The following is a 57,671-nucleotide window of genomic DNA, read 5'->3' on the forward strand; positions in this document are numbered from 1 at the left end:
CGGTGGCGGCTGCTGCGGCGGCGGCTGGCGGCGGCCCGGCTGCGACGCGCGCGGGGGCCCGTCCCCTCGCTGCGGGGGCGGCGGGCCTTCGCGCCGAGGACGACCCGCACGCTCGGGTGGTAAGCCCGGCTCTCTCTCCAACGCGTGCCCAATCCTCGGTGCTCGTCTCCGGTGCCGCGGCCGGGTGCCGCGCACGTGCGGACCAAGGGTAATCGTGAACGGCTCGGAGCACGCGAAGGCCGAGCTATCCGTCGATGACGTCCCGCCCGGCGCGGGCCTCCTTCAGCCGTCGGTAGATGCGCCGGGAGGCGAGCAGAAGCAGGGCCACACCTGCGGCGACGGTCGCGATGATGGTGATCGCGCCGTACTCGGTGGACGTCAGTTCGAACCGCGCGGATGACCCGAGCGGGGTACCGGTGGGCGTGCTCAACGACACATCGACGCTGAACCGGCCGGCCCGCAGCGCCTCGACCGGGAGGAAGTAGTTCTTGCCGCCGCTGGCCGGGAAGTACCAGTCCTTGGCGTCCTCCGGGCGCAGGCCGGTGTTGTTGTTCAGGGTGAACCGGGCGTTGATGCCGACCGGCAGGTCGTTGCTCACGTACACCGGCAGCGGCGAGTTGCCGGACGCCAGCGCGATGGTCTGCTTCGGCTGCGAGACGGTCACCCGCCCGCTGATCGCCGCCAGCTCGGCCTGGGCGTTCGTGGTCGCCGCGTCCGCGGGCAGCCCGCGCCACGCCGTGGACGCACCACGCAGCTCGGCCAGCCGGACCGGCTCGACGACGTCGTCCGGTTTCACCCGTTTGGTGGGGTCGACCTGCATCGCGGACGCCAGCCCGGTGGCCTGAACGTTGAGCGTCGAAAGCGTCGCGACGACGCCCGCATCGACGCCGGCGGCCGGGTCCTGGCCGCTGTCGCCGACCGCGCCGGAGGCCGCCGGGTCGGTGGCGAGCAGCGACGACAGCCCGGTCGCGGTGACCAGGCCCGCGTCCAGGAAGTCGCCGACCTGCCGCAGGTAGGTGGTGAACTCCTCGGCCGAGGCGTCCCAGCGCCGCGGCGGCGCGACCAGCAGGTGGTTCGGCCGCTGCTGCCCGGCCGGCTGGCCCAGCCCGGCGCGGAAGGCGAGCGCGCCGAGCCCGTTCTGGCTGGCGACCGCCCGTTCGGTGGTGGCGGGCACGGTGACCGAGTCCGGCACGCTCGGCACGCCGGTCATCGCGGCGGAGATCAGCGAGTCGGTCGGCTGGACGCGGACGGTGCTGCCCTGCACGGTGACCCCGCCGCCGGCCGCGGCGGGCGCGAGCTTGCCCGCGTCCGCGAGCACGGTCCGCACGCCGGCCTCGGTGAGCGCGGTGAGCACCGACGCGCTGGGCGTGCCGTCCGGCCAGAGCACGCCGGCCTGCGGGGTGACGCCGGTCAGCTGCTGGATGGTCGCGGCCCCGGTGGCCGCGCGGGTGACCAGGCCGGCGTCGCCGGGGCGGATGCGGGTGAGCGCGTCGAGGTCGGCGTCGGCGAACGGCAGCGCCACCACGCAGCGGCTGCCGACCAGCGAGCGGACCGCCGCGAGCCACGCCTTCGCGGCGTCGACGCCCTTGCCGTCGACGTTGCCCGATTCCGTGTGGACGAGGTAGCCGCGGCTCATCGCGTCGACGGTGGCGAGCAGGTCCGGGTCGAGCGCGAAGCACATCGACTTCGCCAGGTCCGAGTTGGTCCGCGCGGCCGCCGTGGCCGCCGTGACCAGCGCGTTCAGCCGGCCGTCGGCGCTGATCTCGCCGGCCATCCGGTCGTCGGCCAGCACCAGCGGGCTGCCGTACGGCGACGCGTAAACGTGCGGGACGTTGCCGGTCAGCGGCCAGAGCAGGGTCATGCTCGGCGCGCCGGACCGGCTGCTGGCCTGCTTGCCCGGGCCGGCCAGCACCGGCATCAGCATGCTGACCGCGCCGAGCCGCGCGGGCCCGCCGAACTCCGGCGTGCCGTTCACGTTCACCAGCAGGGGGTAGACGCCGGGCCGGCTGAACCGCTCGGCCCGTGCCCCGGTCAGCGGGACGGTGATGTTCAGCGGGGCGCTCTGCCCCGGCTCCAGCGCCTCGGCGACCGGCGTGAAGTCGGTCAGCGGGGTGTCCTTGATGACCGCGCCGGCCAGCACGTCGCCGACCCCGCGTTCGGTCGTCGCCCGGTCGCCGACCTGCAGCCGCACCTGCGGCCGGTTGACCTTCCGGTCGCCGGTGTTGGTCACCGTGCCGGTGACGGTCAGCGTCGTCGCCGAGCTGGTGATCACGCGCGGGCCGAGCCCGGTCAGGTCGACGCGCAGGCGGGCACCCGCCTCCGCCTGGGCCACCGAGGCTCCGGCTAGGGCGGGGACGGCCAGGAAGAGGACGGAAAGGAACGCTGCGGCGAACCGCTTCACTCGGGGGCTCCCTCAGGGGCGTGCTCGTCTCGTCCGTGGACGTCCGGGCGCGCGAAAAGTTCCTTGAACATCTGGCTGGCCTTCCGGACGAGCTTGCGCTCGTCGGAGTAGGCGAGTTTGGTCTCCAGCTCGGCCAGCGGGACCCAGGCCACCTCAGTGACCTCGACGTCTTCGTCGGACAGCTCGCCGCCGAGCGATTCGAGCAGGAAGTGGTGCACGGTCTTGTGGATGCGCCGCTTCTCGGCCACGAACCAGTAGTCGATGGTGCCCAGTGGCCGCAGGACGCGCGCGGAGATGCCGGTTTCCTCCTTCACCTCGCGCACCGCCGTCTGTTCCACCGTCTCACCGTCCTCGATGTGGCCCTTGGGCAGCGACCACAGCAGTCTGCCGTGCCGGTCGAGCCGGCCGATCAGCACCGCCTGTTCGCGCTCCGCGTCCACCACGAGGCCACCGGCCGACGTTTCGTCGACCGTGGTCAGGCGCCTGCCGCGTTGACGCCTCCGCCGCCTGCGCGGCTTCGAGGCGCCGGGGCGGCCGGCTGATCCAGACATGCTGCGATGCTAGAGCAAACGGTTGCCCCGGTAGGCTGGCTCTCCGTGTCCGTGTCCGGCGGTGCCTGCAGCTATCGCACCTGGAACGTAGTGGGATTTTCGTGAACGACGTGGTCGATGAGCAGGTGGTGGGGCTGATGGAGGTCTCTCCCCTGGCGGAGGAGCTGGCGGAAAGGTTCGCCAGGGCGGGGCACCGCCTGTACCTCGTGGGCGGCAGCGTCCGCGACGCGCTGCTCGGCCGGCAGTCCGGCGACCTCGACTTCACCACCGACGCGCGGCCGGACCGGGTCCTGAAGATCGTCAGCGGCTGGGGCGACGCGGTCTGGGACGTCGGGATCGCCTTCGGCACGGTCGGCGTGACGAAGAAGGGCATGCAGCTCGAGATCACGACGTTCCGCGCGGACAGCTACGACCGCGTCGGCCGCAATCCCGAGGTCACCTTCGGCGACAGCATCGAGGGCGACCTGCTGCGCCGCGACTTCACGGTCAACGCGATGGCCGTCGAGCTGGCGTCCAAGACGTTCATCGACCCGCACGACGGCCTGAGCGCCCTGAAAGAGCGGGTCCTGGACACGCCGGCGACGCCGCAGGAGTCGTTCGCCGACGACCCGCTGCGGATGCTGCGGGCCGCCCGGTTCGCCGCGCAGCTGGGCTTCGCCGCCGCGCCGCGGGTGGTCGACGCGATGACGTCGATGGCCGCGGAGATCGACCGGATCACCGCCGAGCGGGTGCAGGCCGAGCTGTCGAAGCTGCTGCTGGCCGACGACCCGCGCCCCGGCCTGGAGCTGCTGGTCGACACCGGGCTGGCCGACCGGGTGCTGCCGGAGGTGCCCGGGATGCGGCTGGCGATCGACGAGCACCACCAGCACAAGGACGTCTACCAGCACTCCCTCACCGTGCTGGCCCAGGCGATCGACCTGGAGAAGACGCACGAGCCGACGTCCGGGCCGGACCTGGTCCTGCGGCTCGCGGCGCTGCTGCACGACGTCGGCAAGCCGGCGACGCGGGAGTTCCAGCCGGGCGGTGGGGTGAGCTTCCACCACCACGAGGTGGTCGGCGCGCGGATGGCCCGCAAACGTTTGCGGGCGCTGAAGTTCTCGAAGGAGATCATCGACGACGTCTCCCAGCTCGTGTTCCTCCACCTGCGGTTCCACGGCTACGGCAAGGGCGAGTGGACGGACTCGGCGGTCCGCCGGTACGTGACCGACGCCGGGCCGCTGCTGGCCCGGCTGCACAAGCTGGTCCGCGCCGACTGCACGACCCGCAACCGCCGGAAGGCGGCCGCGCTGCAGGCGACCTACGACGACCTCGAGACCCGGATCGCCGCGCTCAAGGCCAAGGAGGACCTCGACCGCGTGCGGCCGGACCTCAACGGCGAGCAGATCATGGCGCTGCTCGGCCTCCAGCCGGGGCCGGACGTCGGCAAGGCGTGGAAGTTCCTCAAGGAGCTGCGCCTGGACCGCGGGCCGCTGGAGCACGACGAGGCCGTCGCCGAGCTGAAGAAGTGGGCCGCGGAAAACGGCGTCGGGGACGCGTGAGCCGTGGCGGGCGGGGGCAGCTTCCTGGTGGCGCTGCTGAGGCGCGGTGCCCCCGCGATCGCCGCCGCCACGAGTGAGCTGCCCGCCGAGATCGCCGACCCGGCGCCGATGCACGCGCTGCGGCGGATCTCCCGGATGTCCGGCCCGATCGACCCCACCGAGCGCGACGGCCTGCTGCTGCGCGCGACCCGGTACGTCGTGCTCATCCCCCTGGCGTACCGGCTGCTCGCGGTGCCGGGCCAGTTCGGCGTCTACGCCCTCCAGCACGGCGCGACCGGGCTGCTGCCGGTCGGGGTGTTCACGCTCCTGTCGGTGGCGCTGAACGTCATCGGCCTCCGCTGGATGTTCCGCTCGGCGCCGTTCCGCGGCCGCGACGCCGGGAAGCTGCTGGCCGTCGACCTGACCTTCACGGTGGTTTCGCCGCTGCTCATCGCGCTGACCGTGCCGAACCCGGCGTACTTCGACGCGCTGGCGGTCACCAGCGTCCACCTCTACGGCGAGGCCGGCCTGCTGACGCTCGCGCTGGGCCTGCCGAGCGGCGTGGTGTTCGGGCTGCTCGGCTTCCCGCTCCGGATGCTGGCGAACTGGTTCAACACCGGCGGGTTCCTGGTCCCGGCCGCCTTCTCGACGTACTCGATCCTGCTCGCGGAGCTGTTCCTGGCCACCGCCGCGCTGGTGCTGACCGGCCTCGGCACCCGGCTGGCGCTGGCCTACGGCACCCGCAACGGGCGGCTCGCCGAGCGCGCCCAGCAGCACCGGAGGCTGCACGACACCGTGCTGCAGACCCTGGAAGCGATGGCGCTGTCCGGGCCCGGCGACGCCGAAGAACGGCTGGTCGAGATCCAGCGGCTGGCCCGGGCCCAGGCGATGGAGATCCGGCAGACGATCGAGTCGGCGGCGTCCGAACGGGCCGAGGCCGGCGCGCGGCCGCTGGGCGAGAAGCTCGCCGCGCTCGCCGCCGAGATGGCCCGCGACGGCTTGCGTGCCCAGCTCGTGGTGGCCGAGCTGGACGACGACACGCTGTCGGAGGTCCGCCAGATCGCCATCCGCGACGCCGTCCGCGAGGCGATGCGGAACACGATGAAGCACTCCGGCACCGACCGGGTCGTGGTCCGCGTCGAGGAGCGCGACGGCGGCATCGCGGTGATCACCCGCGACCACGGCAGCGGCTTCAGCGCGGCCGACCACCCGGCCGGGTTCGGCATCAGCGAGTCCATCACCGCGCGGCTGGCCGAGGTCGGCGGGACGTCGCTGGTGGAGTCGGGACTCGCCGGGGGTGGCACGCGAGTGACGTTGTGGGTCCCGTTCTGATATTCCCTGAACATGACCTCGATCGAGCTGCTCGCCGACGCTCTCGCCGCCTACCGCTCCGGTGACCGCGACCAGGCCGCCGAACTCGCCGCCCACGCCGGGCTGGCCGGCTCCACGCTGGCCGACGAACTGCGGACCTACCTGACCGGCGACGGCTCGGCGCCGGTGTACGACCAGCCGAGCGCGTTCACGGCGTTCATCCGCGGCGGCGGCAACGTCGAGCTGTACCGGGCGCTGAGCGCCGAGCTGGCCGCCCGCTACGACGCCGGCAAACCGGAGTCGCTGCTCGACCTCGGCTGCGGTGACGGCCTCGCCGTGGTGCCCGCGCTGGAGCAGGCGTCGCACCTCCCGCCGCGGATCGACCTGGTCGAACCGTCGGCCGCGCTGCTCGAGGGCGTCCACGAGCGGGTGCCGTCGGCCCAGTGCTGGCAGTCGACGGCCCAGGACTTCCTGGCCCGCGACGACCTCGGCTGGGACTTCGTGCAGTCGACGTTCGCGCTGCAGTCCATCGAGCCGGAGCAGCGCGCCGAGGTGCTGCGGGCGCTGCAGCCGCGCACCGCGACGCTGGTGCTCGCCGAGTTCGACGTCCCCGAATTCGAGGAAGGCTCGCCGGAGCACCTCCGGTCGCTCGTCGAACGCTACGAGCGGGGCGTGGCCGAGTACGGCGAAGACGCCACCCTGGTCGCGCAGGGTTTCCTGCTGCCCGTGCTGCTCGGGATCGTCTCCGGGCAGCAGCGGACGAACTGGGAGCACCCGGCGCCGGTCTGGGCCGAGCAGCTCAAGACGGCGGGCTTCACCGAGGTCGACGTCACCCCGCTCGCCGACTACTGGTGGTCGCCCGCCGTCCTGATCACTGCCTGCTGAGCGAGCCCGTCTCGACGTGCTGGGCGAGCGGCCGGGGCAGCAGGTAGGCGACCGCGCCGCCCGGCATCCCGCCCCACGGCGCCGTCACGCCGGTCAGCACGCGGATAGCGCGCTGCACCCGGTAGAGCCGCTTCTCGCGTTCGCGTTCGAACGCCAGCGCCGTCTCGACGAACCGCGAGCCGTCCGCGTGCACCAGGTTGCCGGTCTCGTTGCCGTACCGGACGACCGTGGTGCCCGGAGGCAGCGTGAGCAGGCGCTTGCCGCGGTAGAAGTTCAACGGCGGTTCGCCGCGCATCGGCAGGATCGGCCAGTCGGCGGGCTGGTCGGACTCCTCCGCCGGCCGCGGCGGCAGCATCAGCAGGGCGCCGAGGAGGAACCGGGCGGCGTCGCCGAGCGAGCCGAACGCCACCGGCTCGTCCGACGGCGGCCGTGAAACCTCCCAGCCGTTCTCGGCGCGGCGCAGCGTCCAGACGCCTTCGGCCGGCACCTCGTGCGCGCCGATCCGGTAGGCCGCCGCCGGGACGCCGTGCTCGGCGAGCCGCTGCTGGAGCAGCTCCAGCGTCTCCGCGCCCTTCAGGTTCCGCACCTGCTCGCCGCGGGCGACGCGGGTGAGCGCGCGCTCGTCCGGCAGGTCGGCGGCCGTCTGCGGCGGCCGCGGCTGCCCGAGGACCTCCGCCTCCGCCGTCGCGCGGACGAGCTCCCCGACGAACGGCGGCCGGAATCCGGCCGCGCGCGCGTGCTCGACCAGCTCCGGCTCCGGCGGCACCCCGTACTTGCGCAGGTAGTGCGGCACGGCGGCGGGCCAGATCCAGGTGCCGTCGGTGTGGAAGGCGTTCGGCACGTCCGGCTTCGCGCCCGGGCCGCCGAAGAGGTCCGGCAGCGGCGCCGGCCGGTGCAGCGCCACCGGCGCCCGGAACAGGTAGTCGAGCAGGCCGCGGACCTGGTCCGGCGGCACCGGCGGCCGGTTGACCACCGGCCGTTCGCCTTCGGCGTGCGAGTCGGCGATCCGTGCGTGCCGGAACACGACGTCCAGCGGTAGCCCGGCCTTCGCGGTCAGCCACGCCGGCATGTGCTTCGACGTCCGCGGGTAGGTCGCCAGCTCCAGCTCGTAGGCCGCGGTCGACGGGCGGCCGCCGTCGTTGGGCGGCACCCGCCAGTCCGGCTCGCGGTCGGCGTCGAAGTCGAAGTCGAACTGCGATTCGGCGTCGAGCGTGAAGGTGCCCTGGAACCAGGTGCCGGCCTCGGCCTGGAACATCGCTGCCCGCAGCCGCGCGAAGAGCCCGCCGAGCCGGGGCACCGCGGGCAGCGACACCGACACCGGGCCGTCCTCGTCGCCGACCGCGCGGACCTCGATCTCCGCGTAGTCCCCGACCTGCCGGAACTGGGCGCCGACCCGGGCCCAGCCGCCGGGCACGGTGTGTAGCAGCGTCCGGCCGATGGCGCGCAGCAGCGCGTTCTGGTCGCCGGTGCCCGGCTGCGGCCGCGCCTCGGGTGCCTCGGTGAAGTCCAGCCGCGTCTGCCACAGCGCCGTGACCTGCTTGGCCGGCACGGTGACCGAGAAGTCGGTCAGGCCCAGCTGCGCCGCGCGGGCGGCGTCGTCGCGGACCCAGCGCAGGGTCAGCTCCGGCCGGTCGCCCGGCGCGACCTCGAACACCTCGCCGTCGTACTCGGCGAAGGTGCGCAGTGTGAACGTCGACGGCACTTCGCTCGCCGGCACCACCCGCGCCGGCCGCCCGTCGTGCTCCTTGTCGAACCCCTCGGGCGCCTCTTCCTCCGGCAGCACGGACAGCAGCACGGTGCCGTCGGTGGTCGACCGCTGCGCGCGGAAGGTCCCCTCACCCCACGTCGCGTACAGGCCGTCCGGGCGTTCGGCCACCTCAACCCGGTAACGCACGTTTGTCCTCCCCGTCCCCAGTCATCCCCGAAAACCTAGTCGACCGGGTACCGCGCGAACCACCGGTCGTCGCCCGGCGCGTCCGGGCCGAACTCGGTGAGCGCGTCGTCCGCCAGCCCGACGATCACGTCGTGGAGTTCCAGCTGGTCGAGCCAGCTTTTCCGCAGTGCTTCCGCGCCGTACATCGCGCCGACGAGGTTGCCGCAGACCGAGCCGGTCGAGTCGCTGTCGCCGCTGTGGTTGACCGCCGCGAGCAACGCCGAATCCGGGTCCGTGGTGGTCAGGGCGACGTACACCGACATCGACAACGCCGTCTCGCCGACGTTGCCCTGCCCGAGCCGCTCCAGCTTCTCCGGCGTCGGCGGGCCGTCCATCGCCAAGGCCGCGTCGAGCGCCGCGCTCTGCTCTTCGTGCCCCGGGTGCTTCACGAGCTCGGCCCGCGCGGTCGCGACCGCGGCGGGCAGCGGCTTCCCGTGCAGCAGCTCGTGGACGAGCACCGCGAAGCAGCCCGACGACAGGTACCCGCTCGGGTGGCCGTGGGTCAGTGCCGCGCTCTCGGCCCCGAGCCGGAACACCTCGGCGAGGTCGTCCGACCACAGGGCGATCGGCGCCGCGCGCATCACGCCGCCGCAGCCCTTCGAGTTGTTCACCGGCCGCTCGATGGTGCCCCGGACGCCGGAGCGGCCGTACGCTTCGAGCTCGCCGAAGCAGGTCAGGCCGGGGGCACGCCGGCTGAACAGCTCCTGGTGGGTGATCAGCCAGCCGTCCGGCGCCTCGACCGGCGACTGCGGTCCGCGTGCCCGGTCCCACGTGACGCCCTGGGTGTGCAGCCAGCGCTGGTAGGCCAGCTGCAGCGAGTGGACGACGTCGGCCGAACCCGTCCGGCGCTGCTGGGCGTGCGCCCGGATCAGCGCTTCGAGCGTGAACAGCGTCATCTGCGTGTCGTCGGTGATCCGGCCGACGCCGCCGTACGCGGGGATGAAGTCGGTGATGCCGGCCGGCCCGGCGATTTCGCGGATCCGGTCGATGGAGTCGAACTCGGTCTTCGCGCCCAGCGCGTCGCCGATCGCCCCGGCCAGCAGGCTGCCGCGCAGTCGCGATCGCAAGTCGGGTCCCTCCGGTCGCGGGGTGAACCGGCCGCTCGGGTACCGGCGCTCCCAGCGCGCGTGTTCGGCGGCTTCCGTCTGGAGGCCGTTGCGGTTGAAGTACCAGAAGACGTCGCTGGCGACGTCGTCGAGCAGGCCGAGGTCGGGCAGCGCGGCCACCCAAGCGGCGGGCAGGCCGGGCACGCCGAGCCGCGCGCCCACCATGGCCCCGGCCAGCGCTCCGGCGACCGGGCCGGACCGGGCGGCGAGCGTGATCGCCGCTTCCGGGTCGTACCCGCGCTTGGCCACGGCGAACAGCGCGCGGCCGAGCACCGACCGCACGCCCCGGCCGTCGCCGATGCTCTCCAGCTGGGCGACGTCGTCGGCGTCGCGGTCCTCGCGCAGCGCCAGCGTCGACGCGGCCAGGTCGCCGCCCACCTCCCGCAGGCGGACGTGCACCGGCAACGCGAACGTGTCCCGGGTCAGCAGGGCCTGGAACAGCGAAACCAGCAGCTCGACGCCTTCGGTGACCTCGGCGCCGGCCCCGCTGCCGCTCAGTTCCCGGGCGACGTCCTTCGCGTACCGCTCGCCGTCGACGTCGGCCAGGGCGACCGCGCCGGCCGGTGTCGCGGCCAACGCCGTGGCCAGCAGCGCGGAGAACTCGGCGGGCGCCGGGCCCGCGTGCCGCGTGGCGACGGCGAGCCAGCCGGCCGGGTCCGGCTCGGGCAGGGTCGCCGGGACCTCACCGGTCGGCACCGGGGGCAGCCCGCGCAGCACGGCGTCGGTGTGGAACAGCAGGTGCCTGGTCAGGCCGCCCATCGGCAGCGGGCCGGTGGCGCCGCCGCCCAGCGCGTCCCCGATCGCGAAGCCGACGTACGCGCCGACGATCCGGTGCCACGCGAAGCGCCCGGCGAGCGTGCCGAAGGCGGAGAACTTCCCGAACGTCCACGGCACCGGCCGCGGCCGCGCGTCCTCGTCCACGTGCGCGATCAGGCCGTTCGCCGCCAGGTCGACGGGCCACTCGGGCGCCTGGCCCGCCCGGCGCCGGACGCCGTTGCGGTACTGCCAGGCGAACCCGCGCAGGTACCGGAGGCACTCGGCGGGCGTCAGCTCGAAGTGGTGGTCGCGGGCGTGGTCGACGGCGTACCGCAGGTGCCGTTCCAGCAGGTCCGGCGGCTCGACGCCGAACTCGGCGACCAGCCCGGGCAGCGCCTCGGTGACCTCGGGCCCGGCCTCCGGCGCGAGCTCTTCGACCCGGGCGCGGGGCTCGGGCGCACCGCCGCGGGCCTCGGTCAGCTCGGCCGCGGTCAGGCTGCGCACCAGTCCGGTGCCGGGGTCGAGGGTCAGCCCGGACGACGGCAGCTCCCGGACGGTCACCCGCCACCGGTGCGGGTACCGCCCGGGCACCTTCGCCGACGAGCTGTAGGCGATGACCTCCCGCCCGCCGGTGGCCGGCACCGGCCGCAGCAGCGGCTCGCCGGCTGTGACATTGCTGGGGGGCCGACCCCCCGAACCGGCTTCGCCGGTGCTCAGGAGGGGCACGAACACTTCGCAGTCCAGCAGCGCCCGGGCGAAGTCGGCGCGGCTGATCCAATGCACGCTCAGGTAGTTCAGCAGCTTTTCGGCGTCGGTCGTGGGCACCGGGAACCCGCGCCACACCGGGCCGGGCGTGTACTGCTCGTTGCTTCGGCGCGGGCCGGTCGGCTCCCCGAACAGCGTGTACTGCGTCCAGCCGCGGATGGCGCGCACCGGGATGCCGAGGTCGGGAAACGCCTTCTCGTCGAACTCCGGGTCGACGTCGGGGCGCCACTCGACGAAGCCGCCGTCTTCCGCTTCTGCCATTCTCCCCATCCTCGCGCTAGTGCCGCGGGTAGCGCTCGATCCACTGGTCGCCGAGGGCGCTCAACGCCGAATGCCGGTCGAAGTGCCAGTAGGCGTCCGAAGCGACGTTCTCGACCAGGTACCGCAGCTCCAGCTGGTCGACCCACTTCTGCGGCAGCCCGGGGATCCCGGTCCGCGCGCCGAGCAGGGCGCCGGCGATCGCGCCGGTGAGGGCGCTGCGGCCGGAGTGGTTGACGGCGCGCAGCAGCGCCTGCTCCGGGTAGTTCTCGAAGCCCGACAACGCGGCGAAGGCGCGTCCCAGCACCGACAGCGTCGTCTTGCCGTCGCCGATCAGCTCGGGCATCCGCAGGTCGGGCAGCCCGTGCTCGCCGAAGAACGGCACCGACTCGGCGACCATGTCCTTGATCGCCGTCCACTCCGGGCCCTGCTGGAACTGGTTGTCCGGGTTGAGCACCTCGCGGCTGGTGTTCCAGACCGGGAAGCTGAACGGGTCCTTGGTCAGCGCGTGCTCGAACAGCCAGGTCAGGTAGGTCGTGGCGGCCAGGTCGGTCTCGTCCGGGTGCGTCACGCCGGCCAGCTCGCGCGCGGCCTGCCGCGCGCCGCCGCTGAACCCGCTGCCGGGCCCGGCCATGGTCAGCGCGGCGGGCAGCGCCGGGATCAGCGCGGCCGGGCCGGTCATCGGCGGCGCGCCCGCAGCCCCGGTGGCGAGCTGGTGGTAGGCGTTGAGCTCGGCGTCGTCGGCGTCCCGCCGGGCGTGCAGGTCCGGGACCTGCACGAGCCAGCCGTCCACGGCGTCCATCGGCGCGCCCTGGGTGCGCAGCCAGCGCTGCAGCGCCCCGCGGACGACGTCGGGGAAGAGCTGCTCGGCTTCGCGGGATTCCGGCTGCTCGCGGTGCGGGCTGCGGATCGCGGCCTCGGTGTAGAACAGCAGCCGCTGCGTCAGCGAGCCGATCCGGCCGGGCTGGTCGAACGCCGGGACCAGGTCGGTGACGCCTTCGATGCCGTATTTCGCGTGGATGTCGTGCAGCATCATCCGGTCGACGGCCGCGCCGAGGGCCTCGCCGAGCGCGAAGCCGACGTACGCGCCCGTGACGCGCTGCCAGCCGTAGCGGAAGCCGTCGAGGTCCCGCTCGAAGTACTTGCCGAACGTGTCGAGCCGCGGCACCGGGCGGCCGGCGTTGTCGTACGCCGGGGCCAGGCCGTTCGCGCGCAGGTCGTTGGGCTTGCTGCGCGGCGGCTCCGGCATCTTCAGCCGCTTCAGCCACGACTCGCCGAGCACGGTCTTCGCGCACTCCTCGGCGGTCAGCTCGAAGCCGCGGCGGCGGGCCTTCTCGGCCGCCACCAGCGGCGGCTTCACCGGCTCGGGCAGGCCCATCCGGGACGCCGTTTCGGTGGCGACCCGGTTCAGGTCCTCCTCCGCCTCCGGGCAGCGGCCGTGCACGTCGATGCGGGGTTCGTGGCGCGGGAACCGCTTGACGATCTCGGCGAGCTCGCCGCTGGAGACGTCCTCGATGGTCGTCGGGCCGCCGTTGATCACCAGGTTCGGCGGGTGCTCGAACTCCGCGAGCGTGGCGACGTCGACCTTCCACCAACCGTGCTCGCGCGAGGGCAGGTGCCGGGTCGAGCTGAACACCTTGAGCTCGTTGCGCTCCTCGGCGAAGTAGAACCGGTCGGTCTTGCCGGTCTCCAGGTCGAGCGGGACGAACACCTCGCACCGGATCAGGCCGATGAGCAGCAGCTCCCGGGTCAGCCAGCCGACGCTGCCGAACGACAGCAGCGTCTCGAGGGTGTTCTCCGGCTTCGGGTAGCCGCGGCGGATCGGGCCCGCCTTGTACTCGGGGTTCTCCCGCTCTTCGCCGGTCTGGTTGCCCTCGGCGTCGACCTTCACCCAGCCCGCGACGGCCTGCAGCGGCACGCCCAGCTCGCCGAGCCCGGCCTTCACGTACTCGGGGTCGACGACCTCGCGCCAGTTCTCCTGGCCGGGGAACGCCACCGGCACCGACAGGCCGCCGGGGTGCGGGTGCGCCTGGCGCAGCTCGCCGTCCGGCTCGCGGACGACGACCGACGGCGGCGGGAAGATCTCCTTCTCCGGCCGGCCCTCGTCGAGGAACGCGATGGTGTTGTAGGGCACCGACCAGCCCTCGGGGATGCGCAGCACCTTCTCGGTGTCCACCCGCAAGCCCGCGGGACCGGAGACGTCCGGGCCGTGCACCGCGCGCAGCCACTGGCCGACCTTGGCAATCGCTTCCGCCGCTTCCACCTACTCGATCCTCTCCAGGCTTCCGTCGGACTCGTGCTCGGCGATCGTCTTCGGCAGCACGAAGGCCACCGCACCACCCGGCAGGTTCGCCCACGGAACCGTGATGCCGGTGATCACGTGCAGCGGGCGTCTCAGCCGGTAGCTCCGCCGCACCCGTTCGCGTTCGAGCGGCAGCGACGTCGTGGCGAACCGTACCTCGCCGTGGTGAACGAGATTGCCGGGTTCCTCGCCGAAGCGCAGAACGACCGTACCCGCCACCAGCCTGGTGGTGCGCTTGTTGCGGAGCAGGGTGAGGGGAGGCTCACCCGGAGCCGGGTGCACCGGCCAGTCGTCGAGTTCCTTGGCGGTTTCCAGGGGTGTTTCGTGCCCGGCGGTCATCCGGGCGGGGTGCAGCAGCAACGCGCCGAGCAGCTGCTGGGCGGCGTCCTCGAGGCGGCCGAAGTACCGCGGTTCGCGGGCGGCGCCGCCGGCGTACGCGGCCACCTCCCAGCCGTCGGGCGTGTAGTTCAGGCACCACGCGCCGTCCGCGCGTTCACCGACCCGGTACGCCTCGGGCCAGACACCGTGCTCGCCGAGCCGCTGGACCAGCACGATCAGCAGTTCTTCGTCACCGAGCTTCGGATCGGGCGTCGTCTCCAGCTCAGCGGCGACGTCCCCCGCGGTCTTCTTCACGTCGGCGCGGCCCGGCTTCGGCCGCGGCTGCCCCAGCAGGTCCGCCTCCGCGGTCCGGCGGACCAGCGGCTCGACGTACGGCGGCTGGAAGTGGTGCCGGCGGATGTGCGCGACGAGGTCCGGCTCGGGTGGCACGTCGTGCTTCGCGAGCAGGAGCGGGACCGCGTCGGACCAGATCCACGTGCCGTCGGTGTGGAACCGCTCGTCGCCGTCGTCGTGGACGACGGCTTCGCGCTCGAGGTACTGCAGCACGAGCGGCACCTCGGTGTCGGTGAGCGGCGGCCGATCGACGTCCGGGCCGCCGACCTCGGCGACCCGGAACACCACGCCCAGCGGGAGCTGCGCGCGCAGCCGCCACCAGTCCGGGATGTGCTCGTCGGCGCGCGGGAACGCGGCGAGCTCGGCCGGGTAGGCGGCCGGCTCCGGGGCGTCCGTCCACACGGGATCGTCGTCGAGCGCGAAGTCGAAGTCGAAGGCGCCGTCGGGGGTGAGCGTGAACCGCGCCTGCAGCCAGGTCCCGCGGCCTTCGGCGTACATGCCGGCGCGCAGCTCGGTGAAGAGGCCGGTCAGCTCGTCCGGCGTCGCCGTGTTGTGGCCGCTGATCTCGGAGTGCGTGCCGACCTGCCGGAAGTCGACGACGGCGGGCACGGCGGCGTCGGCCCGGTGCTCGCGCACGAGCTTTCCCAGCCGTACCAGAAGGGTCCGCTGTCCTTCGGGCGAAAGCCGATGTTCCACGTGAATCATTGCGGGATCACCGAGGTGAAGGTGAAGGCCGGGGCTTCGCCGGCGGCGCGGCGGGCGAACTCGTCCTCCCACATCTTGAAGGTGCGCCGGTAGATCGAGTCGATCAGGGCGCGCTCCTCCTTGGAGATCTTGCGGTGCTCCTCTTCGGTCGCGGCCCAGATCGCGTCGATGGTCTGGTACAGCGCGAAGATCGGCCCGTCACCGCGGAGGTAGTTGTGCCGCTCCTCCTCGGTCCGGCGCACGAACCGTTCGCGGTCGAGGCTGCGGACGTCCGGGCCGTGGTCGAAGAGCACGTCCATGACGTGCTCCGGTTTTTCCTCGAAGTCCCCGGTCTTCCAGTTCAGGATGCGACCGGTCAGCCCGCCGTCCGGCGTGCTTTCGACCACGTACGTGTGGTTGTAGTACTCGAAGTAGGACGGCGTCTGGACCATCTAGAGACTCCCCTGCAGCGCGTCCCAGAACAGCTCTCGTTCGCGCTTGATCAGCCCGTCGATCAGGGCTTGTTCGTCGTCGGTGTGCGGTCGGTCTTCGGCCTTCTTGAGTGCCTTGAGGTCGCGGCGGACCTCGTACAGCGAGTGCTCGTACGCCGAGACATCGTCCAGCGCCTTCAGGTGCAGGCGCAGTTCCGCGACGTGCCCGTCGATGCGGACGCTCATCTGCAGATCGCGGTAACCCGCTGGAGCGGGGTTGGCGAAGCGGTCGTCGAAGGCGACGATCTCCAGGTCGGGGTGCTCCGCGATCAGCGCCAAGGCGGCGTAGGCGTCGTGCACGCGGTCGAACTGGATCATCGCGCCCGCGAGGTCGACCAGCCGCGACGCGTCGCCGTCGTAGTTGGTGTTGATCTTGTCCATCGCCCGGCCTTCGGACTTCGGCCCGGGGCGGAACCCGGCGTGGCCGCCGGTTTCCTCGGCCAGCGGCGGCAGGATTTCCTTCAGCTTGAGGTCGACCCCGGCCGCCTCCCGGTAGCGCTCGGCCAGGTACTCCCGCGTGTAAGCCTCGTCCCCGAGCTTGCTCGGGTCGAACGGGGCCTGTTTGCGGGACGCGTTCGGCTGTTCCGCCGCCTGGTCGGCCACCTCCCGCGAGGTCTCCGCCTGGTCCGGGGTGAGCGGCGTCGGCTCCGCGTGCGGGCCCACCGGTTCGGCGTCCGGTTCCGGGTGGTGCACCTCGTGCACGGCGTCGGCCAGGATCGGGATGGCTTCGTCGTGCACCAGCAGGCTGGCGATCGTTTCGGGTTTGCGCAGCAGCGACCGCGTCAGGAACTCGTTGGCCGGGTCGTGGAGCAGGTCGACCAGCTCGGGGTGCTCCGCCAGCCGCGTCCGGACGAACTCGCCGACCGGGCCGAGGTTCTGCGGGTTGCCCTCGTGGTCCTTGACGACGAGGTCGGTGGTGGCGCCGGCGAGCGCCTCGGCGACCCGCGGCTGGGCCAGTAGCTCGTCGAGCCGGGACTGCGGGGCGTGGCCGTAGCCGCCGTGCGTCTCGCCCGGGGAGTGCTCGGGCTGGACGTGCACCTCCTCCGGCGTGCCGACGTGCATCAGCTTGATGCCCTTCGGCGGCTGCGGCAGGTGCATCAGGTCGCCGGACTGCGGGTCGACGAACGCGACGCCGTCGCGGGTGTGCACGACCATCGCGACGTGCCCGTGGACGACGCCGTTCGGGCCCTCGTACTTCACCGCGACCACGGCGTGGTGGTCGAGCGGCTTGTCCCGCATCTCGCGGATGACGTCGTCGTAGCTGCCGCGCTCGGAGAACGTCTCGCCGAACCGGCCTTCGAGGTGTTCGAGCGTGCCGCGGGTGCCCATCTCGTGGAACGGGATCGGCTCGGCCGTCATGTCGCCACCGCGGAGGCGGTCCAGGTACGCCTCGGGCCCGCGGGTGCAGTTGGACAGGTACCCGTTCTCCAGCGCGCCCGGCTGGTGGAAGCCCGGGTTGACGTCACGCAGGTGCGGGTGCCGGTCCTGGACGTAGGCCGCGCGCTCGGCCGGCGTCGCCGTGTCGGCGTGGATGGCCGGTTCGGACGGCGGGTTCGTCGCGCGCGCCAGCGTCGAGTAGTCCGGCTGCGGCTCGGGGACCACGGCGGGTTCCGGGCCGTCGAGGACGTCGCTGACCGGCTGGTGCTCGTGGTGCGGCGCCGGCGCCGGCGCCGGCGCCGGCTCGGCCTCGCCGAAGCCGCCGAGGCGTTCCATCAGCGCGGCCTGGCGGCGCCGTTCGAACTCGGCCGCGTTGTGCTCGTTCTCGGCCCGCCGCTCGGCCATCTTCTGCTGCGCGGCCTCGGGGTCGAGGTAGCGCGGGTGGCCGGGGCCGATCTCCTCGGCCTCGATCACCCACTTGCGACGGCCCTCGGGCGTGATCTCCAGCCGGCGTTCGTGCACCAGCAGCTGCGTCCCGGGCGGCGAGAGCGACTCGCGCTCGGACGGGTTTTCGGCGAGCTTCGAGATGTCGCGGAGGTTGTCCGACCGGACGTGCAGCTCGACGTCGTCGCCGAACTTGCTGGTGGCGAACTCGCCGGTCTTGATGGACGCGCTGGAGAACGCGGGCTCGACGACGACCGCGCCCGGCTCGTACGGCCCGGCGACGAGCTCGGCCAGCCGCGGATCGCCCCCGACGTCGAAGGCGCGGACGCTCTCGCCGGACGTGCGCGGAACCTGGTTGAGGCCGTCGGTGATGGCGCGCGCGTTCGCCTGCGCGAGGTCGAAGCCGGGGTGGCCGGGGCCGCGGCGCAGGGCCTCGTTGACGTCGTAGGCGTACTCGCCGCGGGTGTAGCCGTGCACCGCGACGGCACCCTCGTCGGTGAGCGGCAACCCGGCGGCGTCCCGGCGGGCCAGCGCGCGGTCGTGGACCTGCTGGTAGATGCCCTCGTCACCGACCGCGCGCCGGATGCTCTCGTGGTCGGCCGGGGTGCCGCGGTGGTCGCCGTCGAAGAGGTAACCCTCGTCGTGCGGCAGCCGCCCGGGCGTGGGGCTCAGCCGGTCGGCGATCGTTTCGTGCGGGCCGAGCGGCAGCTCCCGGATCCCGGCGGCGTCGTGCGGCAGCTCGGCGAGCCGCCCGCTGACGGGATCGGCGAACAGGACACCGTGCTCGGTGTGCACGGCGGCGACCAGCCGTTCGGCACCCCCGTGTTCGAAGGCGACGGCGGACCGCGCACCGACGGGCCGTTCGCCGAGGTCGTGAGCAACGTCGTCGAAGCTCCCGCGGCCGCGCCACGGCCCATCGAGCCGCTCACCCCGCGCCGGCCCGGCGACGACGTCCTCGCCGTTCATCCGCCGGTCGAAGGCGGCCATCGATTCGGCGGCGTTGGTCCGGAAGCCGTGTTCGCCCGGGCTGTAGTGGTTGCGGGTGTTGACGGCAGCGAGCTCGGGAACGGCGTCGCGCACGAGCCGGGCGTGCTGCTGCGGCGTCTCGACGGACCCGGCGTGCAGCACGGGCGTCCCACCGGGCCGAAGCGGCTCGGCGAGCTGCGCCCACCCACCCTCGGGAGCCCCGGTGGCCAGCGGCCGCCGAACGGGCGGGGGCGGCGCACTCGGGTCGTCGAAGGCGGTCAGCTTCGACATGTCACCGCTGGGCCGAAGGTGCGGGTGGTCAGCGTAGAACTGCTCGAGTTCGGCGTCGGCCTCGCGCTGGAACCGGTCCTCGTCGGCGCGCTCGTCGGCCCGCCGTTGTTCGATGGCCTGCCGGGCTTCGGCCTCGCCGAGATGCCGCGGATGCCCGGGGGTGACCTCCTCGGCGTGCACGACCCACTGCGGCTCGCCGGGCCGCCGGTTCGGGTTGTCCGGGTGCCCGGGGCCCTTTTCGATCCCGGTGATTTCGAACTGCGTCCCGGCCTTGAAGAGCACCTCGCGTTCGTGCCCGATGCTCGCCATGGCTTCGACGTCCCGGCCGGTCCGGGACTGGATCCGCATCTCGACCTCACCGGGGAAGGAGCTGCGCGGATGGCCCGCGTCGACCTTCGACGAGCTGAGGAAGGAGGGCTCGGTGATGTGCGCACCCTGGTGGAACCGGTCGAGGAAGGCCTGAAGCCGCGCAGGATCCCCCTGGAAATCAACCCGCCGCGAAACGGTCCCGACATGCGCCGGAAGCTCGTTCAGCCCGGAGACAAGAGCCCCAGCCTGCGGCGCGAGGTCGACGAGTTCGGGACCACCCATCCGCAGAGCCCGGTTGAGCGGACCGACCATTTCGTACCGCGTGTAGGCGTGCACGGCGAGCGCGCCGGCATCGGAAACGCCGGGGTGGAACTGGTCCCGCTTGGCGAGCGCTTCGCGGCGAACCTGTTCGTGACGCCACTCGCCGGACTCGGAGCTGTGCCGCCCGGAGTCCATGAAGGTCTCCTCGATCCGCCGGATCCCGACGGGGTCATCGGAGTGGAACCGCTCGTCGGTGAGGTAGGGCTCGGCGGGGTGCTGTGCCGTGGGGTGGTCATGGGCGGGCGCGTGGTCGGCGGGCGGTTGTTCGTGGGCCGGCGTGTGGTCGGCGGGGTGCTCCGCCGCCGGTTGCCCGGGCGCGGGCATTGGCTGGCCAGAAGGAGGTTCGTGGGCCGGGGCGTGTTCCCCCGCGGGCGCGGCCGGTTCGGCGACGGGCGTGCGCTGTCCTGTCGGCTGCTCGCGCACGGGCCGCTCGAACGCCTGAGGCGGCCGCGGCGGCTCGAAGGGCCCCCGCGGAAGGTGCTCGACCGGCGGCCCGAACCGCGGCGGCGGAACCGTCGGAGGCCCGAAGCGCGGATCATGCGGCGGCATCCCCGTCCGCCCACCGGGCGGCATCGGCGGCCGCCCACCCGGGTGAGGCCCGGGCCCCTGCGGCCCCCGCGGCTGAGCCGGATACCCACCCGGACGCTGCCCCCCACCCGACGGCGGCACCCGCCGCGGATCCAGCCCACCTTGAGGAGGCTGCCCCCCACGTTGATGAGGCTGCCCACCCTGGAACGGCCCACCCTGCGGCGCGCCTTGCTGGTGTTGCCCGCCCTGGAACGGTTGCGCTCCCGGGTGAGCGGGCGGTGGCCCGGCCTGGTGAGGCTGCCCGCCGGGCTGAGCCGGTGGCTGGCTGCCCGGGTGGGGCTGTCCGCCGGGATGCGCCGGTGGCTGGCCGCCTTGGAACGGTCGCGTGGGCGGTTGCCCGGCCTGGTGAGGTTGCTGTGGCTGGCCGCCCGGGAACGGTTGCGTCCCCGGATGAGCCGGCGATTGCCCACGTGGACCGGGCTGGACCGGTGGCCGGCCGCCTTGGAATGGTTGTGCGCCTGGGTGACCTTGGGGTTGCCCGCTCCGGAATGGTTGCGTGCCCGGGTGAACCGGCGGCTGGCCGCCTTGATGCGGGCGCCCACCTGGCTGGACCGGCGGCTGGCCGCCTTGATGCGGGCGCCCACCTGGCTGGACCGGCGGCTGCCCACCCGGCCGAGCCGGCAGCTGACCGCCCTGCCACAACTGGCGCGGATCCGGCGACGGGACCCGCCGCGGCTGCTCCGGCGGCATCGGGCGGCCCGGACCACCGCCGCCGGCGTTCGGCGTTCCGCCCGATGGCGGCGGTGGCGTGAACCCGCCTCCGGGCGGGGGCGATGCCTGCTGCGGAGACGGACCATTCTGGAACGTCCCCGCATCCGCCGCGAACGGCTGGCTCGGGCCGCCCGTGAAGCCGGCCGCTCCGACGTTGTCCTGCGGACGTCCGCCGCCGCTTTGTCGTCCTGGCTCCGGGGGTGGGGCCATGCCGTAGCCGCCCTGCGACGGTCCTGCCGCCTGCTGCTGTGGGGACTCCGCCGCCGCGCGGGGTGGCTCCGGCTGCTGGGCGATCGGACGTTCCGGCTGCTCCCGGCGGATCTCCGGTTCAGACGCTGCCCGTGCTTCCGGCGAAGGTGACGCCTCGCCGCGCGGATCCACCGCCGGTCGCGGCGCTACAGGCTCGTGCCGAGGTTGTTCACTTCGCGCTCCAGGCTGCGGGCGCGGCTCTTCGCCCCGCGATCCAGGCTCGGAAGATGCCTCGTGCCGCGACTCCTCAGTCGGCTGCCGAGGCTCTTCCCCCCGGGACTCCGGCTCCGAACGCGACTCAGCCTCAGCAGAATCCCGCCGCGACTCAGACCCCGAAGACCCCGAAGACCCCGAAGACTCCGAAGACCCCGAAGACCCCGAAGACCCCGACCCCGGCTCAGCCTCCGAAGAAGAAGCGGAAGCCCCAGCTTCCCGCGGAATGCCCGCCTCATGAACCGCGTGCAGCTGCTCCTTCGCACCCCCGACAGCTCCACCGACAGCCCCGCTCGACGCCCCCATCAGCAGCTGCTCCGGCGTCAACGACCCCAAATCCCCGGTCACCGCCGCCTGGCCGACCGTCTGCGCAACCCCCTCCACAGCCCCACGCGCCCCAGCCCGCATCGCCGCGTCCGCGATCTGGCCCCCCGCGCTGTGCGACAGCCCCTCGGTCGCCCCACGCCCAATCGACCCCGAAGCCGCCCCGACAACGCCTCCGACCGCGCCCGAGATTGCCGCGTCCGAAGTCTTCGACCAGTCCCAGCTCTGGCGATCGCCCTTCGCCATCTGGAGGCCCTGGATGCCCGCGTCCATGCCGAGGTTGATCGCCTCGTTCTTGAGGACCTCCATGCCGATCTTCTTGAGGCCCTGCTTGAGCAGCTTCTCCAGCAGCTCCTTCGCGACCTGCTTGAACCCCTGCTGCGCCAGCTTCTCGAGCAGCTGCCGGAACAGCATCTGCACCGTCATCCGGGTCGCGATCTGGGCCGGCGCGATCCCCGCCGTCGAGCCGCCGAACGTCACCGCCGCCGCCGCGATCATCGCCGCTATCTGGGCCGCCAAGATGATCAAGGAAATGATGATCATGTACTTCGTGTACTCGACGTCCAGTGCCGTCTGGTCGCACGAGTCCCCGAGCGCCTGGGCCGCGTCGGCCAGCTGCTTGAAGTACGCCTCGTCGCCCTCGACGAACTTCTTCCACTGCTCCGCGAACGCGTCGGCGCCGTCGCCCGTCCAGTGGTCGCGGATGCCGGACGCCGCCTGAGTGCCCGTCTCCGACACCGGCCCGATCGCCGCCGACGCCGTGTGCCACGCGTCGCGCAGCGCTCGCAGCTTCGTCTCGTCGCCCTCGGGCCAGCTCTCCCCGACCACGATCGGCAGCAGCCACTTGACCGCGTCGGGCATCTCCATCCCCACGCGTTACTGCCCCTTGCCCAGCTGCGACGTCACGTCTTCGTCGGCGCCCGTGAGGGCCTTCATCGACTTGGCGACGTTCTGCTGCATCCCCCGCAAGCCCTGCACGAGGTTGGTGAACCCGTCGACGGCGCCCTGCGCGCCCGGCACGTAGTCCTTGGCGAACTCCTTGCCGGAGTCGTCGCCGCCCCAGCACTCGCCCTGCGCGGCGAGGGCCGACTGCAGCGCCTTCGCCGCGTTCTCGAGCCCGTCGGCCGCCGTGACCAGGCCATTCGACGCGCGCAGCACCGCGTCCGGCTCCGCCGTGAAGCCGGAACCCCCGTCCGGCATCAGTCGCCCCTCGTCATCCAGGAAGACGGCGGCTCCTCGTCCTCGTCACGAGGCGGGCGGACGCGCTTGGGCGCGGGCTTGGGCGCCGGCACCGGCGCCTGCTCGTTGCGCAGGATCGACCCGCCGTCCTCGAACGACTCGGGCCGCGGCGCCGGAGACTGCTCGGCGAACTCTTCGAACGACTCGAACGACGGGATCGGCGGCACGAGCCCGGCCAGCGACGGCGCGCCCTCGACCAGGTCGGCGAGGTCGGGCAGGCCCTCGGTGATCGGCGCCATCAGGTCCGCGATCTTCCCCTTGACCTGCAGCGATCCCTGGCGCACCAGCGTCTGGACGGTGTTCGCGAGCTGCGCGGGGGTCGTGCGCTCGAAGGTGTTCGGCGCGAATTCGAGCTTCGCGAGGCTGCCACCGGCGTCGATGGTCGCGCGGACCAGGCCATCGGGGGAACTCACCTGGGCCGTCGTCTCGGCCGCCGCGGCCTGGGCGTCACGCAGCTGCGCCGTCTGCCGCTCGAAGTTTTCCAGGAGGGTGGCCATCTGGTCCTTCATCGCGGCATTACGTGCTTCGAGCCGTGCACGGTCGTCGCCCGCGGTGGTCACAGGTGCCCCCGGTGTCCCTCGAACCTACTAATGACTGCCCGTCACCCTAATGCCAATGGAGCAGTGGCCGTGACCGGTTCGAGTGTTTGCCTCAGCGAATCGTGCGCCGGCGGGCCAGCAGGTAGCCGGCCCCGCCGACCAGGTAACAGACGGTCGCGGCGACGAGCAGGCCCGGCGCGCGGCCGTTGTCCGGCACGACGAGCGCGCCCAGCGAAACCGCCGCCACCTGGGTGATGTTGAACAGCGTGTCGTACAGCGCGAACACCCGGCCGCGGGCTTCGTCGGCGACGTCGAGCTGGATCGACGAATCGACGCAGAGCTTCAGCACCTGCCCCGCCCCGGTGATGACGAACGACGCGAGCAGTGCCAGCGGCAGCAGCATCGGCAGCCCCAGCGCGGACTGCGCGATCGCGGCCAGCACCAGCGACCCGAGCACCGCGCGCAGCCGCCCGAACTTCCGGATGATCCGCGCGGTCAGCAGCCCGGCCAGCAGCAGCCCGGCCCCGGCGAGCGCGGCCATCTGCCCGAGCCCGGGCAGGCCGGCGCGGAAGAGGCCGTGGTCGGTGAAGTAGTTGCGCATCAACAGCACGGTGACCAGCAGCGACACCCCGAACGACGCCCGGTGCGCGAACAGCGCGACGAACCCGGCCGTGACGCTCGGCGCCCGCCAGGCGTGGCGGGCGCCGTCGGCCAGCCCGCGCGCGACGGCCAGCACCGGGTTCGGCGGCTCGTCCACCACCGACGGCCCGAGCACGCCCCGGGCGAAACCGCGCGCGAGGAAGGCCGCGAGCAAGGTGCCGAGGACGGCGAACACCGTGGTCTCGGCCGATCCGACGTCGTTGCTGCCGAACAGCGCCCGCAGGCCGATCGCGCAGCCGCCGCCGAGGACGGCGACCACCGACCCGAGCGTCGTGGCGAACGCGTTCGCCGTCACGACGCTCTCCTCCTCCACGACGTGCGGCAGCGACGCCGAAAGCCCGGAGCCGATGAAGCGGGAGATGCCTTCCGCGGCCAGGGCCAGCGAAAACAGGCCGAGGCCGCCGAACCCGAACCCGACGGCGGCGGACGCGAGGACGATCGCCAGCCCGCGCAGCAGGTTCGCGAAGATCAGGACGCGACGGCGGTCCCAGCGGTCCAGCAGGGCACCGGCGAACGGCCCGACGACCGAATACGGCAGCAGCAGCGCGGCGAACCCGCCCGCGATGGCCAGCGGATCGGCGGCGCGCTCGGGGTTGAACAGCACGGCTCCGGCGAGGCCCGCGCGGAAGACGCCGTCACCCCAGCTGGCGGCGAAGCGGGTGAAGAGCAGGCGCCGGAAGTCCGGGTCTTCGAGCAGCTCCCGAGGGCCTCTACGCGTTGTCGTCGACTGGGAGCTGATCACGGAGCCAGGGTATATGGGTGGCCGGCGCACTCTGGGGGGTTCCAGGGGGCTTGCCCCCTGGTGAACACCCGCAGTGCGGGTGCGCGAAGGTGGCGGAGCCACCGAGTAAGGGTGGCCGGCGCACTGAGGTCGCCTCTCGGCGGCTATGCGCAGTGTGGCTCCAGCCGGACGGTATTCCACAAAGGCGGTTCTTCAGTGAGCCCGGGGGACACGGAGTGCGCCGACCACATGTTTCCAACGGGGCTCTTGGGACGATTGTTCCCGAGCCGAAGTAATTCGCCGGGCCAAGGATGGGATCATGGGTCTGTGCCAGCGGACGCCGAGGTTGAACCGGGAACGCTCCTGGTCGCCGCCCCCACGATGGTCGACCCCAACTTCCGCCGGACCGTGGTGTTCGTCATCGATCACCGCGAGGAGGGCACGCTCGGCGTGGTCCTGAACCGGCCGAGCGACGTCGCGGTGCACGACGTGCTCCCCAACTGGGGCGGGCACGTGGCCGAACCGCAGGCCGTGTTCGTCGGCGGTCCGGTCGAGAAGAAGACCGCGTTGTGCCTGGCCGCGCTGCGTACCGGCGAGACGGCGGCGAGCGTGCCGGGCGTGATCGCCGTCCGCGGGCCGGTCGCGCTGGTCGACCTGGACACCGACCCCGAGGCGCTGGTGCCGAAGGTCCGCGGCGTGCGCGTGTTCGCCGGCTACGCGGGCTGGGACTCCGGGCAGCTGGCGGGCGAGATCGAGCGGGACGACTGGGTCATCGTGCCGGCGCTGCCGAGCGACATCCTGGCCTCACCGGACGGCGACCTGTGGAGCCAGGTGCTGCGCCGCCAGGGCATCCCGCTCGCGCTGCTGGCCACCCACCCGGGCGACCTCCAGCGGAACTAGGCCTCGGCCTTCTTGAACACGCCGCAGCCGCCGGAGCCGCACGCGCAGCCGGTGCACCCGGCGGGAGCCGCCGGAGCCGGCGCGGGCACGGTCAGCGCGGCCCGGTTGCCGAGCACGCCGCCGCCCATGACCAGCAGCACCATGGCGAGCACGCCCACGAGCGCGGCCGAGACGAGGCCACCGGTCGTCGGCATGGCGAGCCCGGCCAGCCCGGTGAGCACGGCGATCGCGCCTCCGGCCATGGTGGGCAGCGCCGCGACGCGGTTGGCCAGCTTGAAAGCTTCTTCGCTGCGCAACGCCGCTTCCGTGCGCACCCCGGTGCCGCCTTCGCGCGTCAAGCGCTCGCGAAACCCGAGGAACCCACCAAAACCGACGAGCAGACCCAGCACGACCGGAACCAGCACGATAGCGAACACGAGCTCAAGGATAAGCGTGACGTCCCGGCAACCTGCCGGATACCCTGATCGACTGTGCTACAGGCCATGTCACCGCGTGTACTGCCCACCGTCCTGACCGCTGCCCTGATCGGGGGAATTCTCGCCGCGGCGCCGGCGAGCGCCACCGAGAGTCACCAGCGGCCGATCCGGCTGCTCGGCGAAAAGATCGTCCCCCACTCCCTGCAGTTTCAGGGCACGACGGTCGGCGGCCTGTCCAGCATCGACTACGACCCCCGGACCGGCGGTTACGCGCTGATCTGCGACGACCGGTCGGCGATCAACCCGGCCCGGTTCTACACGGCGACCTTCCCCGTGTCGGCGGCCGGCGTCGGCGACGTCACCCTGACCGGTACGAAACCGCTCCTGCGCCCGGACGGCACGCCGTACCCGCCGCTCGCGCAGAACGACCCCGCGAAGCCGCAGAACGAGCAGACGATCGACCCCGAAGAGCTGCGCGTCGACCCGTGGACCGGTGACTACTACTGGTCGCAGGAGGGTGAGCGGACGGCGACGACGTTGATCGACCCGTCGGTCCGCGAGGCTCGCCGCGACGGAAAATACGTCCGCGACCTGCCGATTCCCGCGAACGAGAAGATGACGCCGACGGCGGGGCCGCGTCAGAACCTGGCCCTCGAAGGCCTCACCTTCGCGGGGTTCGGGTCGCTGATCGTCAGCGAGCTCGAAGGCCCGCTGCTTCAGGACGGCCCGATGCCGACGACGACCGCCGGCGCGCTGTCGCGGATCACCATGCAGTCCCGGTTCGGTCCGGTCTTCGCGCAGTACGCCTACCCGCAGGAGCCGATCTTCGCGTCACCGGTGCCCGATGGCGCGTTCGCCACCACGGGCGTGTCCTCGATGCTGGCCGTCGACCAGGCCGACCCGACGAAGTTCCTGATGATGGAACGCTCGTTCGTCACCGGCGTCGGCAACAAGGTCCGCGTCTACGAGATCGACACCAAGGGCGCGACGAACGTCCTAAATGTCAAGTCCCTGAGCGAGGCGAAGCACGTCAAGCCGGTGAAGAAGCGGTTCCTCTTCGACGCGGCCGACCTCGGCTTGTCCACAGTAGACAACCTGGAGGGCATGACCTGGGGCCCGAAGCTGCCGAACGGCGAGCGGAGCTTGATCATCGTCAGCGACGACAACTTCTCCGCGACCCAGGTCACCCAGTTCGCCGCACTGGCGGTCCCCGCGGAACGGCTTTGACCAGCAAGTTACGATGTGCACATGAACACGGCTCGGCGGCTCCTTAGCCTGCCGCGCTGACCAGGCCCGGCCTGGCCGGCGCGGCGACCCCTCATGCCCTGGTGGCTGAGGGGTCGAGTTGTTTCTGGAGCGGCTCGAAACGAAGGAAGACGTCATGACTGAGGCGACAGGGACTGACGTCCCGGCGCACCGCTACACGGCCGCGCTGGCGGGTCAGATCGAGCAGCGCTGGCAGGACCACTGGGCCGACCAGGGCACCTTCCACGCGCCCAACCCCGTCGGGCCGCTCGCCGTCGAGGGGCAGCCGGTGCCCAGCGACAAGCTGTTCGTCCAGGACATGTTCCCGTACCCGTCGGGCTCCGGCCTGCACGTCGGGCACCCGCTGGGCTTCATCAGCACCGACGTCTTCGCCCGGTACCACCGGATGATCGGGCGCAACGTGCTGCACACGATGGGCTTCGACGCGTTCGGCCTGCCGGCCGAGCAGTACGCGGTCCAGACCGGGCAGCACCCGCGCAAGACGACCGAGGAGAACATCCGGACCTACCTGCGCCAGATCCGGCGCCTGGGCCTGGGTCACGACGAACGCCGTCGCATCTCCACGATCGACCCCGAGTACTACCGCTGGACGCAGTGGATCTTCCTGCAGATCTTCAACAGCTGGTACGACACCGAAGCGGGCAAGGCGCGCCCGATCGCCGAGCTGGAAGCCGCGTTCGCGGACGGCTCGCGCCCGACGCCCGACGGCCGTGACTGGGCGTCGCTGAGCGCGTCGGAGCGGAAGAAGGTGATCGACGACCACCGGCTGGTCTACATCTCCGAAGCGCCGGTCAACTGGTGCCCGGGCCTGGGCACCGTGCTGTCGAACGAAGAGGTCACCTCCGAGGGCCGCAGCGAGCGCGGCAACTTCCCCGTCTTCCGCCGCAACCTGCGGCAGTGGATGATGCGGATCACCGCGTACGCCGATCGCCTGGTCGACGACCTGGACCTGCTGGACTGGCCGGAGAAGGTCAAGTCCATGCAGCGGAACTGGATCGGCCGCTCGCACGGCGCCCGCGTCACGTTCTCTTCCGGTGACGACGGCATCGAGGTCTTCACGACCCGCCCGGACACCCTGTTCGGCGCCACCTACATGGTGCTGGCGCCGGAGCACCCACTGGTCGACAAGCTGACGACGGCCGCTTGGCCCGACGGCGTCGACGAGCGCTGGACCGGTGGCGCGGAGTCGCCCGCCGAGGCGATCAAGGAGTACCGCGTCGCCGCGTCGCGCAAGTCCGAACTGGACCGGCAGGAGAATAAGGAGAAGACCGGCGTCTTCACCGGCGCGTACGCGACGAACCCGGTCAACGACAAGCAGATCCCGATCTTCGTCGCCGACTACGTGCTGATGGGCTACGGCACCGGGGCGATCATGGCCGTCCCCGGCCAGGACGTCCGCGACTGGGAGTTCGCCGAGAAGTTCGGCCTGGAGATCATCCGGACCGTGCAGCCGTCGGAAGGCTTCGACGGCAAGGCGTTCACCGGTGACGGCCCGGCGATCAACTCTCGGCAAGAAAATGGACTCAGCCTGGACGGCATGGACGTCGCCGAGGCCAAGAAGACGATGATCGACTGGCTGTCGGAGAAGGGCGCCGGCACCGGGACCGTGCAGTACAAGCTGCGCGACTGGCTGTTCTCGCGCCAGCGCTACTGGGGCGAGCCGTTCCCCGTGGTCTACGACGAGGCCGGCGAAGTCCACGCCGTTCCCGAGTCGATGCTGCCGATCGAACTGCCCGAGGTCGCCGACTACTCGCCGGTGACGTTCGACCCCGAGGACCGCGACTCGATGCCGTCGTCGCCGCTGGCGCGCGCGACGGACTGGGTCGAGGTCGAGCTGGACCTGGGCGACGGCCCGAAGAAGTACCGCCGCGACATCAACACGATGCCGAACTGGGCGGGTTCCTGCTGGTACCAGCTGCGCTACCTGGACCCGACGAACGCCGAGGCGTTCTGCGCGCCGGAGAACGAGCAGTACTGGATGGGCCCGCGGCCGGGCGAGCACGGCGCGGACGACACCGGCGGTGTCGACCTGTACGTCGGCGGCGTCGAGCACGCGGTGCTGCACCTGCTGTACTCGCGGTTCTGGCACAAGGTGCTGTTCGACCTGGGCCACGTGACGTCCAAGGAGCCGTACCGGAAGCTGTTCAACCAGGGCTACATCGAGGCGTACGCGTATACGGACGCGCGCGGCGTCTACGTCCCGGCCGAGCAGGTCGAGGAGCGCGACGGGAAGTACTTCTTCGAAGGCGAAGAAGTCACCCAGGAGTACGGCAAGATGGGCAAGAGCCTGAAGAACGTCGTCACGCCGGACGAGATGGCCGAGAACTACGGCGCCGACACGTTCCGGTTCTACGAGATGGCGATGGGCCCGCTTGCCATGTCCCGGCCCTGGGCGACGAAGGACGTCGTCGGCGCGCACCGGTTCCTGCAGCGGCTGTGGCGCCTGGTCGTCGACGAGGAGTCCGGCGAGCTGCGCGTGTCCGCCGATGCGGCCACGGACGCCGACCGGAAGGTGCTGCACCGCACGGTCGCCGGCGTCCGCGAGGACTACGCGGAGATGCGGTTCAACACGGCCGGCGCCAAGCTGATCGAGCTGAACAACCACGTCACCAAGGTGTACGGCGCAGCCGCGTCGACGCCGCGTGAGCTGGCCGAGCCGCTGGTGCTGATGCTGGCGCCGCTGGCCCCGCACCTGGCCGAGGAGCTGTGGCACCGGCTGGGGCACGTGGATTCGCTGGTGCAGGGCCCGTTCCCGGTGGTGGACGAGAAGTACCTGGTCGAGGATTCGGTCGAGTACCCGATCCAGGTCAACGGCAAGGTCCGGTCCCGGGTGACGGTCGCGGCTTCGGCGTCGCAGGACGAGGTTCAGGCGGCGGCACTGGCGGACGAGAAGGTCGCGGCGCTGGTCGGCGACGGCTCGCCGCGCAAGGTCATCGTGGTGCCGGGCCGGCTGGTCAACATCGTCCTGTAGCGCGCTGTCGGAAAGGCGCCAGTACTCGCCGCTCGTTCTCGATTTGATTGAACGGTCAAGGAAACCCGTTCGACCGAAGGAGAACCGAGGATGACCCTCGACGGCAAGGTGGCCCTGGTGACGGGCGGCAGCCGCGGCATCGGCGCGGCCACCGCCCTGCGGCTCGCCGAGGACGGCGCGGACGTCGCACTGACGTACGTGCACCACGCCGAGCTGGCGGCCGAGGTGGTCGAGAAGATCAAGGGCCTCGGCCGCCGTGCGCTGGCGATCCAGGCCGATTCGGCGGACGCCGCGGCTGTTTCCGCCGCCGTCTCGGCTGTGGTGGCGGAATTCGGCCGGCTCGACGTGCTGGTGAACAACGCGGGCGTCGGTTTCGTGGGCGCGTTCGCCGAAACTTCGCTGGCGGACGTCGACCGCGTGCTGGCGGTCAACGTCCGCGGCGTGTTCGCGGCGACCCAGGCCGCGGCCGGCGTCCTGGGCGACGGCGGCCGCGTGATCACGATCGGCAGCTGCGTCACGGACCGCGTACCGGGCCCGGGCATGGCCCTGTACGCGACCAGCAAGGCGGCGATGGTGGGCCTGACCAAGGCGCTCGCGCGTGAGCTCGGCGCGCGCGGCATCACGGTCAACCTCGTCCACCCGGGCCCGACCGACACGGACATGAACCCGGCCGACGGCCCGTACGCGGCGGACCAGGCGGCCATGACGGCGTCGGGCCGCTACGGGAAGCCGGCCGAGGTGGCCGCGGCGGTTTCCTACCTGGCCTCACCCGGCGCGGAGTACGTGACGGCTGCGGTCCTCTCGGTGGACGGCGGCCACGCGGCCTAGCCGGCGTAGAGCCCGATCTCCCGGGCGAGGTCGAGCAGCATGGACTCGAACAGGACGTCCGGCTTCGACATCGGGATCGGGTAGTTGCCGAAGACCTCGAGCGTGACGTGCCCGTAGAGCCGGGCCCAGAACTGGATCATCAGGTACGTCACGCCGAGGTCGATCTTCTCCACCGGCACGCCCTGATCGGACTCGGCGAGCACGGCGACCAGCGGCTCCTGGAAGGTCTGCAGGTCGTCCCGCAGCTCGTCCGGCACCCCGCTGGCCGACGGCAGCACGATGTCGTGCCGCGCGAGCACCCGCCCGGCGGCGGCCAGGAAGATCCGCCCGAACGGCTCGTCGACCCGGCTCAGCGCACTCCCCGACGTCGACCCGACCCCACCGGTCGGCGACGCGAAGACGAGCGTGAACTCCTTCGTGTGGGTGAGCGCCCACCGCCGGAAACCTTTGCAGATGGCGAACAGCTGAAGCACACCGTCTTCCGGCAGCTCGGCGATCTCCTCGGCGAGCTCGTCGGCCAGGTCGGCGCAGACATCCAGCCGCAGGTTCTCGACGAGGTCGTCACGGGACTCGTAGTACCGGTAGAGCGCAGGCGCGGTGATCCCCAGCTCCCGCGCAATGGCACGCAACGTGACCGCCTCCGGCCCCTGCTCGACGAGCAGTTTCCGGGCGGTCCGCCGGATATCCTGTTCGGTAGCCGCACGCGCGCGACCCCTCCGCGTGGGGTGGCTCATCCGAACAGTCTAGGTGCTTACTACGACAGATCTTGCATCAACGCGATCTCCGCCGTAACGAAAAGGTGCAGCTCAGGAGCGCGCTTTCAGGTTGGTCAGCACGGTGTCCGCGACGCCGCGCCCGAGCTGGCAGGCGTCCTTACCCTCTCCGGCGGTTGTCCCCGAGGGTCAAGGAGACCGAGTAGGCGAGTTCATCCGAGACGCCGACGGTGACGACACAGCTCCGCTTGTGTTGCGGGTCGATCCCCGTGTCGACGTATCCGACGGCCGGATAGCCCTGGACTGGTTCCATTTCCCGATTCCACCAGCCGAAGAACTCGCTGCACCCGGACGTCACCGACCAGCCGCCGCACCGCGCCGGCCGGTCCGCCCGCGACCAGGCCGACGCCCGCGCCGGCCGGCACCTTGCCGAGACCGTCGGCGCCCGACTCCACGGTGCGCGCGATCTCGGCTGTACGAAGAATCGACCTGCTCAGGGCGGCGGACCGACGGGTCCTCCGTCACACCGCGCGAAAACGCCGGTAACTGTCGGTGCGGTGTGCCACACTCGGTCGCCGTACGGCTACTGACGTGAACGGGGAGGTTCGCGTGACGAACCCTGAGCAGCTGATCGCGGACTTCGAGGCCCGGATGGCCGAGTCCCGGCGCAAGGCTGAGCTGATGGTCAACGAAATCGAGGCGGTGACGGTCTCCGAGCGCAGCCGGGACGGCCAGATCGGCGTCGAGGTCGACCACGCCGGCAACCTGGTCGGGCTGAAGATCGGTATGAGCGTGCGTGACAAACCGGATCTGGCCGAGGAGATCCTCCGCACGGTCAAGGCCGCGCAGAGCAAGCTCGCCACGGCGGTGCAGGCGGGTGTCGCCCACCCGGTCGGCCCAGAAGTGATGAACGAGCTGGTCAGCCGTCTGGAGCGGCAGTTCCCCGCGCCCGAGCCGGCGGGGTTCGCCGCACCACCAGCGCCGTCGGCGGACGACGGCACCCGGTTCGTCCCCGAAGCCGAACGCGGACTGCCGCCGTCTCCGAAGCCGCCGCGGCCCGCTCGCCCGGCAGCGGAGGAAGGCCACGACGACGACTACTTCGGCGACGGCGACTACCTGCGCTGACGCGCGAAAGGGGGAGGGAACCATGACCGGACCAGGCAGCCCCGGCTTCGCGGTCGACCCGCAGGAGCTGCGAAAACACCGGGAGAACATCGAGGCGATCACCGACCGGATCGACAAGTGCAAGGAAGCCGCCCGTGCGACCGAGCACCCCGAAGCGTTCGGTCTGCTCGGCATCCCGCTCGCGGCGATCTGCGCGCTCGCCCAGCAGGTGGCGGAGATCGCGATCGAATCGGCGTCGACGTCGTCGTACGACCACTCGGTGCGCATCCAGCAGTGGCAGCAGCTGAAGGAAGCCGACGAGGCGGAGTTCAAGGACCTGTTCAAGGTGGAGGACTGAGGCGTGGCCGACAACCCGTTGATCAAGACGGACGCGGCGGAAGACCGCAGCGCGCTCGAAGGCGCCGGCCTCCTGCAGGACTTCTGGGACGCGGGCACCGCCGTCGCCGACGGCAACTGGACCGAGGGCCTGGTGAACGCCGGGTTCGGCGCCACCGGCATCGCGGGCCTCGTCGCGGACCCGATCGGGACGCTCGCTTCCGCGGCCGTCGGCTGGGCGATGGAGTTCTTCCCGTGGTTGCGGGAGCCGCTCGACTGGCTCACCGGTGACCAGACGGCGCTGGAGAACATGGTCGGCACCTGGGAGAACGTCGGCAAAGAGCTGGAGAAGATCAGCACCGACCTCCAGGACACCGTCAAGAAGGACAGCGCGACTTGGGAAGGCGCCTCGGCGGACGCCTATCGCGCCTTCGCCGAAGACCGCGCGGCGACGTACGCCGGCGTGGCGACCGGCGCCAATGCGATCTCGAAACTGGTGGAGATCTGCAAGACGATCCTGAGCGTCGTGCGCTCGATCGTGCGGGACCTGATCTCCGAGTGCGTCGGCAAGCTGATCAGCATCGCCTGCCGGTATCCCGGTCCCGCCTTGCCCGCGGGCATGGCCACCGAAGGCACCGCGGAGGCGGTGAAGACCGGCAGCAAGTGCATGGAGTGGATCAAGAAACTGGTCAAGGCCTTCAAGAAGGCGCAGGATCTCTTCCACCGCATCACCGAAATCTTCGGCCGGGTACGGGACGTGCTGCGCAGGGGTGCCGGAAGGCTGCCCGGTCCGCTGCGGCGTGTCGGCGGCCTGCTCGAGCCGAAGGACGCGAAGTCCTTCGCCGACAAGGTGCGAGAAGGCCGGCCCAACCGGCGGACCTGGGGTCAAGTCGTTTCGTCGGAGCACTCCATCGGCGACAACCTCCGCGATGTCGGGCGGGAGTTCGCGGCCGACGCCCGGCGGGAGTTCGGCGACAAGTTCGGTCCGAAGTTCGGTGAGGAACTGGCGAAGGCGGTCAAGAAGGAGGCGGGCAAGGAGGTTCTGAAGCACGTGGCCGAGGGCTTGGACGGCGACGACGATGACGAGCCGCCGGAGAAGGAGACCGCGGCCGCGGCACCCCTCTTCGACAACCAGGGGGCTCGGCGCATCTCGGGTTCGATCGAGTGACCGCGCCGGAGAGCGGCCGCCTTGTCGTCTCGCGGACGGCCGGGCGGCACTGGATCCTGGCCGCGGTACTCCTCGCCGTCGGCGCCGGAATCGTGTGGGCGGGCTTGTCGGCGTCCCAGCAGAGCCCGCGAGTGGCCGGCTGCGTCTTCGGCGGGGGGTTCGGGCTGATCGGGCTGATCTTGGTCTTCCGCTCGCTGCCGGAACCGGTGGTCGACGAGTTGGTTCTCGACGCCTCCGGGATATCGCGGATCATCGGCGGGGTCGTCTGGGCCGTGCGCTGGAACGAACTGGCAGCCGTCGTGGTCCCGGCCGAGCCCGGCGGCGACAAGTCGTTCCGGGTCGTGCTCGAGCCGGCCGACGCCCGGTTCGCGGAGCGCCACCGGGGCCTCACACCGGTGGCCGAGGGCAGGTTTCTCGTACCCGGGATGACCCTGTCGGTCACCGAAGCAGCACGTGTCCGCGAGGTCGCCGGGAAGTACGCCGGCGTGACCGAACGGCCGGTCGCCGCGGTGCTGCCCGCACCAGCGCCCCCGCTCACCCCCGGCCCGGCCACCGTGCCCGAGCTGGACCACGTCGACATCCACGTCAACGGGTGGGATCGCCGCAGCGTGTGGCTTTTCGACTTCGCCATGGTCCTGCTCGGTGGCGTGGCATACGCGGGAGCCGAATTCTGGCCGTCCGGCTTCCTGCACACCGCCTGCCGGATCCTGCTGGGCGCCGTCGTCGTGCTCGCCGCCTTCGTCCACGCCGCCGAATACAACACCCAGAAGCGCGTGCTCCGAGCCGACCTGCGGCTTTCGAACGTGGGCTTCACGTGGCACACCCAGTACCGGAAGCTCGAACTGAGCTGGCGCGAAGTCGCCGAACTGCGGCTGCTGGCGGGCGGTCACCTGGAATTCCGGCCGGCCGGCCTCGATTTCCCGCTGCGTCACGGCGAGGCCGAGCGCCTCGCGCTGGGCGATGGCTGGTACCGCCTGCCGCGGCCGTTGAGCGCCGCGGCCGCGCGGAAGTTCAGCAGGTGCGCGCCGGCGATGCTGCCCCGCGGCGTCGTGTTGACCGTCGGGTGGGGCGGGGCGCCGCCGACGCCGATCACTCGGGGGGCTACGTGATCGACGCCGGCGACCCGATGCCCTGCCCGGCTCGCGCCGGTTGGGGCAACGCCACCACGTTTCCGCGGTGACGCACCAGGAGAGCGGGACCGGACCACGTAGTGACGACCGGAGGATGGTTATCCCCCGAACGAGTGACGGGCTTCCGCTGCTCGCATGATTGTCGCACTCAGCCCCGGATAAGTTACAAAAACCTTCACTTTCCCTTCCTTGCCCGTGCTGACCTGGTCCGGACGGCATTCGTGGCACAGTGCGGGGCATGAACTCTGACGTGCTCGTTGTGGGATCCGCCAACGCCGACCTCGTCGTCGCGGTGGATCGGCGCCCGGGCGGCGGGGAGACCGTGCTCGGTGGTGACACCGTGCTTTCACCGGGCGGCAAGGGGGCCAACACGGCGGTTGCGGCGGGCCGGCTCGGCGCGGACGTCGCCCTGCTCGGCGCGGTCGGCGACGACCCGTACGGCCGGCTGCTGCTCGACTCGCTCCGCGCCGCCGGCGTCGACACCGGCCTGGTGCGGACCAGCGACCGGCCGACCGGCATCGCCTACATCACCGTCACCCCGGACGGCGAGAACTCGATCCTCGTCTCCCCCGGCGCCAACTCCAGCCTGGAACCCGCCGACGTCGACGCGGTGTTCGACGGCGTCGAGGTCATGGTCGCCTCGCTGGAGGTGCCGCTGCCGACCGTCGAACACGCTGTCGCGCGCGCCGCCGAGAAGGGTGTGAAGGTGCTGCTCAACCTTTCGCCGGCCGCGGAGATTTCGCCGGAGACGTTGGCCAAGCTCGACGTCCTGCTGGTCAACGAGCACGAGGCCGCGTGGCTGACCGGGCCCGGCACGGCCTTCCGGAAGCTGCTCGACCTCGGGCCGCGGGCGGCCGTCGTCACGCTCGGCGCGGCCGGTGCCGTCGTCGTCGAAGCCGGTTCGGTGAGCCGGGTCGAGTCGCCGGCGGTCGAAGCCGTGGACACCACCGGGGCGGGCGACGCCTTCGCGGGCGCGCTCGCCGCGTCGCTCGCCGACGGCACCGACCTGGTGTCGGCGGCGGAGCGGGCGGCGCGGGTCGCGGCGTTCAGCGTGACCCGGGCCGGCGCGCAGCCGTCCTACCCGACCGCCGCCGACCTGGGGGAATGATCACCGCGTCGGCCGTGTTGCCCGTCACATGGGCGATTCGTTCGGCTCGGCCTGGTGGCGGGGTTACGTCGCGCAGCTGCGGGCGATCGCGGACGCGCGCCGGCCGGACCGGCTCGCGATCATGCCGCTCGACGAGACCCTCGAAGCGCTCGGCAAGCAGACCGAGGTCGACGAAGGGGTCTACGACGTGCCGCTGGAAGGTGTCGTCGGCACCGTCGCCCGCGCCGGGGACTTCGACCGCGAGTTCCGGCCGCGCAACCGGGCGCTGCGCGACCGCTGGGAGCACCTCGCGCGGACGTCGGCGGACCTCCCGCCGGTGCGGCTCGTCCGGCTTTCCGACATGTTCTTCGTCGAGGACGGCCACCACCGCGTCGCTCTTGCCCGGGCCCGCGGCGCCCGGACGATCCGCGCCCGCGTGCGCTGGATCAGCACGGTCGCCTGCGCGCTGCGCTGCCTGACGCTCGCCGACCTGCCGTCGAAGACCGCCGAGCGGATGTTCCTCGAGCGCGTGCCGCTGCCGGACGACGTCCGGCTCGGGCTGTGGCTCGACGACCCGGCCGACTGGTTCCGGCTCGCCGACTCGGCCGAGGCCTGGGGTTTCCGCCGTATGCTGGCCGGACGGCCGGTGCGTACGCGTGACGAGCTGGCCGACGCCTGGTGGCAGGAGGAGGTCCGGCCGGTGCTCGAACAGGTGCGTCACCGCGGTTTGTGCCCGCCACCACGAGATATCCAGACCTATCTGAGCTATGGTCTAGACCATGTCGTCTGAGCTTCTGTCCGGGGTCGCCGTCAGCCCCGGCCGTGCGAGTGGTCCCGTCGTCCGTGTCGCGGAGCCGCTCGGCGAGCCCGCAGCCACCCCGGCCCCGGCCGATCCGGCCGCCGAAGCCGCCCGGATCGTCCCCGCGGCCGCGATCGTCGCCGGCCGGCTGGAGAAGCAGGCCGAGACCGCGACCGGCGAAGCGGCGACGATCCTGATCACGACGGCCGCGATGGCCGCCGACCCGGCGCTCGCGTCCCAGGCCGAGACGCTGGTCAAGACGCAGGGACTGCCCGCCGCGCGAGCCGTCCACCAGGCCGCCGAGGGCTTCGCCGAGGCCCTGGCCGCGGCCGGCGGGTACATGGCCGAGCGCGTCCGCGACGTCCGCGACGTGCGCGACCGGCTGATCGCCGAGCTGCTCGGCATCGCGCCGCCGGGGGTGCCCGAGCTGGCGTCGCCGAGCGTGCTGGTCGCGCGCGACCTCGCCCCGGCCGACACCGCGGGCCTCGACCCGGCGAAGGTCCTCGCGCTGGTCACCGAGGAGGGCGGTCCGACGAGCCACACGGCGATCCTGGCCCGCGCGCTCGGCATCCCGGCCGTCGTCGCGGTCCGCGGGCTGCTGGCCCTGGACGCGCAAGCGCTTGCGGTCGACGGCGACACGGGCACGGTCGAGGTCGCGGACCCGTCGGCCCCGGTCGTCACGGCGACGGTAGCCCAGCTGGCCGAGTGGAACGGCACCGGCGAGACGGCCGACGGCCACCGCGTGAAGGTTTACGGCAACGTCGGCTCCCCGGCCGACGCGCAGGCCGCGGCGGACGCGGGCGCCGAGGGCGTCGGCCTGTTCCGCACCGAGTTCTGCTACCTCGACGCCTCGGACGAGCCGTCGGTGGCCGACCAGCGCGCGGCGTACACGGCGGTGCTCGCGCCGTTCGCGGGCAAGCCGGTGATCGTGCGCACCCTGGACGCGGGCGCCGACAAGCCCCTGGCCTTCCTGTCCCCGGAGGCCGAGCCGAACCCGGCGCTCGGCGTCCGCGGGCTGCGCGTGGCGTTCGACCGCCCTGAGGTGCTGGACCGCCAGCTCGAGGCGATCGCCGGCGCGGCGGAGGACTCGGGCGCCGAGGTTTCGGTGATGGCCCCGATGGTGGCCACGGTCGAGGAGGCGGCCTGGTTCGCCGACCGCGTCCGCGCGGCGGGCATCGCCCGGGCGGGCGTGATGATCGAGATCCCGGCGGCGGCGTTGAGCGCCCGCGAGATCCTCGAAGCGGTGGACTTCGTCTCGGTCGGCACGAACGACCTGGCCCAGTACACGTTCGCGGCGGACCGCCAGCTCGGCGCGGTGGCCAAGCTCAACGACCCCTGGCAGCCGGGCCTGTTGCGCCTGCTGAAGCTGATCGGCGACGCGGCCAAGGCCACGGGCAAGCCGGCCGGCGTATGCGGCGAAGCGGCAGCCGACCCACGGCTGGCCCTGGTCCTGACGGGCTTGGGGCTGACGAGCCTGTCGATGAACGCCCCGGCCATCCGCACGGTGGGCGCCAGCCTGGCGACGGCGAGCTTGGCGGAGTGCGAGGCATTGGCGAAGGCGGCGCTGGCCACCTCGGACCCGTCAGCGGCCCGCGCGGCGGCTCGCTGAAGGTTCGGCGCTTCTCGGGGGACAGTTCGCGGGGCCGGTCGGTTGCTCGGGGTCGAGCGATGCTTCGGCGCTCGGCCGCAGGTGGGTTCGGCGCCGACTGCCGGCAATCGCGCGGAGCTGCGGCGCTCGGCTCGCGGGCGGGCTCGGTCGCGTGGCTGCCCTCGGCGGCGTGGAGCTGCAGCCCCTCGGCCGTGAACCGTGGCGTGACCTGCGGCCACACAGCGCAAACCGACCCGCCGACGCAACCCCGATTCGACACTCGCCGAATCATACTCACCCGCAGGGGCGCCCCCCCACTTTCAGTCTATCGGTCATCACCGACCGTGCCAGGTTGTGCGAACCTGGATGAGCGCGGTTGTCCACATTGATCGAGGGGTGTGGGCAACCCGCCTGAAGTCCGTGAAGGTCATCTCGGCAATCCTGAGGTGGCCTTCACGGCTTTTCTCCGGAAAAAACTTCCGGCCGGTTGTCGATCCCGTCCCTTCCCGCTCGACGCGGGGGTGAGAAACGAAGGATCGAGCCGAGAGGACCCTCACCATGACCGCCACCATCGCCGCGCCGGCCGGCCCTGTCCGGGCCGGACGTCGGGAGTGGATCGGGCTGGCCGTGCTGGCGCTGCCCACCCTGCTCGTCTCGCTCGACGTCTTCGTGCTCGTGCTCGCTCTGCCCAAACTGGCCGTCAGCCTGCACGCCGATGGGACCCAGCAACTGTGGATCATGGACACCTACGGCTTCATGGTCGCCGGTTTCATGGTCACCATGGGGACCCTCGGGGACCGGATCGGGCGGCGGAAACTGCTGCTCGCCGGGGCTGCCGCCTTCGGGCTCGCCTCCGTCTTCGCCGCCTTCTCCACCACGGCCGGGATGCTCATCGCCGCGCGGGCCGCGCTCGGGATCGCCGGGGCCACGCTCGCCCCCTCCACCCTCTCCCTCATCGGGACGCTCTTCGAAAACCCGCGGCAGCGGGCCGAAGCCATCGGGATCTGGGCCGGCTGCTTCTCCGTCGGGGCGATCGTCGGGCCGATGGTCGGCGGGTTCATGCTCGAACACTTCTGGTGGGGCTCGGTCTTCCTGCTCGGCGTGCCCGCCATGGTCCTGCTGCTCGTCGTCGGGCCGAAGCTGCTGCCGGAATACCGGGACGAGACCGCCGGGCGGCTCGACCTGCCCAGCGTCGCCCTCTCGCTCGCCACGATCCTGCCCGCCGTCTACGGCGTCAAGGAACTCGCCCGCGACGGCGTCCGGACCGTTCCCGTGCTCGCGCTCGTCGCCGGCCTCGCCGTCGGCTACGTCTTCGTCAAGCGGCAGCGCACGCTCGACGACCCGCTGATCGACTTCAGCCTGTTCGCCGCGAAGGCGTTCCGGACCACGCTCGGCGGGATGCTGCTGTTCAGCATGCTCGGCGGCACGACCATGCTCTTCGTCGCGCAGTTCTTCCAGCTCGCCCAGCACCTGTCGCCGGTCGGGGCCGCGCTGGGGCTGCTGCCCGGGATGGCCGGCTCGACCGTCAGCTTCCTCGCCGCGCCCGTGCTCGCCCGGCGCGTGCGGCCCGGCCGGCTGATCGCCGGTGGCGTTGCCCTCGCCGCCTCCGGGATGGTGATCCTCGCGCTCGTCGACCCCGCCGCCGGGCCGGTGTGGCCGTCGCTCGGGTTCGCCGTGACGTCGCTGGGGGTCGGGCCGATGGTCGCCCTCGGCACCGACCTCGTCGTCGGCTCGGTCCCGGTGCGCAAGGCCGGCGCCGCCGCTTCGCTGGCCCAGACGGTCAACGAGTTCGGGTACGCCTTCGGCCTCGCCACCGTCGGCACGCTGGGCAACGCCGTCGTCCGCAGCCACGGCCTGCCCGACGGGCTGCACGTCGTCGCCGGGCTCGCTGCCGTCGCCTTCGCCGCGCTCGTCTGGTTCGTCGCCCGGCACCTGCGCTCGATCCGGCCGCTGGCCGCCTGACAAGACGAAGGCCTCCCCACCCGATGCCTGGGTGGGGAGGCCTTCTTGACGCCGGGGGCAGAGGGGCCCCGGCTAGCCGAACAGCCCGCGCCGCGGGTGGCGGACGACCAGCGAGCCGCCGTGCACGCGGCCGGTCAGCACGTACCGGGGGTTGCCCAGCCGCCCGTTGCTGCGGGTCTTGTCCTCCATCGCGCCGAATTTGACGTCGCTGATCGCGTTGAGGTCCACCGCCGCGTGCTCCGGGATGATGATCTCGACCGAGCCCCACTTGGCGTCCAGCTCGATGTGCACCACCGGCGACTGCACCTGGGCCTCGGTGAAGTCCAGCTTCGTCGAGCCGTACTTGTTGCGCACGACCAGCTCGGCCGGCACCACCCACGGCCCGCCGCGATGCAGCGACGAGTACTTCGCGTTGAGCTCGAACCGCTGCCCGGTCGAGTAGCCGCCGCCGTAGCCCACCGGCGGCGCGTACGCCGGCGCGGCGGCGACGGCCGCGGCCGGGTGGTAGAGGCCGGCCAGGTCGGCCAGCACCGCGTTCAGCTCGCCGCGCGTCCTCGACGCGAGCGCGCGGTCGGTGCGCTCGGTGAACTCGTCGAGGTCGATCATGCCGCGGCCGATCGCCTTCTGGAGCACGCCGACGACGTGCTCCCGTTCGTCGTCGGACACCCGGAGATCGCGCTCGCTCAACGGCTTGGTTTCGGTCACCGGTTCCGCCGCCGCGGTCTCTTCCTCGCCCATGCCCTTGATGGTAGAACCGGATTTCTCCAAGGAGATCGGGGGAAAACCCTGAACGGACCCGTAGTCCGCGCCGCCGCCGCCCTCGCGGCGGTCCTTCTGCTGTCCGCGTGCACCAACGCCGAAGCCCCACCGCCGCCGCCACCCCCGGGGCCGCTGACGGAACTGTCCGGCATCGAGGCGACCGGTGGCATCGGCGTCACCGCGCTGCTGCCGACCGTCGCACCCACCCTGTTCGACGCCGACCGCGGCCCCGTGGCCACCGTGCCCGGCTACCCCGGCGGTGACGTCCGGCTGGACGTCGTGCGGGCCGGGAAGCACGCCGTCCTGGTGGTCCGCCCGCCGTACCCGCGAGCGGGCGAACCCCCCGAAATCTTCGAGCACACCGGGCCGTCGAGCCCGCCGCGGTCGCTCGGCCGCGCCTGGTCGGCGGGGCCGGACACCGGCGGCGAAGGCGTCTGGCTGATCCGGCAGGACGCGCCGGACGACTGCCGCCTCCAGCACGTCTCGTTCACCGCCGGCGAGCTCGGCCGCGGCCAGGCCGCCAGCTGCCGCACGCAGGTGCGGGCCGAGACCCCGCACGGCCTGCTGATCACCATCAACGCCGGTGCCGCCGAGTCGACCGACGCCCTGATCGAACCGGCGACCGGTCGCACGGTCCGGCAGGCGCCGCGCATCCTCGGCGCCGCCGGCGACTGGCTGCTGCTCGACGGCCTGACCGACCTCACCCTGGTCGATCTGCGGGACAACAGCAGCAAGAAGCTCAGCCGGCCGTCGATCGGCGCGGCACCCACCGTGGTGCCCTCGCGTGAAGGAACGATCTGGGCCGTCGACTTCTCGAACGCCGCCTACCGCGGCACCAACACGCAGACGCGGGACCTCTGGCTGCTCCGCCCGGACGGGCCGACCTGGGACCACGCCCCGGGCATGCCGTTCGTCACCGAGCACCTCAACCGCGGCTTCGGCTGGTCGGCCGCCGGCGACCTGGTGCTCGCCGACCGCGTCCTGGCCGCCTGGCACCCGGGCGAACCGCAGTGGCGCCTCAGCCAGGCCGCCTTGCCCGCCGGCACCTGGTCCGGCTTCGCCCTGCTGCCCTGAACTACTCCCCGTCGAGGCCGTGCTCGATCGCGTACCGGGCCAGCTCGACGCGGTTGTGCAGCTGCAGCTTCCGCAGCGTCGACTGGACGTGGTTCTCCACCGTCCGGTGTGACAGCACCAGCCGCTCGGCGATCTGCCGCGCGGTGAGCCCCTTCGCGACCAGGCGCAGGACGTCGGTTTCGCGCTCGGTCAGCCGCGGCGGCTCGGCGTCGCCGGCCGGGGCGTCGGCCATCCGCCGGTACTCGCCGAGCACCAGCCCGGCCAGGCCCGCGGTGAACACCGGGTCGCCCGCGGCCGTGCGGTGGACGGCGTCGACCAGCTCCGTCGCCGAGGCCGACTTGACCAGGTAGCCGGACGCGCCGGCCTTCACCGCCTCGAGGACGTCCTTGTGCTCGCCGCTCGCCGAGAGCACCAGCACCTTGGTCGACGGCAGGGCCGCGGTGATCTCGCGGGTCGCGTCCACCCCCGAGGTGCCGCCCAGGTTCAGGTCCATCAGCACGACGTCGGGCCGCACGGTCCGCGCGATCCGCAGCGCCGCGTCGGCGTCCGGCGCGGTCGCCCGCACGTCGAAGCCGTGTTCGGTCAGGTCGCGGGCCACCCCGTCGCGCCAGATCGGGTGGTCGTCGACCACCATCACCGAGATCCGCGGCTCGTCACTCATCTCGCACCCCTCGTGCTCGGCACCCTGACCTCCCACTCCGTGCCCCGGCCGGGCCCGGTGTCGAGGGTCGCGCTCCCGCCCAGGTCGCGGACCCGCCCCCGGATGGATTCCACCACGCCCAGGTGCCCCGCCGCGGCGGCTTGCTCGAGAACGCCGTCCGGTATGCCCGGTCCGTCGTCGCGGATGCTCACCACGACCTCGTCGCCGAGGTCCTCCAGCAGCACCCACGCGTGCGCGCCCGGGCCCGCGTGCTTCTCGACGTTCGCCAGCGCTTCGCGGGTCACGGCGACCAGCTCGCCGGTCACGTGCGCCGGCAGTTCGACGTCGTCCGCCGGGGCCGAGACCTGCACCGACGAGGTCGCGAGCACCTGCAGCGCGGCGCGCAGGCTCGTCCGGCCGCTGTCGTTCGGCGCCACCGGCTCGGTCGTCACCAGCGACCGCAGCGCGATCTCCTGCTCGCCGGCCAGCCGGGCCAGCTCCGCCGCTTCGCCGCCGACCTCGTTGCCCCGCTTGCGGACCCGGGCGAGCACCTGCAGCACGCTGTCGTGGATCGACCGCGCCAGCCGCTCCCGCTCGGCCGTCGCCGCTTCCTTCCGCAGGGCCTGCTCCAGCCGCGCCGCGGACCGGCGGGCCATCGTCGCGGCCATGCCGACCAGCAGGCCGGCCGCGGCGAGCAGGACGCCGTCGCGGGCGACGTCGAGGTCGAACTTCTCCCGCGCCAGCGCGGTCGCCACCCCGACGACCAGGCCGGCGAGCACCCCGCCCACCGCGCCGAAGCGCGCGCCCGCGGCGACCGGCGCCACGGCCGCCCACACCGTGGTGATGAGCGGGACGTTCAGCGCGAACTGCGCGTCGCTGAGCACCCACGGCGAGGTCAGCAGCAGCCCGGTGCTCAGCACGAGGTCGAAGACCACCAGGGCCGGCGGCCGCGTCCGCTCGCGCAGGTAGAGGAAGCTGCTGACGACCGACCACACCGCCATCACGCCGAGGATCGCCCACGCCAGCCACTCGCGCCGGTACTGCCCGCTCTGCACGATCACCGTGCCGCAGGCGAACGCCCAGGTGAGCACGCGGAACGCCAGCACACCGCGCCACATGGGGGTGACCGGGTCGGGCGTCCGCCGGACGGTCACTTCTCGTCATCGTCCTCGCCGCGGGTCGCCACCGTGGCCCCCGCCGTGCCGGGCTCGGCGTCGTTCGGCTGCGCGGCCTGGTCGGCGAGGACGTTCACCTCGGCCGGGTCGGGATCGGTCTCGTGCAGCAGCGAGCGGACCCCGGCGTTCAGCACGGCCAGCAGCGGCACGGCCAGCAGGGCGCCGGCGATCCCGCCCGCGACCAGGCCGGCGGTGATGGCCAAGACCACGGCCAGCGGGTGCAGCTTCACCGCCCGGCCGAGCAGCAGCGGCTGCAGGATGTGGCTCTCCAGCTGCATCACGCCGATCACGATGCCCAGCACGATCACCGCGCCGATGAACCCGTTCGTCACCAGTGCGATCAGCACGGCGACGCCGCCGGTGATGACCGCGCCGATGATCGGGATGAACGCGCCGATGAAGACCAGCGTCGCCAGCGGGATCACCAGCGGCACACCCATGATCCACAGGCCGACGCCGATGCCGACCGCGTCGACCACGGCGACCGCGGCCGTCGCCCGCACGTAGCTGACCAGCGACGCAAACCCGCGGCGCCCGGCGACGTCGACGCGGTTGCGGACCCGGCGCGGCACGGCGCGGACCAGGAACGACCAGATGCCGTCGCCGCCGCTGAGGAAGAAGATCGTGATGAACAGCGTCAGCAGGAAGCCGGTGAGGATCTCGCCGACCGTGCTCGCCGTGGTCAGCGCGGTCGTCGTGATCGACGCCTGGTTGTTCTGGATGAACCCGATCGCCTGGTTGATGAAGTCCTGGATCTGCTCCTGGCGCAGGTGCGGCGGGCCGTTGAGCAGCCATTCCTTGATCTGGTTGAGGCTGGAGTTGAGCTGCTGCTGCAGCTGCGGCAGGCCGGAGGAGAATTGCGTGATGACGAACGTCAGCAGGCCGCCGAGCACGGCCAGCCCGGCGATCAGCACGATCGCCGTCGCCAGCCCGCGCGGGAACCGCACCGCCACCAGCTTCTGCACCGCGGGCGCGAGCAGCGCGGACAGCAGCAGCGCGATGGACAGCGGGATGATCACGACCGACAGGTAGCCGATCACCCACACCACGGCGTACAGGGCGGCGACCACCACGATGAACCGCCACGCCAAAGCCGCGCTGATGCGCAGCCCCCGGGGGATCAGCCCGGTGATGTCCTCGTGCTTCGGCAGGAACGGGTCTTCGCGTCGCGCGTGGCTCACCGGCCCACCGTAGCCGCTGGAGCGCCCGATTCGGCCGCTTTCCCGTGGCCGAGTCCGACACACGCGGCAGCCAGCGATGATCACCGATCGTCAAACCGGGTTACACCGTGTGTCTTTCACACGATGGGGGCATCAAGTCGCGTGGAAGGTGCGCAGCGCCGCGCCGGTTTGGTTAGGTCGCTTTCGCAACGGCATGTGCCGTCGAGCACCCGATCCGAGGAGACGCACCAGTGGCGAACACCGCGACGAACGAGGGGCAGGGCGCCAAGCGCGTCGGCCGGCTCGTGTCGCGGGCGTTGCTGGTGCTCGGTGGCGCGGTGGCCGGCACGGCCGCCGCGTGGCTCGTCTCCGGCGCGGCCGCCTCCGCGGACACCGTCGAGGTCGGCACCGCTTCCGTCACCCCGGTCACCGACGCCACGTCGGGCAGCCTCGGCGACGTGAACCACGGCGCCGCGCACTTCGCGGGCGACATCGCCGGCGGGGTCGCCGAGACGGCCTGCCACCAGGACGCGACGACGTGGAGCGAGCCGCACCGCGCGTGCGACAGCACCGACGCCGGCGCCGTCGAGGCGGCGGTCTCCAAGCACGTCAGTGCCTCGGTGGCCGACCTGACCGACGACGCGGTGCTGAGCCCGGCGGAGCGCACCCTCGGCGCGTTCGAGCACATCGCTCGCAAGCCGGAGGACACCCGCCAGGTCATCGAGCAGACCATCGCCCCCGAGCCGGCCAAGGACTTCGGCCGGCACGTGTGGCAGCTGCTCGACCCGGCCGGCCGGGGCCACCTGGCCCCGCTGCCCGGCCTCCCGGGGCTCGCCCCGGGCGAAGAGCCGGTGACCCCGGGTACCGGTCAGCCGGCCGGCACGCCCGCCGTCACCACCGTCGAACTCCCCGCCGCGTCGCCAGCCGCGATGCCGGCGGAGCTCCAGCACGACGACGTCACCGGTGCCGCGGGCCACACCCGCAACCAGCACCGTGACCTGCCGTCGCCGCTGAACCCGGCGCAGCTTCCGGCCGCGCCGGCCGTCCCCACCGCCCCGGGTGGCTCCACGGCCCCCGGTGGACACCTCGACGGGTTCAACTTCGGCGTCCCCTCCTGGACGACCGAAGCCGTCGACACCGCCGTCGCGGCGATGACCCGCGCCGGCCTGCGCCACTCGCTGCGCACCCCAGGCGAGCAGCCCGGCGTCACTCCTGACTGAACACCTCACTCCACGGGTAGCTGACGCACCCACGTCCGTCCTTCGCTGACGGCTTCGCGTCCGCTCGATCCCCGTGCACGGCGGCGCGCCCGCTGTTCTCCAAGACACCGCGCGCCCGCACGAAGTCCATCCCCCTCCGGTGCTGCTCGGACCCCTTTTTCGACGAGCGCACCCCCATAAGCCCGCAAGGGAACCCGAAATGAAGGAGAAAAACCCCATGCAGACGTGGGCAAAGCGCGGACTCCAGACCGCACTTGTCACGGGTGGGTTGCTGATGCTGGGTACCGGCATCGCTTCGGCCGACGAGAACGTCAACCCCGACACCCCGGCCTCCCCGCTCGACCTGAACGTCACGGCTCCGATCCAGGAAGCCAACAACGCGGTCGGCACCCCCTTCGGCCAGCTGGACCTGCCCGCCGGGCAGACGGAGCTGAGCACCAAGCCCGTCAGCAAGGCGCTGAACGAGGGCTCGAAGCAGTTCGACTACGCGAGCCCGATCAACGACACCACCCTGGGCGGCGCGTCCAAGGAAGATGGTGCGGGCGGCTTCACCCCGGGCCACAACAACCTCAAGGGCAACAAGATCAGCGGCGACGTCGTCGTCCCGATCCAGATCGTCGACAACGCGATCGGCGCGGTCGGCGACGCGCACGTCGACGGCACCCACCACCAGCAGAGCTGGGGCCACGACCGCGACCTCAAGACGACGGGCCGCGACTCGAGCGTCGCGGGCAATGCCGTCGCCCTCGACTGGGCGCTGCCCGTCCAGATCGCCGGGAACGGCGGCGGGGTCGCCGGCGGCACCGGCCGCGTGACCGGTGGGTCGGCCAGCCAGAGCACCACCGAGACCGGCGACGTCGCCACCAACGGCGACGGCTCGTCCATGTCCGGCAACGTGCTGGCGGGCCACTTCGCCACCCCGGTGCAGGTGACCGGCAACGCCGCTTCCTACCTGCTCGGCAACGGGCAGAGCCACGGCTACTCGGCCGACACCGTCGCCTCTTCCGGCGGCACGCTGGTGAGCTCCGGCGACAACGCCTCCGGGTCGGGCAACGTGGTCGGCACGCCGATCGCCCTGCCGGTGAAGTTCAACTGCAACGCCGGTGCGGTGTGGGGTGCGCTGGCGAACTCCGACAGCTGCAACAACGCGGCCGACGCCACGGCCGGCAGCACCCGCAGGAGCCGTCTGGGCACTCCGACCTACCTCGAGACCAGCGGCAACGACTCGTTCCTCTCCGGCAACGGCGGGTCGGCGGCGCTGTCCCCGATCGCGAACGTCGCGGGTGTCGCGGGCTCGTGGATCGGCAACGCCTCGACGGGCATCCCGGGGGCCAGCACGTCCTCCAGCACCGTCGACTCGGGTGGCTTCGTCAAGACCGCGGGTGACGACTCGAGCGGGTCGGGCAACGTCCTGAACCCGTCGCTCGGGCTGCCGGTCGAAGCCTTCGGCATCGGTGGCACCTACATCGGCCAGGCGGACGCCGCGCACGACAACACGACCGACGTCAACGCCGGCAACGGCAGCTACACGCGGGGCAACGGCGCCTTCCTCGGCGGCAACATCCTCAACACCCAGGCCGCGGGCGCGCCCGAGGTCTTCGGCATCGGCGGCAGCCACATCGGCAACGCGACCGGCAAGGCGTCCGAGGACAAGACGGTCACCGCCGGGGCGTACGACGGCACGCAGGGCAGCGACTCGACCGGCTCGGGCAACCTCATCCAGGTGCCGGCCGGCCTCCCCCTCGAGGTCTTCGGCATCGGTGGCTCCTTCATCGGCCAGGGCTCCGGCGCGGCCGACGAGACCAAGGTCGTCTCCGGCGGCGGCGGTGGCAGCACGGTGGACGACGGCGGCTTCCTGAGCTCCAACCTGGGCACGGTGCCGGCGTCGATCCCGGTGCAGGCGGCCAACATCGGTGGCGCCCTCATCGGCCAGGGCCACGGCAAGGGCTCGACCGACACGACGTCCAACGCGGGCGGTGCGGTCAAGGCCCACGGTCCCGGCGGGGCCGGCGCGGGCAACATCATCGAGGCCCCGATCGCGCTGCCGCTGCAGGCGATGGGCGTCGGTGGCGCCCTCGGCGGCATCGGCACCGGTGAGAACGACAACATCACCGACGCGACGGCGGGCGGCAAGGCCGTGACCGACGGCCGGTACGGCGCCGTGACCGGCAACATCGTGAAGGCCCCGATCGCGGGCGCCGGCTCGGTCTTCGGCGACGGGCTCGCCGGCGGCGCGCTCGGCACCGGCGTGGGCACCAACGACGTCTCGTCGATCGCGGGCGGCGACGCCACCACCAGTGGTGACCGCGGCAGCGTGGCCGGCAACATCGTCGGCGTGGACGCGCTGCCGGTGGCGCAGGTCTTCGGTGACGCCGCCAGCGTGCTGGGCGTCGCCAAGGGCGCCGGCGTCAACACGACCGACGTGACGAACGCGGGCGACGACACCACCTCCGGTGTCGAGGGCGCGATCTCCGGCAACATCCTCGACCTGCCGGTGACCGCGATCGCCCAGGTGTTCGGCGACGCGGCGACCGTGGGCGGCGTCGCGCACGCCGTCGGCGGGAACACGCTGAACACGGAGAACGGCGGCAAGGCCGTCACCGCGGGCGACCGGTCCGCGCTGTCGGGTCTCGGCCTGTACGACGCGTTCGCGCTGCCGGTGCAGATCTACGGCGTGCCCCTCGAACTGCTCGGGGTGGCCACCGCCTACGCGGCCAACGCGACGAGCATCGACGACGAGGCCGAGGACGCCATCGCGTTCCCGGAGGAGGGCTCGGAGCTGGCGGTCGACGAGCTGCCGTCGCTGGCCACGGTCCGCAGCGGCCTGGCCGGCCGGGACCTGCCGTCGGTGAACGGGCTGGTCGGCGCGCTGCCGATCACCAAGCTGCTCGGTGGGCTGCCGTCGCTCGACGGCCTGACCAGCGCACTGCCGATCAACGGGCTGCCCGTCAAGGGCCTGCCGGTGGCCGGGCTGCCCGCCAAGGGGCTGCCGGTGGCCGCGCTGCCCGCCATGGGGCTGCCGGAGGCCGGGGTGTCCGCCAGCGGGCTGCCCCCGGTCACCGTTCCGATGAGCAAGCGCGCCGACCTGCCGTCGACGGGCAACCTGCTCGCCGCGGTCACCAAGCTGGTGCAGCGGCCGGTCACGGGCACCCCGGCGCTGCCGAAGCCGGCTCTGCCGACCGCGTCGGCGCTGCCGAAGCCGGCTCTGCCGACCGCGTCGGCGCTGCCGTCCGTGGCCGGGCTGCCCGCCGTGGGCTCGCTCCTGCCGACGCGCATCCAGCGTGCGGACGTGCCGGCCGCGGGCCTGCCGGTCGCGCTGCCGGCGCTGCCCGCCGTGGGTTCGCTCCTGCCGACGCACACCCAGCGTGCGGACGTGCCGGCCGCCGGCCTGCCCGCCGCGCTGCCGGCGCTGCCCGCCCTGGGCGGCGTCCTGCCGGGTCACACCCAGCGTGCCGACCTGCCGACCGGTGTCCTGCCGGTCGCGCTGCCGGCCACCCCGGCGCTGCCCGCCACCTCGGCCCTGCCGGTCTCGCCGGCCGTCCCGGCCCAGCTGCCGGTGAACGCCAACCTGCCGCTGCTGAACGGCACCCCGCAGGTGCCGGCGATGTCGGGCCTGGACTCCACCGGCTTCCTCGCGAAGCTGCTGGGCCTGGTGAAGCGCAAGTAGTGCACTGAAGCCGGGCGGGTTCCCGACCGCGGAACCCGCCCGGCCCCAGACCCCGCTGTCACGGCGGCCGGCGCTCCACCGCGCCGCGAGGGCGACCTCGCACGGAGCGCTCCGGCAACGTGACCGCGGATGCGGGTCTCCCCCGCGAGCACCGAAATAGCTCTCCTTCCCTGGAGACGAAGAGCCCCAGGAGCCGATCCGGCTCCTGGGGCTCGCTCGCGTTCGGGGGAAGTCAGGAGAACTGGAGGGAGCGCTTCGCCAGGCCGTGCCAGAAGCCGTCGATCACCGTGCGGCCGGACCCCTCGTCCGAGGTGGCGCCGAGGGACACGAACAGCGGCGCGAAGTGCTCGATCCGCGGGTGCGCGAGCGTGGCCGCCGGGGCCTTGTGCCGGAAGTCGAGCAGCGTGTCGACGTCACCGCTGCGCAGGACCTCGGCACCCCAGTGGTCGAACTCGGCCGACCACGCCGGCGGTGTCCCGTCGGTGGCGCGGGCCATGCCGCTCAGGTTGTGGGTGAAGAAGCCGCTGCCGATGATCAGCACGCCTTCGTCGCGCAACGGCGCCAGCTTGCGGCCGAGGTCGAACAGCTCCTGCGGGTCGAGCGAGGGCATCGAGACCTGCAGCACCGGGATGTCGGCGTCCGGGTACATCTCGACGAGCGGCACGTAGGCACCGTGGTCGAGGCCGCGCTCCGGGGCGTCGTGGACGGGGGTCTCCGTCGAGCGGAGCAGCTTCCGGACCTTCGCCGCCAGCTTCGGAGCGCCGGGAGCCGCGTACCGCACCTGGTAGTAGCGCTCCGGGAAGCCCCAGAAGTCGTACACGAGCGGCGCCGTCGTCGTCGCCCCGATGGTCAGCGGCGCCTCCTCCCAGTGCGCCGACACGATCAGGATCGCGCGGGGCTTCGGGAGGTCGGCGGACCAGCCGGCGAGCTGGCGGGTCCACGTCGTGTCGTCGGCGAGCGGCGGGGCGCCGTGGCTGAGGTAGAGAACCGGGGTGCGGGTCATCGGGTGCTCCATAGGTTGAAAGTTCAACTAATGGAGGAGACGCCCGGCCAACACGGGATATTCCTCAGGCGGCTTCGACGTTCGCGGCGCAGCGCTCCAGCGTCCGGATCGTGGTGCGGTAGTCGTCGTCGCTGATGCCTTCCATGCTCTTCGCGCGGAACGCCTTGATCCGGTCTTCGACGCGGGCGTGGGCTTCGCGCCCGTCGGCGGTCAGGCTGCCGTCTTCGGCGACCCAGCCGCGGGCACGCAGGTCGGCCACCTTCGCGGCCATCGAGCCTTCGCCGGCGACGAACGGCGCCATCGCCGAGTCGACCTGCTCCGGCGTGCGCGCACCGAGGGCGATCGTGTTGAGTACCTGCCAGTGCCGGCGGGTCAGCGACTCCGCCTCGAGGGTGTGGGCCATGGAGGATTCGAGAAGCTCGTGGAGGTGGCGCAGCCACCAGCCGAGGGGTTTCATGAGGACTCCGATGTCGATGAACAACTACATGTAAAAATACATGTAGTTCGGAGGTGGAGCAACCATGACGGACGCGGTGGCCGACGTCGAGCGGGCCATGATCGCGATCCGCCGCAGCCAGCAGCGGCGTGCCCTCAGCCGGATCGGCAAGGCCCGGGGCCGTGGTGCGCACGACCCGGTGTTCGAGCTGCTCGACGTCGTCGAAGAGCTCGCCGACCGCGGCGAGGCCGGCACGGTGACGGCCCTGAGCGCGGCGCTGGGCGTCGACCAGCCACGCGCCAGCCGGCTCGTGGCGCGCGCGGTCGAGCAGGGGCTGCTCCGCCGCGAAGCGGATCAGCGCGACGGACGGCGCGCGGTGCTCGTGCCGACCGAAGCCGGCCAGGCGCACCTGGAGGAGATGCACGCCTTCCGCCGCGGGGTGTTCGCGGAGGTGATGGCGGACTGGCCGGCCGAGGACCGCGACACCTTCGGCCGGCTCCTCACCGCGTTCGTCCGCGGGTACAGCGCTCTCGGCTAGTCGTGTGAGAGGTCGACGAAGCGGCTGTAGTGCAGCTGGTGCGCGACGGTGATCGTCGCCGTCGGGCCGGCTCGGTGCTTCGCGATGATCAGGTCCGCCTCGCCCGCTCGCGGGTCGTCGCGCTCCCAGGCGTCCGGGCGGTTGACCAGGATGACGAGGTCGGCGTCCTGCTCCAGGGAGCCGGACTCACGCAGGTCGGACAGCATCGGGCGCTTGTCCGTGCGCTGTTCCGGACCACGGTTCAGCTGGCTGATCGCGATCACCGGGACCTCGATCTCCTTCGCCAGCAGCTTCATCTGCCGCGAGAACTCCGAGACTTCCTGCTGCCGCGACTCGACGCGCTTGCCGGAGGTCATCAGCTGGAGGTAGTCGAGGACGACGAGCTTGAGGTCGTTGCGCTGCTTCAGCCGGCGTGCCTTGGCGCGGATCTCCATCATCGTCATGTTCGGCGAGTCGTCGACGAACAGCGGTGCCTCGGACACCTCGCTCATCCGGCGGGCCAGCCGCGTCCAGTCGTCGTCGGACATCTTGCCGCCGCGCATGTCGGCGAGGCGGATCTTGGCCTCGGCCGAAAGCATGCGCATGACGATCTCGGTCCGGCTCATTTCCAGCGAGAAGATGACGCTGGTCAGGCCGTGCCGGATCGACGCCGAGCGCGCGAAGTCCAGCCCCAGGGTCGACTTGCCGACACCGGGGCGGGCGGCGACGATGATCATCTGGCCCGGGTGCAGGCCGTTGGTCAGCTCGTCGAAGTCGGTGAACCCGGTCGGGATGCCCTGTGACTGCCCGCCGCGGGACGCGATCGCGTCGATCTCGTCCATCGTCGGTTGCAGCAGCTCTTCCAGCGCGACGTAGTCCTCGCTGGTCCGGCGCTCGGTGACGTCGTAGATCGCGGCCTGCGCCCGGTCGACGACCTCGTCGATGTTCGCGCCGTCGGCCGCGGCCGCGCCGTAGCCGTACTGCACGATCCGGGTGCCCGCCTCGACCAGCCGGCGCAGCACGGCCTTCTCCGAGACGATCTCCGCGTAGTACCCGGCGTTCGCCGCCGTCGGCACCGTCGCGATCAGCGTGTGCAGGTAGGGCGCGCCGCCGACGCGGCCCAGCTCCCCGCGCCGCTCCAGCTCCGCCGAGATGGTGATCGGGTCGGCGGGCTCGCCACGGCCGTAGAGGTCGAGGATGCAGTCGTAGATCGCCTGGTGCGCGGGCTTGTAGAAGTCGTCGGGGCCGAGCGCCTCGATGACGTCGGCGACCGCGTCCTTGGACAGCAGCATGCCGCCGAGCACGGACTGCTCGGCCGCGATGTCCTGCGGCGGCTGGCGGTCGAAGCCCCCACCGCCACCGGGACCGGGGTCACCCGGACCCGGGTCGTTTTCCGCATACATCGGACTGCGGTCGTCGGTCAGCGCCACCGCCCCGGACACCTCCTCATCTGTCGAACACTCGTTCGAGTATGCCGGATCTTCGCTCTCGAAGCACGCGGCCGGAGCCCGTGCTTTCGTCCCCCGGGCCTGTCCCCGATGATCGGCGACAACCTTCGTCAGCTGTCGCAGACACGCGGAGCGCCACCGTGAGTACAGGCCCGAGCGGGCACGCTAGATCCCCCGGAAGGCCGATGGCAATTCAGGGTGGGGACCCTTCTGTGGACAACCTGGGGATGAATGGGGGTAACCAATCACAGGGGCCGCCATAGCTGTGGACAAGTTGGGGACAAGCGTGATCGGCTTTGGTAAAACCGCAGCTCAGGGGCTGTTGACAAGGTGTGGAGAACTTGCGGAAAACTCGTGCGGCGTGTCGCGCGAAGTCCGTTCTTCGGCGTGTCGTGGACCAGCCGAGACCCATTGGACCGCGCGACCTGTGGATGAATACTACGGAGAGTGGAGGCGTGCCCCGGTGGGCTGAACGGTCCCCGGATCAGGCCGCGGTGAGCCGGCCCTGTGCGCTGCGTAACCGGTCGGCGAGAACGCGCTGGTCGGCCGGGGTGAAGGCGATCCGGTTTTCGCCACGTCCCGGAATCTCCTCGGTCAGCCACCGGCCTTCCGACGTATCGATGTAGTTCACCGGGCGTTCGATCCGGTGCCGCGCGCCGGTGCGGGTGCGGGCCGCGACGTAGAGGCTGCCGCTCCCCATCCGGCGCAACGCGAGGATCCGCCGGAGCTCGTCGACCTCCTGGGAGCCCTCGGCCGGGCGGTCGCTGCGGAGCACGGCGAACCCGCCCTCGTTGCCGCGGGCGGTCCCTTCGATCTGGCCCTTCGGGACCGCGAGCGGATTCCCGCGGCCGGGCGCCAGCTTGGGGATCTGGCCGAGGAAGTCGTCGAGCAGCTCGTGCGGCTTCGTCGACTCCAGCACGACGGCGTCCAGCTCCTCGTGCCTGGCCAGCACGAACGCCTCGCCGCCCACGGCGCCGGCGAGCAGCCGGTAGCTCACCGGCTTGCCCTGGAAGCCACCGTCGATCCAGCCGTAGTACTCCAGCTGCGGCCGGGCGATCGCCTCGACCGTCGCGACGAACCCCGGGTGCATGCCGCGCGGGCCGAACAACCCGGCCTTGGCCAGCTCGGCGTTGGTCTGCTCGTCCTCGGCGCGTTGGGCCTCGTCGCTGTACCAGGCCGGCGTCTCGGCCAGCACCGGGTGCGGCTCGCCGCCCCGGCGCCGGATCAGGTTGACCAGGGTGCCGGTCCGGATGGTGACCTGCCTGTCCAGCACCGCTTCGTCCCCCAGTGAGAATCGGACATCGTGAAGATCGTCGGTGAACCCGCCGGAGCCGGGCGCGCCCATCTTGGCACGCGCCCGGGCCGCCCGCGTCCGCTACTCGCCGATGACCGGCGGCGCGGTCAGCTCGTCGGTCCCGAAGATGTCGTTCGGGTCGTCGCCGAGCAGGTACTTCGAGGTGCGCTCCTCGTCGCCGCCGCCTTGGCCCTTGGCGCCGCCGGGGTGCATGCCGCCCATCCCGCCCATCCCGGAGGCACCCGCGCGGCCCGCACCGGCACCGCCCGCGCCGGCCGCACCACCGCCCGCGCCGGCGCCGGTGCCGCCCGCGCCCACGCCGCCACCGGGCATGGCCGCCCCGGTCGAGCCGCCGGGCCCGAAGCCCACGCCGCCCGGCCCGAAGCCCCCCGACGGGTCGCCGATCCCGCCCGACCCGCCGGGCCCGAACCCGCCGCCGGGGATGGAGAAGTCGCCCGCGCCACCCGAGCCGCCCGGCCCGAAGCCGCCGGCTCCCGGGATCTTCGGCAAGGTGAAGCCCGAGGAATGGGTGCCGTCGTTGAAGTTCGGCGGGGTGTAGTTGCCGCCGCCGGGCAGCTTGGACGGGTCGAAGTTCCCGCCGGGCACCTTCGAGGGGTCGAAGTTCGGCGGCTTGCCCGGGTCGAACCCCGGCACCTTCGACGGGTCGAAGCTGCCGCCCGGCGTGTTCGGGCCCCCGGGGAAGGACGGCACCCCGCCCGCTCCGGGCATGGTGACGCCGGGCACCGAGCCGGTGCCGGTCCCGGTTCCGTTGCCGGTGTTGTCGCCGCCGCCGTTGCGGTCGTCGCCGCCTGGCTTCTTCTTGCCGTCCTTGCCGCCGTTCACGTTGACGTTCTCCTGCTGCCCCTGCAGCGCGGAGTACGTCGGCATCTTCTGGCCGTTGTCGTTGCTCGCCTTGTAGTAGGTGTTGAAGGCGTCGACGTTGGCCTGGCCCTTGGCGTTGTAGTCGCGGATCGCCCGGTCGGTGTCGGTCGTCCACGGCGTGATCGCGTTGAGCAGGTTGTTCTTCGGCGGGTCCTTCGGCACCTGCTGCACCTGCGCGTGCACCGTGGTGAACGCGTTGTGCTGCTCGCCGAGGTACTTGTCGGAGTCGGTGAGCTTGGTGCCGGAGTCCTCCATCCACACCCGCAGCGGGTGGGCGCCGGCCTGCTGCGCCGCCTCGGAGCCGCCGCCGGTCCAGGCCGCGTCCATCTCCTTGGCCAGGTCGTCGATGGTGCCGAGGCGTTCGGAGTAAGCGCCCTTCAGCCGGCTCGCCGCCGCCTGCCCGTTCTCGATCGAGCCCGGGCCGGGGCCGGTGGTGATCTTCTCCCAGATGTCGTAGCAGTCGATCTTGCGCTCGCCCTGCACCGACGTGTGGTCGTCCGAATGCGTGGTCGCCATGTTGTAGGCGGCGAAGCCGCCCAGCAGCACCAGTTCCAGCATCTCAGCCTCCCAGGGTGTGGATCATCGCGTCGCCGAACTTCTGCGCCACCGAGCACGGGTCCGACGCACCGGCGCCGTTGTCGTACTGGACCAGCACGTTGACCGCCAGCTGGTCGGTCACCCCGACGAACAGGCCGCACTTGCCGTTCTTGCGGTCGTCGACCGCCGCGGCGAAGACGGACGGGTACCCGTAGGCCTGGGACTCGCCCCAGTAGGCGTCGTTGGCCTTGGTGTCGTAGACGTCCTGCAGCCCGTTCTTGTTCGCCGTCACCGTCGTGACGTCGATCTGGTTGCCCGGGTCGGCGGACTCCTGGAACGTGCAGCTGGGGCCGTTGCCCGTGGACCGCGGCTCGCCCTCGCCGAGGCCCAGCGAGGAGCGCGCGGACGCGTCGATCGTGGCGCAGGCGTCCGAGGTGATCGACGCGGTGTTCAGCGGCCTCGGCACGCGCGGCGCGGTGTCGGCGGTGGCGCGGGTGGTCTCGCCGGCCGATTCGGCCGTGGACGGCGCCGGGTTGGCGGTGCCCCGCGTCTTGCCCGCGCAGCCGGTGAGGGCGAGCACGGCGAAGGCCAGCGCCGGGACGGCGATCAGTCGTCGGTTCACGTGGCCTGGTTCCCCGTCTTCGAAAGGTCGGCCTGCGTGTCCGACTCCTTGGTGGTGATCTTCTGCTTCGCGGCGGTGAGCGCGTCGATGTAGTTCTTGACGTACTCCTGCATCTTCCGGTTCTGCTCGAGGAACGCCTTGCCGGAGGGGTTGGCGAGCTTCTCCCAGTCGCTGCTGGCGAACTCCTTGCCGGGCGCCTTGACGTTCGCCATCAGGTTGGCGTCGTCGTAGTCGCGTTTCAGGTCGGCCTGCAGGTCCTGCCACTTCTTGATGACGCCGTCGATCTTGCCGGCGTCGAACGTGAAGCCGCCGCCACCGCCGGCCGGCGCGGACATGTTGACCTCGTTACCCATCCCGCTCCATCCCCTTCGCATCCGGCGCCCAT

General features: G+C 72.1%; 43 protein-coding genes. 19 read left to right on the forward strand and 24 right to left on the reverse strand.

From position 1 onward, the window contains the following. Nucleotides 1-244: 244 nt before the first annotated feature. On the reverse strand, nt 245-2,401 hold the full coding sequence (locus C2L59_RS35100; RefSeq protein ID WP_103353842.1) for a DUF6049 family protein: 2,157 nt from the start codon (nt 2,399-2,401) through the stop codon (nt 245-247). Continuing rightward, nucleotides 2,398-2,952 carry an NUDIX hydrolase gene (locus C2L59_RS35105; RefSeq protein WP_199199408.1) on the reverse strand — a complete coding sequence of 185 codons (555 nt, stop codon included), beginning with the start codon at nt 2,950-2,952 and terminating at the stop codon, nt 2,398-2,400. Before C2L59_RS35105 ends, C2L59_RS35100 begins: the two co-directional genes overlap by 4 nt. A gap of 101 nt (nt 2,953-3,053) precedes the next feature. On the opposite strand from C2L59_RS35105, the gene C2L59_RS35110 reads away from it, so the two are divergent. From C2L59_RS35110 to C2L59_RS35120, 3 genes are read left to right on the forward strand one after another with little or no spacing between them, the layout of a single operon-like run. After that, entirely contained in the window at nt 3,054-4,490 is a 1,437-nt protein-coding gene (locus C2L59_RS35110) for a CCA tRNA nucleotidyltransferase (RefSeq protein WP_103353844.1), read from the forward strand. Between the two features lie 3 nt (nt 4,491-4,493). Beyond that, on the forward strand, nt 4,494-5,801 hold the full coding sequence (locus C2L59_RS35115; RefSeq protein ID WP_103353845.1) for a sensor histidine kinase: 1,308 nt from the start codon (nt 4,494-4,496) through the stop codon (nt 5,799-5,801). Between the two features lie 12 nt (nt 5,802-5,813). Beyond that, on the forward strand, nt 5,814-6,665 hold the full coding sequence (locus tag C2L59_RS35120) for a class I SAM-dependent methyltransferase (protein WP_103353846.1): 852 nt from the start codon (nt 5,814-5,816) through the stop codon (nt 6,663-6,665). On the opposite strand, the gene C2L59_RS35125 is transcribed toward C2L59_RS35120, so the two are convergent. The 9 genes from C2L59_RS35125 to C2L59_RS35180 all read right to left on the reverse strand — a co-directional run bounded on the left by C2L59_RS35125 (nt 6,652) and on the right by C2L59_RS35180 (nt 24,602). After that, nucleotides 6,652-8,559, reverse strand: coding sequence for a TNT domain-containing protein (locus C2L59_RS35125; RefSeq protein WP_103353847.1), 1,908 nt, complete (start codon nt 8,557-8,559; stop codon nt 6,652-6,654). The genes C2L59_RS35120 and C2L59_RS35125 overlap by 14 nt on opposite strands. A gap of 35 nt (nt 8,560-8,594) precedes the next feature. Next, nucleotides 8,595-11,486, reverse strand: coding sequence for an ADP-ribosylglycohydrolase family protein (locus tag C2L59_RS49470; RefSeq protein ID WP_233223849.1), 2,892 nt, complete (start codon nt 11,484-11,486; stop codon nt 8,595-8,597). Nucleotides 11,487-11,502: 16 nt separating this feature from the next. After that, entirely contained in the window at nt 11,503-13,746 is a 2,244-nt protein-coding gene (locus C2L59_RS35135) for an ADP-ribosylglycohydrolase family protein (protein ID WP_103353848.1), read from the reverse strand. Continuing rightward, nucleotides 13,747-15,093 (reverse strand): TNT domain-containing protein, encoded by a 1,347-nt coding sequence (locus C2L59_RS35140; protein WP_103353849.1) that lies wholly within the window; start codon nt 15,091-15,093, stop codon nt 13,747-13,749. Nucleotides 15,094-15,158: 65 nt separating this feature from the next. Continuing rightward, nucleotides 15,159-15,593, reverse strand: coding sequence for a hypothetical protein (locus C2L59_RS35145; protein ID WP_103353850.1), 435 nt, complete (start codon nt 15,591-15,593; stop codon nt 15,159-15,161). Next, nucleotides 15,594-22,292: a toxin glutamine deamidase domain-containing protein gene (locus C2L59_RS50490; RefSeq protein WP_370444810.1), complete on the reverse strand. Its 6,699-nt coding sequence runs from the start codon at nt 22,290-22,292 to the stop codon at nt 15,594-15,596. 9 nt (nt 22,293-22,301) lie between these two features. Further along, nucleotides 22,302-22,625, reverse strand: coding sequence for a WXG100 family type VII secretion target (locus C2L59_RS35170; RefSeq protein ID WP_103353854.1), 324 nt, complete (start codon nt 22,623-22,625; stop codon nt 22,302-22,304). Beyond that, entirely contained in the window at nt 22,625-23,173 is a 549-nt protein-coding gene (locus C2L59_RS35175) for a YbaB/EbfC family nucleoid-associated protein (protein WP_103353855.1), read from the reverse strand. The genes C2L59_RS35170 and C2L59_RS35175 overlap by 1 nt, the downstream gene beginning before the upstream one ends. Nucleotides 23,174-23,315: 142 nt before the next feature. Continuing rightward, on the reverse strand, nt 23,316-24,602 hold the full coding sequence (locus C2L59_RS35180) for an MFS transporter (protein WP_103353996.1): 1,287 nt from the start codon (nt 24,600-24,602) through the stop codon (nt 23,316-23,318). Between the two features lie 231 nt (nt 24,603-24,833). On the opposite strand from C2L59_RS35180, the gene C2L59_RS35185 reads away from it, so the two are divergent. Next, on the forward strand, nt 24,834-25,484 hold the full coding sequence (locus C2L59_RS35185) for a YqgE/AlgH family protein (protein ID WP_255410330.1): 651 nt from the start codon (nt 24,834-24,836) through the stop codon (nt 25,482-25,484). On the opposite strand, the gene C2L59_RS35190 is transcribed toward C2L59_RS35185, so the two are convergent. Further along, complete coding sequence (locus C2L59_RS35190; protein WP_103353856.1) at nt 25,481-25,900, reverse strand: SdpI family protein; 420 nt, start codon at nt 25,898-25,900, stop codon at nt 25,481-25,483. The genes C2L59_RS35185 and C2L59_RS35190 overlap by 4 nt on opposite strands. A gap of 66 nt (nt 25,901-25,966) precedes the next feature. On the opposite strand from C2L59_RS35190, the gene C2L59_RS35195 reads away from it, so the two are divergent. The 3 genes from C2L59_RS35195 (at nt 25,967) to C2L59_RS35205 (ending at nt 30,965) form a co-directional block, all read left to right on the forward strand. Then, nucleotides 25,967-27,127, forward strand: a complete 1,161-nt coding sequence (locus tag C2L59_RS35195) for an esterase-like activity of phytase family protein (protein ID WP_103353857.1) — start codon at nt 25,967-25,969, stop codon at nt 27,125-27,127. A gap of 154 nt (nt 27,128-27,281) precedes the next feature. Next, on the forward strand, nt 27,282-30,137 hold the full coding sequence (leuS, locus tag C2L59_RS35200; RefSeq protein WP_103353858.1) for a leucine--tRNA ligase: 2,856 nt from the start codon (nt 27,282-27,284) through the stop codon (nt 30,135-30,137). Nucleotides 30,138-30,227: 90 nt separating this feature from the next. Continuing rightward, entirely contained in the window at nt 30,228-30,965 is a 738-nt protein-coding gene (locus C2L59_RS35205) for an SDR family oxidoreductase (protein WP_103353859.1), read from the forward strand. Here C2L59_RS35205 and C2L59_RS35210 read toward each other — a convergent pair. Then, complete coding sequence (locus C2L59_RS35210) at nt 30,962-31,699, reverse strand: TetR/AcrR family transcriptional regulator (protein ID WP_103353860.1); 738 nt, start codon at nt 31,697-31,699, stop codon at nt 30,962-30,964. The genes C2L59_RS35205 and C2L59_RS35210 overlap by 4 nt on opposite strands. A 588-nt stretch (nt 31,700-32,287) precedes the next feature. Between C2L59_RS35210 and C2L59_RS35220 the strand changes: the two genes are divergently transcribed. The 8 genes from C2L59_RS35220 (at nt 32,288) to C2L59_RS35255 (ending at nt 40,852) form a co-directional block, all read left to right on the forward strand. Beyond that, a complete protein-coding gene (locus tag C2L59_RS35220; protein WP_103353861.1) occupies nt 32,288-32,803 on the forward strand; it encodes a YbaB/EbfC family nucleoid-associated protein in 516 nt (171 codons plus the stop codon). Nucleotides 32,804-32,825: 22 nt separating this feature from the next. After that, a complete protein-coding gene (locus C2L59_RS35225; protein ID WP_103353862.1) occupies nt 32,826-33,140 on the forward strand; it encodes a hypothetical protein in 315 nt (104 codons plus the stop codon). Nucleotides 33,141-33,143: 3 nt separating this feature from the next. After that, nucleotides 33,144-34,286 carry a WXG100 family type VII secretion target gene (locus tag C2L59_RS35230; RefSeq protein ID WP_103353863.1) on the forward strand — a complete coding sequence of 381 codons (1,143 nt, stop codon included), beginning with the start codon at nt 33,144-33,146 and terminating at the stop codon, nt 34,284-34,286. Then, complete coding sequence (locus C2L59_RS35235; protein ID WP_103353864.1) at nt 34,283-35,395, forward strand: hypothetical protein; 1,113 nt, start codon at nt 34,283-34,285, stop codon at nt 35,393-35,395. Before C2L59_RS35230 ends, C2L59_RS35235 begins: the two co-directional genes overlap by 4 nt. A gap of 259 nt (nt 35,396-35,654) precedes the next feature. Next, the gene (locus C2L59_RS35240; protein ID WP_103353865.1) at nt 35,655-36,524 is read left to right on the forward strand and encodes a ribokinase; all 870 of its coding nucleotides are present in this window, start codon (nt 35,655-35,657) and stop codon (nt 36,522-36,524) included. A 28-nt stretch (nt 36,525-36,552) separates the two neighbouring features. Next, nucleotides 36,553-37,293 (forward strand): hypothetical protein, encoded by a 741-nt coding sequence (locus C2L59_RS35245; RefSeq protein ID WP_103353866.1) that lies wholly within the window; start codon nt 36,553-36,555, stop codon nt 37,291-37,293. After that, nucleotides 37,283-38,911, forward strand: a complete 1,629-nt coding sequence (gene ptsP, locus C2L59_RS35250) for a phosphoenolpyruvate--protein phosphotransferase (protein ID WP_103353867.1) — start codon at nt 37,283-37,285, stop codon at nt 38,909-38,911. The genes C2L59_RS35245 and ptsP overlap by 11 nt, the downstream gene beginning before the upstream one ends. A 537-nt stretch (nt 38,912-39,448) precedes the next feature. After that, the gene (locus C2L59_RS35255) at nt 39,449-40,852 is read left to right on the forward strand and encodes an MFS transporter (protein ID WP_103353868.1); all 1,404 of its coding nucleotides are present in this window, start codon (nt 39,449-39,451) and stop codon (nt 40,850-40,852) included. Between the two features lie 72 nt (nt 40,853-40,924). Here the strand turns inward: C2L59_RS35255 and C2L59_RS35260 are convergent, their stop codons facing one another. Continuing rightward, the gene (locus tag C2L59_RS35260) at nt 40,925-41,590 is read right to left on the reverse strand and encodes a DUF1707 domain-containing protein (protein WP_103353869.1); all 666 of its coding nucleotides are present in this window, start codon (nt 41,588-41,590) and stop codon (nt 40,925-40,927) included. A 252-nt stretch (nt 41,591-41,842) separates the two neighbouring features. Between C2L59_RS35260 and C2L59_RS35265 the strand changes: the two genes are divergently transcribed. Further along, the gene (locus C2L59_RS35265) at nt 41,843-42,685 is read left to right on the forward strand and encodes a hypothetical protein (RefSeq protein WP_233223850.1); all 843 of its coding nucleotides are present in this window, start codon (nt 41,843-41,845) and stop codon (nt 42,683-42,685) included. Nucleotide 42,686: 1 nt separating this feature from the next. On the opposite strand, the gene C2L59_RS35270 is transcribed toward C2L59_RS35265, so the two are convergent. From C2L59_RS35270 to C2L59_RS35280, 3 genes are read right to left on the reverse strand one after another with little or no spacing between them, the layout of a single operon-like run. Further along, entirely contained in the window at nt 42,687-43,346 is a 660-nt protein-coding gene (locus C2L59_RS35270; RefSeq protein WP_103353870.1) for a response regulator transcription factor, read from the reverse strand. Further along, a complete protein-coding gene (macS, locus tag C2L59_RS35275) occupies nt 43,343-44,479 on the reverse strand; it encodes a MacS family sensor histidine kinase (protein ID WP_103353871.1) in 1,137 nt (378 codons plus the stop codon). Before macS ends, C2L59_RS35270 begins: the two co-directional genes overlap by 4 nt. After that, nucleotides 44,476-45,681, reverse strand: coding sequence for an AI-2E family transporter (locus C2L59_RS35280; RefSeq protein WP_103353872.1), 1,206 nt, complete (start codon nt 45,679-45,681; stop codon nt 44,476-44,478). The genes macS and C2L59_RS35280 overlap by 4 nt, the downstream gene beginning before the upstream one ends. A gap of 230 nt (nt 45,682-45,911) precedes the next feature. On the opposite strand from C2L59_RS35280, the gene C2L59_RS35285 reads away from it, so the two are divergent. Together C2L59_RS35285 and C2L59_RS35290 are read left to right on the forward strand one after the other, a co-directional pair. After that, nucleotides 45,912-46,880 carry a hypothetical protein gene (locus C2L59_RS35285; RefSeq protein WP_103353873.1) on the forward strand — a complete coding sequence of 323 codons (969 nt, stop codon included), beginning with the start codon at nt 45,912-45,914 and terminating at the stop codon, nt 46,878-46,880. Between the two features lie 217 nt (nt 46,881-47,097). Beyond that, nucleotides 47,098-50,547: a PE-PGRS family protein gene (locus C2L59_RS35290; protein ID WP_233223851.1), complete on the forward strand. Its 3,450-nt coding sequence runs from the start codon at nt 47,098-47,100 to the stop codon at nt 50,545-50,547. A gap of 232 nt (nt 50,548-50,779) precedes the next feature. Here the strand turns inward: C2L59_RS35290 and C2L59_RS35295 are convergent, their stop codons facing one another. Beyond that, entirely contained in the window at nt 50,780-51,550 is a 771-nt protein-coding gene (locus C2L59_RS35295; RefSeq protein ID WP_103353998.1) for a dioxygenase, read from the reverse strand. A gap of 64 nt (nt 51,551-51,614) precedes the next feature. Continuing rightward, the gene (locus tag C2L59_RS35300) at nt 51,615-52,007 is read right to left on the reverse strand and encodes a MarR family winged helix-turn-helix transcriptional regulator (protein ID WP_103353999.1); all 393 of its coding nucleotides are present in this window, start codon (nt 52,005-52,007) and stop codon (nt 51,615-51,617) included. Nucleotides 52,008-52,071: 64 nt separating this feature from the next. Here C2L59_RS35300 and C2L59_RS35305 point away from each other — a divergent pair, with 64 nt between their 5' ends. Further along, nucleotides 52,072-52,524, forward strand: coding sequence for a MarR family winged helix-turn-helix transcriptional regulator (locus C2L59_RS35305; protein ID WP_103353875.1), 453 nt, complete (start codon nt 52,072-52,074; stop codon nt 52,522-52,524). Here the strand turns inward: C2L59_RS35305 and dnaB are convergent. From dnaB to C2L59_RS35330, 5 genes are all read right to left on the reverse strand, one after another. After that, a complete protein-coding gene (gene dnaB, locus C2L59_RS35310) occupies nt 52,521-53,933 on the reverse strand; it encodes a replicative DNA helicase (RefSeq protein WP_103353876.1) in 1,413 nt (470 codons plus the stop codon). The genes C2L59_RS35305 and dnaB overlap by 4 nt on opposite strands. A gap of 502 nt (nt 53,934-54,435) precedes the next feature. Continuing rightward, nucleotides 54,436-55,224 (reverse strand): ESX secretion-associated protein EspG, encoded by a 789-nt coding sequence (locus C2L59_RS35315; RefSeq protein ID WP_103354000.1) that lies wholly within the window; start codon nt 55,222-55,224, stop codon nt 54,436-54,438. 102 nt (nt 55,225-55,326) lie between these two features. Continuing rightward, nucleotides 55,327-56,685, reverse strand: coding sequence for a hypothetical protein (locus tag C2L59_RS35320; protein ID WP_103353877.1), 1,359 nt, complete (start codon nt 56,683-56,685; stop codon nt 55,327-55,329). A gap of 1 nt (nt 56,686) precedes the next feature. Continuing rightward, the gene (locus C2L59_RS35325; RefSeq protein WP_103353878.1) at nt 56,687-57,286 is read right to left on the reverse strand and encodes a DUF3558 domain-containing protein; all 600 of its coding nucleotides are present in this window, start codon (nt 57,284-57,286) and stop codon (nt 56,687-56,689) included. Further along, the gene (locus tag C2L59_RS35330; RefSeq protein ID WP_103353879.1) at nt 57,283-57,639 is read right to left on the reverse strand and encodes a hypothetical protein; all 357 of its coding nucleotides are present in this window, start codon (nt 57,637-57,639) and stop codon (nt 57,283-57,285) included. The genes C2L59_RS35325 and C2L59_RS35330 overlap by 4 nt, the downstream gene beginning before the upstream one ends. Between the last annotated feature and the right edge of the window lie 32 nt (nt 57,640-57,671).

Source organism: Amycolatopsis sp. CA-128772, from assembly GCF_002904295.1.
GTDB lineage: Bacteria > Actinomycetota > Actinomycetes > Mycobacteriales > Pseudonocardiaceae > Amycolatopsis.

What these genes read in the sequence shown, in the direction of transcription:
- C2L59_RS35105 (WP_199199408.1), bottom strand. Translation starts at nt 2,952, where the DNA reads ATGTCTGGATCAGCCGGCCGCCCCGGCGCCTCGAAGCCGCGCAGGCGG.
- C2L59_RS35120 (WP_103353846.1), top strand. Translation starts at nt 5,814, where the DNA reads ATGACCTCGATCGAGCTGCTCGCCGACGCTCTCGCCGCCTACCGCTCC.
- C2L59_RS49470 (WP_233223849.1), bottom strand. Translation starts at nt 11,486, where the DNA reads ATGGCAGAAGCGGAAGACGGCGGCTTCGTCGAGTGGCGCCCCGACGTC.
- C2L59_RS35145 (WP_103353850.1), bottom strand. Translation starts at nt 15,593, where the DNA reads ATGGTCCAGACGCCGTCCTACTTCGAGTACTACAACCACACGTACGTG.
- C2L59_RS50490 (WP_370444810.1), bottom strand. Translation starts at nt 22,292, where the DNA reads ATGGAGATGCCCGACGCGGTCAAGTGGCTGCTGCCGATCGTGGTCGGG.
- C2L59_RS35170 (WP_103353854.1), bottom strand. Translation starts at nt 22,625, where the DNA reads ATGCCGGACGGGGGTTCCGGCTTCACGGCGGAGCCGGACGCGGTGCTG.
- C2L59_RS35175 (WP_103353855.1), bottom strand. Translation starts at nt 23,173, where the DNA reads ATGAAGGACCAGATGGCCACCCTCCTGGAAAACTTCGAGCGGCAGACG.
- C2L59_RS35185 (WP_255410330.1), top strand. Translation starts at nt 24,834, where the DNA reads ATGTTTCCAACGGGGCTCTTGGGACGATTGTTCCCGAGCCGAAGTAAT.
- C2L59_RS35195 (WP_103353857.1), top strand. Translation starts at nt 25,967, where the DNA reads ATGTCACCGCGTGTACTGCCCACCGTCCTGACCGCTGCCCTGATCGGG.
- leuS (WP_103353858.1), top strand. Translation starts at nt 27,282, where the DNA reads ATGACTGAGGCGACAGGGACTGACGTCCCGGCGCACCGCTACACGGCC.
- C2L59_RS35205 (WP_103353859.1), top strand. Translation starts at nt 30,228, where the DNA reads ATGACCCTCGACGGCAAGGTGGCCCTGGTGACGGGCGGCAGCCGCGGC.
- C2L59_RS35210 (WP_103353860.1), bottom strand. Translation starts at nt 31,699, where the DNA reads ATGAGCCACCCCACGCGGAGGGGTCGCGCGCGTGCGGCTACCGAACAG.
- C2L59_RS35225 (WP_103353862.1), top strand. Translation starts at nt 32,826, where the DNA reads ATGACCGGACCAGGCAGCCCCGGCTTCGCGGTCGACCCGCAGGAGCTG.
- C2L59_RS35240 (WP_103353865.1), top strand. Translation starts at nt 35,655, where the DNA reads ATGAACTCTGACGTGCTCGTTGTGGGATCCGCCAACGCCGACCTCGTC.
- C2L59_RS35245 (WP_103353866.1), top strand. Translation starts at nt 36,553, where the DNA reads ATGGGCGATTCGTTCGGCTCGGCCTGGTGGCGGGGTTACGTCGCGCAG.
- ptsP (WP_103353867.1), top strand. Translation starts at nt 37,283, where the DNA reads ATGTCGTCTGAGCTTCTGTCCGGGGTCGCCGTCAGCCCCGGCCGTGCG.
- C2L59_RS35255 (WP_103353868.1), top strand. Translation starts at nt 39,449, where the DNA reads ATGACCGCCACCATCGCCGCGCCGGCCGGCCCTGTCCGGGCCGGACGT.
- C2L59_RS35260 (WP_103353869.1), bottom strand. Translation starts at nt 41,590, where the DNA reads ATGGGCGAGGAAGAGACCGCGGCGGCGGAACCGGTGACCGAAACCAAG.
- C2L59_RS35270 (WP_103353870.1), bottom strand. Translation starts at nt 43,346, where the DNA reads ATGAGTGACGAGCCGCGGATCTCGGTGATGGTGGTCGACGACCACCCG.
- C2L59_RS35290 (WP_233223851.1), top strand. Translation starts at nt 47,098, where the DNA reads ATGCAGACGTGGGCAAAGCGCGGACTCCAGACCGCACTTGTCACGGGT.
- C2L59_RS35295 (WP_103353998.1), bottom strand. Translation starts at nt 51,550, where the DNA reads ATGACCCGCACCCCGGTTCTCTACCTCAGCCACGGCGCCCCGCCGCTC.
- C2L59_RS35300 (WP_103353999.1), bottom strand. Translation starts at nt 52,007, where the DNA reads ATGAAACCCCTCGGCTGGTGGCTGCGCCACCTCCACGAGCTTCTCGAA.
- C2L59_RS35305 (WP_103353875.1), top strand. Translation starts at nt 52,072, where the DNA reads ATGACGGACGCGGTGGCCGACGTCGAGCGGGCCATGATCGCGATCCGC.
- C2L59_RS35320 (WP_103353877.1), bottom strand. Translation starts at nt 56,685, where the DNA reads ATGCTGGAACTGGTGCTGCTGGGCGGCTTCGCCGCCTACAACATGGCG.
- C2L59_RS35330 (WP_103353879.1), bottom strand. Translation starts at nt 57,639, where the DNA reads ATGGGTAACGAGGTCAACATGTCCGCGCCGGCCGGCGGTGGCGGCGGC.